General features: G+C 32.9%; 50 protein-coding genes (1 of these 50 running past the window's edge). 5 read left to right on the top strand and 45 right to left on the bottom strand.

Features of this window, described 5'->3' with window-relative positions:
• Positions 1–344 precede the first annotated feature (344 nt).
• Both AC4FRF_RS10160 and AC4FRF_RS10165 read right to left on the bottom strand, forming a co-directional pair.
• A complete protein-coding gene (locus tag AC4FRF_RS10160; protein WP_491159395.1) occupies positions 345–1580 on the bottom strand; it encodes an ABC transporter permease in 1236 nt (411 codons plus the stop codon).
• 100 nt (positions 1581–1680) lie between these two features.
• Positions 1681–2178 carry a YkgJ family cysteine cluster protein gene (locus tag AC4FRF_RS10165; protein ID WP_491159396.1) on the bottom strand — a complete coding sequence of 166 codons (498 nt, stop codon included), beginning with the start codon at positions 2176–2178 and terminating at the stop codon, positions 1681–1683.
• A gap of 75 nt (positions 2179–2253) precedes the next feature.
• Here AC4FRF_RS10165 and AC4FRF_RS10170 point away from each other — a divergent pair, with 75 nt between their 5' ends.
• On the top strand, positions 2254–2958 hold the full coding sequence (locus AC4FRF_RS10170; protein WP_491159398.1) for a class I SAM-dependent methyltransferase: 705 nt from the start codon (positions 2254–2256) through the stop codon (positions 2956–2958).
• Between the two features lie 57 nt (positions 2959–3015).
• Here the strand turns inward: AC4FRF_RS10170 and AC4FRF_RS10175 are convergent, their stop codons facing one another.
• From AC4FRF_RS10175 to AC4FRF_RS10205, 7 genes are all read right to left on the bottom strand, one after another.
• On the bottom strand, positions 3016–3648 hold the full coding sequence (locus AC4FRF_RS10175) for a 7-carboxy-7-deazaguanine synthase QueE (protein ID WP_491159399.1): 633 nt from the start codon (positions 3646–3648) through the stop codon (positions 3016–3018).
• A 121-nt stretch (positions 3649–3769) separates the two neighbouring features.
• On the bottom strand, positions 3770–5440 hold the full coding sequence (locus AC4FRF_RS10180; RefSeq protein WP_491159400.1) for a tetratricopeptide repeat protein: 1671 nt from the start codon (positions 5438–5440) through the stop codon (positions 3770–3772).
• Positions 5441–5491: 51 nt separating this feature from the next.
• Positions 5492–6403: a PstS family phosphate ABC transporter substrate-binding protein gene (locus AC4FRF_RS10185; RefSeq protein WP_491159401.1), complete on the bottom strand. Its 912-nt coding sequence runs from the start codon at positions 6401–6403 to the stop codon at positions 5492–5494.
• A 232-nt stretch (positions 6404–6635) separates the two neighbouring features.
• A complete protein-coding gene (locus tag AC4FRF_RS10190) occupies positions 6636–7448 on the bottom strand; it encodes an energy transducer TonB (RefSeq protein ID WP_491159402.1) in 813 nt (270 codons plus the stop codon).
• Positions 7449–7488: 40 nt separating this feature from the next.
• Entirely contained in the window at positions 7489–8040 is a 552-nt protein-coding gene (locus AC4FRF_RS10195; protein WP_491159403.1) for an ExbD/TolR family protein, read from the bottom strand.
• Between the two features lie 18 nt (positions 8041–8058).
• Complete coding sequence (locus tag AC4FRF_RS10200; protein ID WP_491159404.1) at positions 8059–8697, bottom strand: ExbD/TolR family protein; 639 nt, start codon at positions 8695–8697, stop codon at positions 8059–8061.
• A 42-nt stretch (positions 8698–8739) separates the two neighbouring features.
• On the bottom strand, positions 8740–9558 hold the full coding sequence (locus tag AC4FRF_RS10205; RefSeq protein WP_491159405.1) for a MotA/TolQ/ExbB proton channel family protein: 819 nt from the start codon (positions 9556–9558) through the stop codon (positions 8740–8742).
• Between the two features lie 382 nt (positions 9559–9940).
• On the opposite strand from AC4FRF_RS10205, the gene AC4FRF_RS10210 reads away from it, so the two are divergent.
• Positions 9941–11473, top strand: coding sequence for a helicase HerA-like domain-containing protein (locus AC4FRF_RS10210; protein ID WP_491159406.1), 1533 nt, complete (start codon positions 9941–9943; stop codon positions 11471–11473).
• Between the two features lie 67 nt (positions 11474–11540).
• Here AC4FRF_RS10210 and AC4FRF_RS10215 read toward each other — a convergent pair whose 3' ends face one another.
• Positions 11541–12878: an FAD-dependent oxidoreductase gene (locus tag AC4FRF_RS10215; protein ID WP_491159407.1), complete on the bottom strand. Its 1338-nt coding sequence runs from the start codon at positions 12876–12878 to the stop codon at positions 11541–11543.
• A 279-nt stretch (positions 12879–13157) separates the two neighbouring features.
• On the opposite strand from AC4FRF_RS10215, the gene AC4FRF_RS10220 reads away from it, so the two are divergent.
• Positions 13158–14981, top strand: coding sequence for a hypothetical protein (locus AC4FRF_RS10220; RefSeq protein ID WP_491159408.1), 1824 nt, complete (start codon positions 13158–13160; stop codon positions 14979–14981).
• Between the two features lie 141 nt (positions 14982–15122).
• Here AC4FRF_RS10220 and kynU read toward each other — a convergent pair whose 3' ends face one another.
• The 20 genes from kynU to AC4FRF_RS10320 all read right to left on the bottom strand — a co-directional run bounded on the left by kynU (position 15123) and on the right by AC4FRF_RS10320 (position 37988).
• Complete coding sequence (gene kynU / locus AC4FRF_RS10225) at positions 15123–16400, bottom strand: kynureninase (protein ID WP_491159409.1); 1278 nt, start codon at positions 16398–16400, stop codon at positions 15123–15125.
• A gap of 297 nt (positions 16401–16697) precedes the next feature.
• On the bottom strand, positions 16698–17747 hold the full coding sequence (queA, locus tag AC4FRF_RS10230; RefSeq protein ID WP_491159410.1) for a tRNA preQ1(34) S-adenosylmethionine ribosyltransferase-isomerase QueA: 1050 nt from the start codon (positions 17745–17747) through the stop codon (positions 16698–16700).
• Positions 17748–17920: 173 nt separating this feature from the next.
• Positions 17921–19150: a 3-phosphoshikimate 1-carboxyvinyltransferase gene (aroA, locus tag AC4FRF_RS10235; protein ID WP_491159411.1), complete on the bottom strand. Its 1230-nt coding sequence runs from the start codon at positions 19148–19150 to the stop codon at positions 17921–17923.
• A gap of 114 nt (positions 19151–19264) precedes the next feature.
• Positions 19265–19591, bottom strand: a complete 327-nt coding sequence (locus AC4FRF_RS10240) for a nucleotide pyrophosphohydrolase (RefSeq protein ID WP_035661076.1) — start codon at positions 19589–19591, stop codon at positions 19265–19267.
• A gap of 1 nt (position 19592) precedes the next feature.
• Positions 19593–20612, bottom strand: coding sequence for a DUF3858 domain-containing protein (locus tag AC4FRF_RS10245; RefSeq protein WP_491159412.1), 1020 nt, complete (start codon positions 20610–20612; stop codon positions 19593–19595).
• 126 nt (positions 20613–20738) lie between these two features.
• Entirely contained in the window at positions 20739–21584 is an 846-nt protein-coding gene (locus AC4FRF_RS10250; RefSeq protein WP_491159413.1) for a DUF3857 domain-containing protein, read from the bottom strand.
• Positions 21585–21588: 4 nt separating this feature from the next.
• Positions 21589–23613 carry a DUF3858 domain-containing protein gene (locus AC4FRF_RS10255; protein ID WP_491159414.1) on the bottom strand — a complete coding sequence of 675 codons (2025 nt, stop codon included), beginning with the start codon at positions 23611–23613 and terminating at the stop codon, positions 21589–21591.
• A gap of 5 nt (positions 23614–23618) precedes the next feature.
• Positions 23619–25526 carry a DUF3857 domain-containing protein gene (locus tag AC4FRF_RS10260; protein WP_491159415.1) on the bottom strand — a complete coding sequence of 636 codons (1908 nt, stop codon included), beginning with the start codon at positions 25524–25526 and terminating at the stop codon, positions 23619–23621.
• Positions 25527–25664: 138 nt separating this feature from the next.
• Complete coding sequence (locus tag AC4FRF_RS10265) at positions 25665–27173, bottom strand: hybrid sensor histidine kinase/response regulator (RefSeq protein WP_491159416.1); 1509 nt, start codon at positions 27171–27173, stop codon at positions 25665–25667.
• Positions 27174–27316: 143 nt separating this feature from the next.
• A complete protein-coding gene (locus tag AC4FRF_RS10270; RefSeq protein ID WP_491159417.1) occupies positions 27317–27706 on the bottom strand; it encodes a DUF7793 family protein in 390 nt (129 codons plus the stop codon).
• A 90-nt stretch (positions 27707–27796) separates the two neighbouring features.
• On the bottom strand, positions 27797–28177 hold the full coding sequence (locus AC4FRF_RS10275; RefSeq protein ID WP_491159418.1) for a DUF7793 family protein: 381 nt from the start codon (positions 28175–28177) through the stop codon (positions 27797–27799).
• A 109-nt stretch (positions 28178–28286) separates the two neighbouring features.
• A complete protein-coding gene (locus tag AC4FRF_RS10280) occupies positions 28287–28688 on the bottom strand; it encodes a DUF7793 family protein (RefSeq protein WP_491159419.1) in 402 nt (133 codons plus the stop codon).
• 2 nt (positions 28689–28690) lie between these two features.
• Positions 28691–31096 (bottom strand): aminotransferase class I/II-fold pyridoxal phosphate-dependent enzyme, encoded by a 2406-nt coding sequence (locus AC4FRF_RS10285; protein ID WP_491159420.1) that lies wholly within the window; start codon positions 31094–31096, stop codon positions 28691–28693.
• A gap of 153 nt (positions 31097–31249) precedes the next feature.
• Positions 31250–31702, bottom strand: a complete 453-nt coding sequence (gene dtd, locus AC4FRF_RS10290) for a D-aminoacyl-tRNA deacylase (RefSeq protein ID WP_491159421.1) — start codon at positions 31700–31702, stop codon at positions 31250–31252.
• The gene (gene rsgA / locus AC4FRF_RS10295; protein WP_491159422.1) at positions 31702–32679 is read right to left on the bottom strand and encodes a ribosome small subunit-dependent GTPase A; all 978 of its coding nucleotides are present in this window, start codon (positions 32677–32679) and stop codon (positions 31702–31704) included. Before rsgA ends, dtd begins: the two co-directional genes overlap by 1 nt.
• Positions 32680–32784: 105 nt before the next feature.
• Positions 32785–33864 carry a chorismate mutase gene (locus AC4FRF_RS10300; protein WP_491159423.1) on the bottom strand — a complete coding sequence of 360 codons (1080 nt, stop codon included), beginning with the start codon at positions 33862–33864 and terminating at the stop codon, positions 32785–32787.
• 48 nt (positions 33865–33912) lie between these two features.
• Complete coding sequence (locus AC4FRF_RS10305) at positions 33913–34770, bottom strand: prephenate dehydrogenase (protein ID WP_491159424.1); 858 nt, start codon at positions 34768–34770, stop codon at positions 33913–33915.
• A 4-nt stretch (positions 34771–34774) separates the two neighbouring features.
• Complete coding sequence (locus AC4FRF_RS10310) at positions 34775–35920, bottom strand: pyridoxal phosphate-dependent aminotransferase (protein ID WP_491159425.1); 1146 nt, start codon at positions 35918–35920, stop codon at positions 34775–34777.
• A gap of 66 nt (positions 35921–35986) precedes the next feature.
• Positions 35987–36817 carry a prephenate dehydratase gene (locus tag AC4FRF_RS10315; protein WP_491159427.1) on the bottom strand — a complete coding sequence of 277 codons (831 nt, stop codon included), beginning with the start codon at positions 36815–36817 and terminating at the stop codon, positions 35987–35989.
• Between the two features lie 247 nt (positions 36818–37064).
• A complete protein-coding gene (locus tag AC4FRF_RS10320) occupies positions 37065–37988 on the bottom strand; it encodes a M28 family metallopeptidase (protein WP_491159428.1) in 924 nt (307 codons plus the stop codon).
• A gap of 127 nt (positions 37989–38115) precedes the next feature.
• On the opposite strand from AC4FRF_RS10320, the gene gldA reads away from it, so the two are divergent.
• Entirely contained in the window at positions 38116–39012 is an 897-nt protein-coding gene (gene gldA / locus AC4FRF_RS10325; RefSeq protein WP_491159429.1) for a gliding motility-associated ABC transporter ATP-binding subunit GldA, read from the top strand.
• Between the two features lie 63 nt (positions 39013–39075).
• Here the strand turns inward: gldA and AC4FRF_RS10330 are convergent, their stop codons facing one another.
• The 11 genes from AC4FRF_RS10330 to AC4FRF_RS10380 form a co-directional block, all read right to left on the bottom strand.
• A complete protein-coding gene (locus AC4FRF_RS10330; protein ID WP_491159430.1) occupies positions 39076–40044 on the bottom strand; it encodes a tetratricopeptide repeat protein in 969 nt (322 codons plus the stop codon).
• A 160-nt stretch (positions 40045–40204) separates the two neighbouring features.
• Positions 40205–41158 carry a methylenetetrahydrofolate reductase [NAD(P)H] gene (metF, locus tag AC4FRF_RS10335; RefSeq protein WP_491159431.1) on the bottom strand — a complete coding sequence of 318 codons (954 nt, stop codon included), beginning with the start codon at positions 41156–41158 and terminating at the stop codon, positions 40205–40207.
• 71 nt (positions 41159–41229) lie between these two features.
• Positions 41230–41586: a four helix bundle protein gene (locus AC4FRF_RS10340; protein ID WP_491159432.1), complete on the bottom strand. Its 357-nt coding sequence runs from the start codon at positions 41584–41586 to the stop codon at positions 41230–41232.
• Positions 41587–41679: 93 nt separating this feature from the next.
• Entirely contained in the window at positions 41680–44361 is a 2682-nt protein-coding gene (gene metH, locus AC4FRF_RS10345; protein WP_491159433.1) for a methionine synthase, read from the bottom strand.
• Between the two features lie 467 nt (positions 44362–44828).
• Complete coding sequence (locus AC4FRF_RS10350; RefSeq protein WP_491159434.1) at positions 44829–45830, bottom strand: homocysteine S-methyltransferase family protein; 1002 nt, start codon at positions 45828–45830, stop codon at positions 44829–44831.
• Between the two features lie 435 nt (positions 45831–46265).
• Positions 46266–47318 carry an NAD(P)/FAD-dependent oxidoreductase gene (locus AC4FRF_RS10355; RefSeq protein WP_408081810.1) on the bottom strand — a complete coding sequence of 351 codons (1053 nt, stop codon included), beginning with the start codon at positions 47316–47318 and terminating at the stop codon, positions 46266–46268.
• Between the two features lie 176 nt (positions 47319–47494).
• The gene (locus AC4FRF_RS10360; protein WP_491159435.1) at positions 47495–48121 is read right to left on the bottom strand and encodes a precorrin-2 dehydrogenase/sirohydrochlorin ferrochelatase family protein; all 627 of its coding nucleotides are present in this window, start codon (positions 48119–48121) and stop codon (positions 47495–47497) included.
• 10 nt (positions 48122–48131) lie between these two features.
• A complete protein-coding gene (locus AC4FRF_RS10365; protein ID WP_491159437.1) occupies positions 48132–50222 on the bottom strand; it encodes a ferredoxin-like domain-containing protein in 2091 nt (696 codons plus the stop codon).
• 77 nt (positions 50223–50299) lie between these two features.
• Positions 50300–51544 (bottom strand): sulfate adenylyltransferase subunit 1, encoded by a 1245-nt coding sequence (locus tag AC4FRF_RS10370; protein ID WP_491159439.1) that lies wholly within the window; start codon positions 51542–51544, stop codon positions 50300–50302.
• A 97-nt stretch (positions 51545–51641) separates the two neighbouring features.
• On the bottom strand, positions 51642–52541 hold the full coding sequence (cysD, locus tag AC4FRF_RS10375; protein ID WP_491159440.1) for a sulfate adenylyltransferase subunit CysD: 900 nt from the start codon (positions 52539–52541) through the stop codon (positions 51642–51644).
• A 93-nt stretch (positions 52542–52634) separates the two neighbouring features.
• A complete protein-coding gene (locus AC4FRF_RS10380) occupies positions 52635–53366 on the bottom strand; it encodes a phosphoadenylyl-sulfate reductase (protein ID WP_491159661.1) in 732 nt (243 codons plus the stop codon).
• Between the two features lie 370 nt (positions 53367–53736).
• On the opposite strand from AC4FRF_RS10380, the gene AC4FRF_RS10385 reads away from it, so the two are divergent.
• Entirely contained in the window at positions 53737–54522 is a 786-nt protein-coding gene (locus AC4FRF_RS10385; protein WP_491159441.1) for a sulfite exporter TauE/SafE family protein, read from the top strand.
• 72 nt (positions 54523–54594) lie between these two features.
• Here the strand turns inward: AC4FRF_RS10385 and AC4FRF_RS10390 are convergent, their stop codons facing one another.
• The 4 genes from AC4FRF_RS10390 to thrA form a co-directional block, all read right to left on the bottom strand.
• Positions 54595–55005, bottom strand: a complete 411-nt coding sequence (locus tag AC4FRF_RS10390) for an RrF2 family transcriptional regulator (protein WP_491159442.1) — start codon at positions 55003–55005, stop codon at positions 54595–54597.
• Between the two features lie 171 nt (positions 55006–55176).
• Entirely contained in the window at positions 55177–56349 is a 1173-nt protein-coding gene (locus AC4FRF_RS10395) for a trans-sulfuration enzyme family protein (protein ID WP_491159443.1), read from the bottom strand.
• 96 nt (positions 56350–56445) lie between these two features.
• Complete coding sequence (locus tag AC4FRF_RS10400) at positions 56446–56898, bottom strand: OsmC family protein (protein WP_491159444.1); 453 nt, start codon at positions 56896–56898, stop codon at positions 56446–56448.
• A gap of 32 nt (positions 56899–56930) precedes the next feature.
• Positions 56931–57671: the 3' portion of a bifunctional aspartate kinase/homoserine dehydrogenase I gene (gene thrA, locus AC4FRF_RS10405; protein ID WP_491159445.1), read on the bottom strand. It continues 2646 nt past the right edge of the window; 741 of the gene's 3387 nt are visible here — the last part of the coding sequence; its start codon lies off the right edge, out of view; it ends in the stop codon at positions 56931–56933.

A 57671-nucleotide genomic window follows, 5' to 3' on the forward strand; every position in this document is an offset into this window, starting at 1 on the left:
AAAGTAGTCACTCTATACCGTTATTCAATACTTTTTAACCAACTATTTTTAATCTTTTTTTTAACTCACTGAAAATATACAACTTGGATTTTAACTTTTTTATCATTTGTAAGAAAATAGATAATTGTATTATCGCGTTTCAAGAAGATTCACCATCAATATGCAGAGAGTTTTTGACTCAAACACCATTCTTTACCCTAAATAATAAAGGATATTTTTCTTGCAAAGACTATTCCCTAGCCCTGATAGCAGCGGAAATCCTTACTTACCGGGGTTCGGCGAGTAAGATTGAAGCGGATAGCAGGAAATAGCTCCATAAAAAATACTGTTTGTAACAGTCTGAATTAATCGAAACGAATTGCTTTTACCGGAGTGATTTTAGTAATAATATAAGATGGAATCAGCAAAACTAGAAAACAAACCACAACAGTCAATAGATTCAACAACACTATATACACTATATTGATATAAACTGGAGCCTGGTTTACATAATAATTCTCTGGGTTGAGATGAACAATTCCGAAATATTTTTGAATTAGTAGAATTGCTATCCCAATTAAATTTCCCCAAAACAAACCACGAAATATTAAATAAGAAGCATTATAGAGAAACATTTTTCGAATTGACCAATTACTAGCACCTATAGCTTTCAAAATTCCAATCATCTGGGTTCTTTCTAAAATCAATACCAACAAAGCAACTACCATATTGATCGTTGCCACCAATATCATTACAATAAGAATGACCACAATATTAAAATCGAACAACTGTAACCACTCAAAAATATAACTGTATTTTTCTACAATTGTTTGCGAATCTAAGGTAGAACCTGTATGTTCATACACTTGCTCTCCTACTTTATTAATATTATCGAAGTCATCTACAAAAACCTCAAATGCCCCAACTTGATCAAACTTCCATTTATTAATACGCTGAACATGTCTAATATCACCCAATACAAAGCTAGCGTCAAACTCCTGAAAACCGGAATTAAAAATTCCAACTATTTTAAAAGTCCTAATATTAGGTAATTTGTTTTGACCTTCCTTCATAAAGAATGTATTAAACGAATCACCTACTTTTAGTTTTAACCTATTTGCTAAATATTGAGAAATGACTACTTCCGGATTAAGTTGACCTGACAAAACTGGCAATCGTCCCGAAACCAAATACTCCTTTATATTATCCCACTTATAATCTTTACCAACACCTTTGAAAACAATTCCTTCAAAAGCATCGGCTGTCCTGATAATCCCCGCCTTACTTGCCACTGCTTGTATATGACTAACCTCTGGAACAGCATTAAACTTAGGATAAAATTTTTGTTTAGTAGAAACAGGAACTAAAGTTGCTCCTGATTGATTATTATCATAGTTAGCAATAATAATATGACCGTTGAAAGCCGAAATTTTTTCTCTAATTTTTTGTTGCAATCCTATTCCTGTCGCTACAGACACAATCATCATAATCATTCCGATTGCGATAGCAGAAATTGCAATTTTAACAATAGGTGCAGATATGCTACTTTTATTGTTTTTAGCACTAATAAGTCTTTTAGCTATAAAATATTCTAAATTCAAGTGATATGATTTGAAATTTGGTTTTCAAAAATACATTTTTATTACTGCCAATACTAATAATTCCCTTCAAACACCTAAAGTCCGAGGGTAAAAACTAAAACTATAACGGTAATTTCTTTTTCATTTCTTCAACAATATTGAAAACTGCTGGACAAACGGGAATATTTTTTAATGTAATCTCTGTAATCTGCTGAAACTTCTTTCTATCTGTATGTGGAAACTCACGACAAGCCTTTGGGCGTACCTCATAAATAAAACAAGTATTATCAGTATCTAAAAAAGAGCAGGGTAATTTTTGCAACACATAATCTTCATCTTCATCAATGCGTAAATATTGCTCAATAAATTGTTGTGGTTTTTGACGCAAATGTTTAGAAATTCGCTCAATATCAGCCGATGTAAACAAAGGACCTGTTGTTTTACAACAATTGGCACAATCCAAACAATCGGTTTTTCTAAATTCAGCATCATGCAAATCCTGCATTACATAGTCCAGATTTTTTGGGGTTTTCTTTTTAAGCTTATCAAAATACTTTTTATTTTCGATATGCTTATCTTTGGCTAACTTTTGTAATATGTCAATTTTTGGATTTGTCAACTTAATAATTTGATTAATGAAATACAAAATTACACAAAACGTAATTACAAATAAACGAATAAGCAAACAAACATCATGAAAGACCTATTTGGCAAAGCTATACTTGATTATCAAACCCAAAATTCTCCAGAAGATTTAATTACCGAAACCACCATTTCAGAAGAAGATGAAATGAGTGTTTCCTATTTATTTCGAAATTTCGATGAGATGCCTTCTTTAGAACAGAAAGCATTACAATTAGCTTATGGAAAAACACTAGATGTAGGCTGTGGAGCTGGAAGTCATAGTTTGTATTTACAAAACGAAAGAAATTTAGAAACCACTTCCATTGATATCTCATCAAATGCTATTCAAGCATGCCAACTTCGTGGTCTAAAAAATGCCAGCGTTCAGGATATTTTGACTTTGGAAAAAGAAAAATACGACACTATTCTTCTTTTAATGAACGGAACGGGGATTTTTGGGACTTTAAAAAACACTCCCAAATTTCTTCAAAAATTAAAATCGTTACTAAATCCAGAAGGGCAAATTTTAATTGACAGTTCAGACATCATTTATATGTTTGACGAGGACGAAGATGGAGCCTATGAAGTTCCTGCCAATGGTTATTATGGAGAATTAGAATTTACCATTAGCTACAAAGGAGAAAAAGAAGATTCTTTTCCCTGGCTTTACCTTGATTATAATACTTTGCAAAATGCTGCTTTTGCAAATGGATTACGATGTGAATTAATCGCAGAAGGCGAACATTATGATTATTTAGCAAAACTTTCGATATAAAAAACAAGAGAATGAAAACAAAAATCCCAAACAAGTTTTAGTTGTTTGGGATTTTTATTAGGGAATATTCAAATATTTATGTGTTTGCAAAGAAACCCTCCATTTAGGATTATTCATAACATAATCTACAATAAGCGGAGTCATTTCTTCTTTTTTACTCCATTCCGGTTGAAGGAATAAAATAGCATTATTATTCACCAGTTCTGCCTGTTCTTCAGCAAAGATAAAATCATGTTTATTATGAATAATAACTTTCAATTCGTGAGCCGCAGCGTAAACCGTTTCAGTTGGTAATTTATTTTTCTTTGGCGAAAGACAAATCCAATCCCAGGTTCCAGACAATGGAAACGCTCCAGAAGTCTCAATATGCACTTTTAGGTTTTGGTCTTTCAATTGAGAAGTCAACAATGTCATATCCCAAGTCAAAGGTTCTCCACCAGTTACAACAACCGTATCCGCATATTTACTAGCATTCTCAACGATTTGAGTTATTGCTGTTGGCGGGTGTAACTCAGCATTCCAACTTTCTTTTACATCGCACCAATGACAACCTACATCACAACCACCAATTCGAATAAAATAAGCTGCAGTACCTGTATGAAATCCTTCCCCTTGAATAGTATAAAATTCTTCCATTAAAGGTAACATAGCACCTTTGTTCACTTCTAATTGAATTTCTTTTGATAGCATTTTTTTTATTTAGGCTGCAAAGATAACTAATTTACAAAACAGATTGTTCAATTATAATAAATGCTTAACAAATGGACATAAAAAAAGCCAGTAGATACTGGCTTTTAATTTATAAAATCGATTATTGAAGTGTTTTCAATGCTTGTTTCGAATACTGATTTTCTGGATCTATAGCAAGAGTTTTATTAAAATATTCAATTGCTTTAGGCTTATCAAAGTTTGCATATCCAGCAGCCATAGTACTATAAGCTTCTACAAGTTTAGCTTTAATATTTGGCTTAGCTAATTCTTCAGGACCTTTAGCTGTTACATGATCAATATATTCTTGGTAATACTTAATCATAGCTTGATCATCTTCTAACAAACTATTAGTTCTTGCACGAGAAACATAAGCATCTATAGTTTCTGGAGAAGCCTCTAATACATTACCGTAAGCAATATCAGCTTTTTTCAAAGCAATAGTATCTCTTTCAGCTACTGGTTTTCCAGCATTAGCAAAATAAATTGAATTTCCTAAATAGTAATTATCAATTAAGAACGTTTTACTTTCTTTGTAAGAAGTTGCAATTTCTAAAATTGCTGCTGCTTCCTTAAACATCTTTTTACCATAATAATCTTTACCTAAATCTCCTAATCCGTCAGCTACAGAAGGTTCAAGCTCAACAGCTTTTTGGATTAAATCAATACCTTGTTGAAATAAAAGGGGATCAACTGCAGTTTCATCAGCGTTAGTACCTTTTCTAATTTTAGCTTGACCTAAATACAAATAATCTAGAGAAATTACTTTATTTGATGGATTATTAATAAAAGATTCTAAAGAAGAAATCGCCTCATCATTATGTCCATTTTCAAAAGCAGCATATCCTAAATATCTTAAAATTCTAGGATTTACTTTATCTAATTCTTTCATTTTGTTTGCCTCAACTTCTAAAGATTTGTAATCTTTTGCCAAAATCAAGAAATCAGCATGACGCATACGAGAAGCCAAAGAGTAATCTGTCAATGTCATATATTTTTCATAAAAAGACAAAGCTTCTTTTATATATTGATCATAACGTCCCGGTACATTTAAAGCCCAATAGTAATAAGTTTCAGCTAATTCTCTGTAAACTGGCGCATAATTTGGATTTAAAGCTATCACTTCATTGTAAGCAGCAACTGCTTCTTGATATGCTTTTGCTCCTTTCAACAAAACACCTAATTGTACTTTTGCTCTAATTAAGCTATTATCAGCTTGAAATGCATTACGGTAAGAAATAAATGCTTGGTTTTGATTTTTATCTCCATAATAAGCATCTCCAAAAGTTAAAAGAACTTGAGGTTCATCTCCATTTTTTTCTTTGGCTAATTCTAACGTAGCTAGAGCAGCTTTATAATCAGGATGAGAATTATTCATGTATGCCTTAGCAATATACACATACTCCTCAAAATCTTTTTTACGCATTTCACCTTTAACAAGATCAAATTTTGCTTTAGCAGCAGCTACATTATTGTTTTCTAAATCAATTTGACCTAATCCAATATTATTAAAGTAGGCATCATCTTTAGCTTTCAAACCTTCATTATAAGTAATTTTAGCTGAATCGATAACACTTTGATTCAAATAAATATTCCCTAAAAGAAAATACGCTTTCCCCTCAGAAGGATCAGATTTTATAATTGATTGTAAAGATGTTTTTGCTTTTTGAAATTGCTCTGCATCAATTTGTTTCTTCACTTCATTAATATCTTGTGCATGTAACACAGAAGCAGAAGCAAAAAGTGCAACACTTAAAAATTTAATTTTGTTCATTGTAACTATATTTAATTTATTCATTTTCATTTTATCTCTTCTCAAATATTATTATTTTATTCTGCTTTTAATCAAGATTTTTCTCCCTGGCATAGTGACTGGTAACATTCCCGATTTCAAAACAATTCTTTGTCCAATATCTCCAGCTAAAAAAGAAGCAAATCCCATTCCTAATCCAGAATATCCTTGACAATTAATAATAAACAAATCACGTGCCAAAGGATAAGTTCCCTCAGCTAGATTGTTTTGAGTTGGCGCAAAATAAGAATTTTTATTTAAACCCTCTACACTTAATACGTTAATATTAGTTAAATAATCCTTAATTTCAGTTGTAGGCTGTAGTAACCAATTAACACCAATTACTCCAATCATCCCATCATTTTCAGCAACAAACTTAACCACTTCTTCATTCGTTTTAAAAGAAAAAACTCCATCCTTAGGAACTTCATTTACACCTGAAAGACTTGTCAATAAGCGAACTGAACTTGAATTTGGATTATCAAACACTAACCCCTTAATTGTAGTTTGCTTACTTCCTTTTAAGAAAGCAACAACTTCTTTCATTGCTATTAAGGTATCACTACTTTTTCTATTAGATATTAAAGCAATGGCATCAGTAGCAAACTTAGTTGTTTTAGGTTTAATCTTTAATTGTTCAAAAAACTTCGTTTCATCATTGTTTAATGGCCTTGATAATATTGCAATACGAGAAGTATCTTTAAGAAAAGATTGCAAAACTTCTTTTTCAGATTTTGCATCAAGAGTAATTTGTGCATTGTAAGAACTTTCAAAAACTGCAATTTGATCCTCAATTAACGGTTTTACAGTTTCATCAACCAAAATAGTTGCCTTACCTTTGATAATTGTTTCTTTATCATTTTTAGAATTCGATTGTTTACACGAAACAAACAATCCAATTGCAAAAAAGAAAAACACAAATGATAACAACATTAATTTTTTCATAACTCTTCTTTATTATCGTTAATAATCCTCCAACAGCGGATAAAAGCATACACTATTAAAAGAACTCCAAAAGCAATTCTGTAATTCATTGGCATTCGCAATGGGAAGCTATCCATGAATATAACAATTAGCCCCAAAACGAAATACAACACAAAAAACAATATGCCTATAACGAGAAGAAATCGCTCTTTAAGCGATTTCTTCTGAATATTTGTAATAAATCTCTTTAGCATTAATCTTGACTTACAATAGTAATTGGAAGAGAATATAAAACCCTAACTGGTTTTCCATTTTGAATACCTGGATTCCATTTAGGACATTTTTGCAAAACTCTAATTGCCTCTTTTCCTGTTCCGTAACCGATATCTCTCAATACTTTAATATCTGTTAATGAACCATCTTTTTCAACAACAAAAGTAACATACACTTTACCTTTCAAACCACCTTCATCAGGAGTACGATAGTTTTTTCCAACAAAAGAATAAAACTTCTCCATACCTCCCGGAAATTCAGGTTTTACTTCAATACCTGCAGTATTATAAACTTGATCATCAGATTCTTCAACAACTTGACTTGTTTTAGGGCCAGTACCAGCAGGAGCAACTGTTAATACTGCATCTGGATCTCCCTTAATAGTTTGATTACCAATTTTTTTCTCTTTGATTTCTTCAATCTTTGGTGGTTCTTCAACTACCTCTTCTGCCTTAGCCACTACTGGCTTCACAAACTTAACCTGATCAACAGGTGGTGGTGGTGGTGGTGGTGGTGGTGCAAATAATTTTTTAGGTTCTTCTTTCTTAGGTGGTAAATTAACTTTAGTAAGCTTTACTTCTTTAATTGAGTTATCTTCCTCATCTGCTCTATCAGGAATCAAACTAATGATAAGCGGAGCACTAACAGCTAAACTAAAAAAGAAAGCACCAATAAGAAGCGCCTTAATTGTAGTTTTACGGTTAGATTTTCTCAACTCATAAGCCCCATAAAGTTTGTTACGACCTTCGAAAACTATATCAACCCATCGGTTTTTTAATATATCTAATTTCATTTTTCTTAATTATTAGGTTATTAAGAAAACAAGATTACTCTTATTTTCCTTCTAACAATTTTGTTTCCTCAGGTAAAAAATCATTAACGATTGTATAGGTAGGAATCGAAGAGATTGCCATTTCATCTAATGCATCAACCACGTTTTTATACGTTGATTTTTTACTAGGCTTAATAATTACAATCATACCCTGTTCAGGTTTTCCTTTTGCAGCGGTATAAGCTGCAACTTCTTTCTTCCTTTTCAGTAATTCTTTACGAAATCCATCTTTACCGTAAGCAATTTCTTTTGGTGCCATTGGAGTATTAATAATACCCATATAATAATACATCTTATTATCACCAGCAAGTAAAACAGTCATTGTACGGTTCTCATCAACCTTTAAATCATCTGTTTTTTCCTTTGGATCTTTATCTGGCAACCCCAAACTCATCGCTTGTGGTTTTGACAACGAAGTAGTAAGCATAAAGAAGGTAATTAGCAAGAAAGCCAAATCCACCATGGCAGTTAAATCTACCTTAGAGTTTTGTTTTTTACTTCTTACTTTGCCGCCTTTACCACCACCACTGTCGCCGGTATTTAATTCAGCCATTTTAGTATATTTTTTTTATTAAAAATCTTTTCCTCTTAATCCTGTTACTAAACTAAATGTATTAACATTTTGATCTTGCAAAATATCCATAATTTTCTTAATAATAGGATACTCTTCTTTAGCATCACCTTTTATAGCAATTTGTAATTCTTGCTTGCTACCAATAGAATTATTATATTCATTGTTAGCTTTACGAGCATTATAAATCCATTCTTTCAATTGATTATCTAAAGAATCCATTGGCACACCTGGTTGATCTGCTTTTACACGATCAGAAGATTTCATGTCAATGATTTGTTTTAAACTTCCAATTGGCACACCAAAGTCAGTCATTAAAGCAAATTTATCCTTATCTTCTTCTGAAAAAGTCAATCCGTACTTTTCTGCCATCAACTCAAGTGTTCTCTTACGAACATCTCTGCCTTTTAAGTCAAAGAACACTTTGTTTACACCTTTATCTTTACCAATAATTACTGTTGCTAAATCTGAATCTGGCAACTTTACTTGCGTAGTTGATGCAGGGGTATCCACAGGCAAAGCCTCAGGAATTTTAGCCGTAGCAGTCAAAATAAAGAAGGTAAGCAAAAGGAAAGCAACATCACACATGGCAGTCATGTCAGTCGATGTCGACTTTTTTTTCATTTTTATTTTAGCCATTCTTTTTGTTTTTTATTTTGATACAATTAATATCAAAAATTATTATTGTTTCAAACTTCCTCTGAACTTTCTGTAAGTATTTACGATTGTAGTTCCTGCTTCGTCAATTGAATAAGTTAAATCATCAATTTTAGAAGTAAAGAAGTTGTAAGCAACAATAGCTAAAATAGAAGTAGAGATACCTGTTGCAGTATTGATAAGTGCCTCAGAAATACCTGTTGCAAGAGCTGCTTGATCAGGAGTTCCAGCAGAAGCTAACGCACCAAACGCTTTAATCATCCCTGATACAGTTCCTAATAACCCTCCAAGAGTTCCTAAAGATACTAAAGAAGAAATGATAGTCATATTTTTCTCTAACATTGGCATTTCAAGAGAAGTAACCTCTTCGATTTCTTTATGAATAGTTTCAGAAGCTTCTTCACTATTGAATCCTTCTTTCTTAACATCTTGGTATTTTACTAATGCTGATTTAATTGCATTTGCAACTGAACCTTGTTGTTTATCACAAGCAGCAATAGCTTCTTCAATGTGTCCTCCTTTGATACTTGCTTGTACACTTGCCATAAAAGCATCTAAGTTTCCTTTTCCAGCAGCTTTAGAGATAACAAAAAATCTCTCAATAGAAAAAGTAATAACCATTAATAACATTCCTAATAAAACTGGTACTATAAATCCTCCTTTGTAAACTTGTCCTAATGTATTAATTGGATGTCCTGTTTCAGGGTTTCCTCCTTCAAAGTTAGCAGGTGATCCCATGATGAATTTCCAAATCACAATTCCTACCGCCACACATAATAAAATAATGATTCCTGAAATCATTCCTCCTCCTTTTGAACTGCTTTCTTTTTTAACGTTTGCCATTTTTTTTTAATTTTAATAGTTTTAAATAATTTTTATTTTAGTTATAATTAACTTGTAGTTCCGCAAATTTATATGTTTAGTTCAAATAAAAAAATTTTTTTTCGTTATATTCAACTTAATCAATCGTAATTTAATATTTAAAAAATATAAATATTGTTTTTTTATCAATATCACCACAAAAAAACAAAGATATTGAGAAAATAATTTATTAATTTGTGAATTTATAGCATAATATTTCAACATAAAATTCTCAAAAGCAAAACTGATTTTTTTTAAACATTTAACAAAAAAAAAGGCTTAAAATTACATTAAATACTAAATAAACAACCATAAAAAACAACAAAGACACAAACACAACATTCTAAAAACTTACAATTTCCTTATGAATAAGAACGAAAAATTTATCGAACAAATAAACCAAGGTTATCAATCTAAAGGAGAAAGCATCCTACTTGGCGGAGCAATTTTAGACGGAGAAACACTAAAAAATGCCCATATAAAGATTCCTTTGAAGACTTTAAACAGACATGGACTTATAGCAGGAGCCACTGGAACAGGAAAAACAAAAACCATTCAGGTATTATCCGAACAATTATCATCTTTTGGAATCCCTGTTTTAATGATGGATATAAAAGGTGATTTTAGCGGTATTGCTAAAGAAGGCGAAGAGAAATCTTTCATAACTGAACGGCATAACAAAATTAATATTCCATACCAAACCACCAGCTTTCCAGTTGAATTATTAAGTCTATCTGAACAAAGTGGCGTTCGCTTGAGAGCTACTGTTTCAGAATTTGGCCCTGTTTTATTCTCTAGAATATTAGATTTAAACGATACTCAAGCCGGAGTTGTTTCCATAATATTTAAATATTGTGATGACAACAAAATGCCATTGCTTGACCTTAAAGATTTCAAAAAAGTAATCAACTATATTACCGAAGAAGGTAAAGAAGAAATCACAGCCAGTTATGGCAAAATTTCTACTTCTACAACAGGAATTATCCTTAGAAAAATTATAGAATTAGAACAGCAAGGCGCTGAACTCTTTTTTGGAGAAATGTCATTTGATATTGATGATTTAATGCGAATTGACTCTAATGGAAAAGGATATGTAAACATTCTTCGCTTAACAGATATCCAAGACAAACCAAAATTATTCTCTACTTTCATGTTAAGTTTATTGGCTGAAGTTTACCAACAAATGCCCGAAAGAGGAGATGCAGAGCAACCTGAATTGGTTATTTTTATTGATGAAGCGCATTTGATTTTTAAAGAAGCTAGCAAAACACTTTTAGACCAAATTGAAACTATTGTAAAATTAATTCGCTCTAAGGGAATCGGAATCTATTTCATCACTCAAAATCCAATGGACGTACCAAGTGGAATTTTAGCACAATTAGGACTTAAAATTCAACATGCATTGAGAGCCTTTACCGCTAAAGACAGACAAGCTATCAAACAAACAGCTGACAATTATCCGAGTTCAGAATTTTACAATACAAGCGAAATCTTAACGAGTCTTGGAATTGGAGAAGCTTTAGTAACTGCCTTAAACGAGAAAGGAATCCCAACACCATTAGCAGCTACCATGTTAAGAGCACCAATGAGCAGAATGGATGTTCTTACTGAAAGCGAAATTCAAGAAATCAACAACAAATCTAAACTGGTAAAAAAATACAGTGAAAACATAGACCGCGAAAGTGCCTATGAAATGTTGAACAAAAAAATTGCTGAAGCTGAAGCTGAAAACGCTAAAAAAGAAGCAAAAGAAAACGAAGTAAAACAAACAAGAACTGCTGCTAAACAAGGACCGAGTACAACAGAAGTTGTAGGTAAATCGGTTTTAAAAGTACTAACTAGTGCTACTTTTATAAGAGGAGCTTTTGGAATTCTGTCTAAAATTCTAAAGAAATAAACCAGTCTCAAATATCAAAAATCAATTTCAATAGCTCGATTGAAATTGATTTTTGATATTGCATTTTTTATTGCAACAATTCTAAAATCTTATTCTCAACCGCTGTAGAATTCCAATTAGCTTCAATGTTATCCATTTTTAAAATTTCCTCCATAATTGTATTTTGAAAATCACCAATAGCTAAAGCCTCCACATAAGGTCTATCGCTAAAAGTTACTCGACTATACAAAGGAATCCATTTATCGGGATGTTTTTCTGAAAACCATTTCTCAATTTTCTTTTGCAACAAAAACTTATCATCAGCAGTTTTCGAACTCATTTCCATGAAATTTCTATATGAAAGTTCTGCAATAGCATCTGCATTAGGCTTACGTGATTTTTGGTATTCCGTAAAAACACGTTCCCAATCTTCACCATACTCCAAAATCATTTCATAAAGCACCGTTATATCTTCAAAACCAGCATTCATCCCTTGTCCATAAAACGGAACAATAGCATGACAAGCATCACCTATCAAAGCAATTTTATCTTCATAGGTCCATGGATAACATTTCATAGTTACTAATGTACTGGTTGGATTCTTAAAGAAATCTTCGGCTAAATTCGGAATTACTTCTACTGAATCTGGGAAGTTTTTTTCAAAAAAAGCTTCCACTTCTTTTCTATCTGTTAAAGATGCAAAAGAATTTTCGCCCTCAAAAGGCATAAATAAAGTACAGGTAAAACTACCATCTAAATTAGACAGCGCAATCAACATGTAATCACCGCGTGGCCAAATATGAAATGAGTTCTTATCTAACTTATGGGAACCATCTGCATTAGCAGGGATATTTAATTCTTTATAACCAATATTCAAAAACTCCTGCGAATAATTAAACATACTCTGGCGTTGCATACGGTGACGAATTCTTGAAAAAGCACCATCGGCACCAAAAACCATATCGTAATTTCTTTCTTCCCACTCTCCCCTTTCAGTTTCACCAATATGTAAAGTAGCTGTTGCTAAGGTAACATCCCAAATTTTTTGTTCAAAGAAAAACTCAGCACCTGCCGCTTCTGCAAGATCGATCATCTTTCTGTTTAAAGTTCCTCGCGAAATAGAATAAATACTTTCTCCCTCTTGTCCATAATTTTGAAACTTCAAATCATCCACAAGATGGATTGCCCGTTTATCCATAGGAATGGCAATTTCACGCACAGCATCACCAATACCCACTCCATCTAAAGCTTTCCATCCACGATTTGACATAGCCAAATTAATCGAACGTCCAGAGAATTGAATCTTTCTAATATCAGGACTTCTATCATAAATATGAACCGTGTGACCTGCTTTTTTTAAGTAAATAGCCAATAATGAACCTACTAAACCGGAACCAACTACCGCTATTTTTTTGGGAGTTTGCATTTTTGTGTTATAAAAAGTTAGGCAAAATTACTGATTTATTATCTGAATAACATTTAAAAAACTTAGTTTTTACTTGTAACAAATCAACATTTTGTTGAATAATTACTAATTCTACATAATCATTAGTTTTCAACAATTAAGAATTATTTCGCTCGACACCTCAATTTTTATTTTTTTTCAAAAAACAAAAATAGCCTAGTAACTAAAAGGCTTATATGATATTTATCAGTTTTTAAGCCAATGCTTTTTACAAACTTTGCATAAACTATTAATGAATGTATGAACATGACAAAAAATCAAAAACCACTACATAGCTTTCATATTCCGGTTATGGGACTCGCTTATACTATAGACAGTCCCATACGTGTAGCTCAATATGGAATTTCCTCGGTAATTTCGATTGCAGATGACGAACTAATAGAGAAAATGAATGCCTTTTACCATCAAAAATCCAATCTTCCCTACCAAGAAATTTCACAAAAGGCAGCTGACTATAGAGCTAAACGCATCACTTCTTACTTGAATCTTGTGGATCAAATTGTCAAAGAAAAATTTGAGAATTTCAAAAATGAATTAGCAGAAAGTAAAGAAGCTTTAGAAAACTATATTGCTATGTTGCCTAATAAATCTGAAATCAAAAAGGGACTCCAATCTTTTATTGACGAAGGCATTCATTGGAAAGAAAACATCAAAAATTATCTTGAAAAAAACTTATCAGCAGGCGCTATAGACGTGAACATTATGACTAAATTAGACAAAGATAATTTTAGCAATAACAAACAATTGCCTGTTACTTATAATGACGCACACGCGGCCTTAAGAGGATTTGCTACTAGCAACGTCAATTCATCAATTGTACTTTCAGCGGGAATGAATCCAAGATTATTTAGCTATTTTGAGAATTTTGATGTGTTTTTTCCTGACAAAAACAACCACCTCCAAAAGAAAATTACTTTAAAAGTTAGCGACTTTCGCTCCGCAATCATACAAGGGAATTTCTTGGCAAAAAAAGGACTTTGGGTTTCAGAATACCGTATAGAATCTGGACTAAATTGTGGTGGACATGCATTTGCTACCGATGGCTTTTTATTAGGTCCTATTTTAGAAGAATTCAAACAAAAGAAAGAACAACTCGTTCAGTCAGCACATGAATTAATGGTAAAAGCTTTAGAACAAAAAGGAAAAACAATTCCACAAGAACCATTAGAATTAAAAATCACCGTTCAAGGTGGTGTAGGAACTGCTGAAGAACATGAATTCTTACTGGATTATTATAAGGTAGATTCTGTGGGTTGGGGCACGCCTTTTTTATTAGTTCCTGAAGCAACCTCTGTGGATCAAGACACGAGAAATCTATTAATCAAGGCTAAAGAAGAAGATTTGTATCTGAGTCAAATTTCCCCATTAGGAGTACCATTTAACACCTTAAGAGGCACTACAAACGAACAATTAAAACAAAAACGAATTCAAGAAAGCAAAGCCGGAAGTTCTTGCCCTAAAAAATTCCTAGCATTAAACAAAGATCCTCAAGGTAATGGAATTTGTACAGCTTCTAAAAAATACCAAGATTATAAACTCATAGAATTAGAAGAAAACAGAGATGCTATTTCGATAGAAAATTATAAAAAAACAAAACAAATCATCACCGAAAAATCTTGTCTTTGTGTTGGCTTAGCTAATGCTTCCTATCTTGAAAACGATATTGAAATAAAAGGACAAGATCAAGGTGTTGTTATTTGTCCAGGACCTAACATGGCTTATTTTGACCAAGAAGTATCGCTTTCAAAAATGATTCAGCATATTTATGGAAATACATCGGTATTAAGAAACAGTAACCGCCCTAACTTTTTACTAAAAGAACTTAAAATGTATATTGATTATTTGAAAAATGATATTGATGTAATAAGCAGCGAAATAAACAATGCAAAAACTAAAAAACTAGAAGCTTTTAAGCACAATCTTTTTGAGGGAATTGCTTATTATGAAGCTTTATTTTCCTCAATTCCTTTTTTTGAAAACTTCAAAAATGAAATAAAAAAACAATTAGAATCGTATAAAAACGAATTAAACACAATTGAAATCCCCAAATTAGAAATGGCTTAAGTTTAAAAACTCAGCCACGAATTCACGAATGATAACAAATCATAAAGAATAAAAACAAATTATTTCTACACTTAAATTCGTGTATTTGCTAACAGTATAAAAATTAGTATTCGTTTGTGAATTCGTGGCTAAAAATTTTATTTATTTTTCTAAAATTCCTTTTTTTAATATCTGCCCAAAACGATACATATCTTCGAAGGAACAATACAATGGAACTGGAGCAAGTCGAATAACATTAGGTTCTCTCCAATCGGTTATAACACCATTCTTCATCAGGTAATCAAACAAACTACGTCCTTCCCCATGAAGAAAAACCGATAATTGACTAGCTCTTTCAGCAGGATTTTCGGGTGTAATAATTTCAAAACTACTGCTTACTTCTTTATCAATTTCCCCAAGGATAAATGTTAAATATGCTGTGATTCTATCTCTTTTTTCAATGAGTGCCTCCATTCCTATTTCATCGAACATTTCAACGGAAGCCAAATAAGGCGCTAAGGACAAAACCGGTAAATTACTAATTTGCCAACCATCAGCACCGTGAATAGGATCAAAATTAGGTTCCATTTTAAAACGACGCTCTTTATTATGCCCCCACCAACCGGCAAACCTAGGCAAATCTGGATTATTATGATGTTTTTCATGCACAAAACAACCTGAAGCATTTCCTGGTCCTGAATTCATATATTTATAACTACACCAAGCAGCAAAATCTACATTCCAATCGTGTAATTCTAATTTGACATTACCAGCAGCATGAGCTAAATCCCAACCTACACAAGCACCTACTTTGTGTCCGGCAGCTGTAATGGTCTTCATGTCAAAAACCTGTCCAGTGTAATAATTCACACCGCCAATTAAAACCAAAGCTAATTCGCTTCCAACTTCGTTAATCTTAGCCACTACATCTTCTGTTCGGATATTATGTTCTCCATCACGACGTTTAATTTCAACAATAGCTTCTTCTGGATTAAAACCATGAAAACGTATTTGACTTTGTAACATATATTGGTCAGAAGGAAAGGCTTTTTCTTCGCAAATTATTTTAAATCTTGTTTTTCTAGGCCTATAAAAAGAAACCATCAACAGATGTAAATTAACCGTCAAGGTATTCATTACGGTAACTTCCGAAGGTAAACAACCAACAATTTTACTCAATGGTTTTGCAAAACGTTCCTGATAATCCCACCAAGGTTTTTCGGCATAAAAATGGCCTTCAACGGCAAGATTAGCCCAATCATTCATAATTTCATCAACATAAGCCTTAGTACGTTTGGGTTGCAATCCTAATGAATTTCCTGTAAAATAAATAACTTCTTTGTCGTTTACTTTTGGAAAATAAAATTCGTTTCTGTATTTATTTAAGTTATCCTGTGTATCTAATTGCTGTGCGAAAGCTAAAGTATTTTCGAAAATCATAATGTAGTTTGCATTTGTTTTGTAAAAGTAACTAAAAAAGAAAAAAAGATTTCATATTTAGTTTCATTTAGATGTTAAACATTCATTAATCTTAGAAGGCTGCATGAGAGATAGTAGTGAAATTGAAAATCATCGAATACCGATAAAGAATAAATTTATAACGAGATAAATCCTTGCTATTTTTTTAAAGAAAAACAGCAAGATTATAACAGATAGCCCACCCCTTGGGTCGTGCCATAAACAAAAAAACTCGCCATTGTTGACGAGTTTTTTTATGAATTAACCTTATTATAGTGATTAGATGATTAACATGGCGTCACCGTAAGAATAGAATTTATATTTTTCTTTGATTGCTTCTTCATACGCTTTCTTCATTAAATCATGACCGCAGAAAGCTGAAATCATCATTAATAAAGTTGATTTTGGTGTATGGAAATTAGTAATCATACAAGTTGCTACACTAAAATCATGAGGAGGAAAGATAAATTTATTTGTCCAACCTTCGTAAGGATTTAGGGTGTTTTGCGAAGAAACTGAACTTTCAATAGCGCGCATTGAAGTGGTTCCTACCGCACAAACTCTTTTTCTTTTCGCTTTGGCTTCGTTTACAATATCGCAAGCTTCTTGAGTAATTTTTAATTCCTCAGAATCCATTTTGTGCTTTGATAAATCTTCTACTTCAACTGGGTTAAAAGTTCCTAAACCTACGTGAAGTGTTACCTCAGCAAAGTTTACTCCTTTAATTTCTAATCTTTTTAACAAGTGCTTAGAAAAGTGCAAACCTGCAGTTGGTGCAGCCACAGCTCCTTCTTCTTTAGCATAAATAGTTTGATAACGTTCAGCATCTTCAGGAGTTACCTCTCTGTTGATGTATTTAGGAATTGGAGTTTCTCCTAGTTCTGTTAATTTATTTCTGAATTCTTCGTAAGAACCATCGTAAAGGAAACGCAATGTTCTTCCACGAGAAGTTGTATTATCAATTACCTCAGCAACTAAAGAATCGTCGTCACCAAAATACAATTTGTTTCCAATTCTAATTTTACGAGCAGGATCCACTAACACATCCCAAAGACGTTGTTCAGCATTTAATTCTCTAAGCAAAAACACTTCGATTCTTGCGCCTGTTTTTTCTTTATTACCGTATAAACGAGCAGGAAAAACTTTGGTATTATTCAAAATCATTACGTCACCATCGTCAAAATAATCGATAACGTCTTTGAACATTTTATGCTCTATAGTTTGTTTTTTTCTATCTATTACCATTAAACGAGCTTCATCTCTATTTTCTGCTGGAAATTCAGCTAAAAGTTCTTTAGGTAAGTCAAAATTAAAATGTGATAATTTCATTCTAAAAAGTTATAAGTTATGAGTTATAAGTCCTAAGTTTTGATCCTTAGTATTATAATCGGGTGCAAATATACGATTGTCGAATAGGCGATGTCAAGTATTTTGCTGTTTAATTTAAAATTAAAACAACAAAAACCCAAAGCGTCAATGTTTTAAGGATGTAAAGAAAATTTTTAACCTACCAAATCAGAAACTTTATAGCCTAATTTTTCCATATCAGTCCAAAAATCAGGATAAGATTTAGAAACTACATCGGCATTTTCGATAATAATTGGCACTTTTAAGGCTAATGGAGCAAAAGCCATAGCCATTCTGTGATCATTATAAGTCCCAATACGAATGTTTGAATTAATATCTAATGTAGCTACTAAAGTCAAGCTATCGTTAGTTACTGAAATATTAGCACCTAGTTTACTCAACTCAATACGCAAAGCTTCTAGTCTATCAGTTTCTTTAATTTTTAAGGTATGAAGACCTGTAAGGTGACAACCAATTCCTAAACCAAGACAGGTAACCACAATAGTTTGTGCAATGTCTGGTGTATGATTCAAATCGAAAGTTACATCTTGGTATTTGAATTTTTTAGTCTTTGTTAAAGTAATAGTATCGCCATTAAACTGAGTTTCAACTCCCATTTCTTTATAGATTGTTACTAAAGCCGAATCCCCTTGTAAGCTAGATTCTTTGTAGCTTGTTAATGAAATAGAAGCTTCGTCAGACAGAGCTGCCAAACTAAAAAAGTAAGAGGCCGAACTCCAATCGGATTCCACAGTCATTACTTTTGATTCTACATCTTGTTGAGGCCATACTTTAATTACATTTCCTTCAAAACTAGTTTGAATGTTTAGATCTTTCAATAAAGCCAGCGTCATTTTGATATAAGGAATAGAAGTAATTTCTCCTTCCAATGTTAGCTCGATACCATTTTCTAATTTTGGAGCTACTAATAATAAAGCCGAAATATATTGACTACTTACATTAGCAGCCATAGTTACTTTAGCCTTAGTGATTTTTTGCCCTTTAATTTTAATAGGCGGATATCCCTCTTCTTTTAAGAATGAAATATCAGCACCTAATTGACGTAAGGCTTCCACTAAAATTTTAACTGGACGCTCTTGCATACGGCTTGAACCGGTTAAAACCACTTCGCGACCTTCTTTTACCGCAAAATAAGCCGTAAGAAAACGCATAGCTGTTCCTGCATGATGAATATCTACTACTTCCTCATTTCCGCTCAATGCCATTTGCATTACTTCGCTATCATCAGAATTTGAAGTATTGCTTAATGTAATATTAGGAAACAAAGCCTGCAATAATAATAATCTATTGGTTTCACTTTTAGATCCTGTAACTGCTATTTGAGCATTAAGGTTTGTATTAGTTGCTTGTAGTAGTAAATTCATTTTTAAAATTATTAGTGATAAAATTACTCGTTAAGTGTCTATGCATTTAACATATATAATTTGAGGGCGCAATTTAGCACTCCTCACTCACAATTCATAATTCGCAACTGATATTTATTTCAATTTTTCGTTGTTTTTGTGACGGTCTTTGTCTCTAACCGATTTCAAATCCATTTTTTTATCAAAAGCGGCTTGCAAATCGATTCCCGTTTGATTAGCTAAACACAACACTACAAAAACCACATCGGCTAGTTCTTCGCCTAAATCTTTATTCTTATCTGATTCTTTTTCCGATTGTTCTCCATAACGTCGCGCAATAATTCGGGCTACCTCACCTACCTCTTCGGTTAGCTGAGCCATATTAGTCAATTCGTTAAAATAACGAACTCCGTGTTCTTTTATCCAGGTATCTACGTCTAATTGGGCGTTTTTTAAGTTCATCCTATATTCTTTTAAGTACTATTTTTTCTTTTTCTGTATCAATAATTTTTTGATAGAAATCTTTCAGCATTGTATAATCGACAGCAGAAACTGAGGCCTTTTTAAATTCTGCTTGCAAAACAATTTGAATTCTATTGCCGTCCCTACCAATCATATATTTAAAAGTAAAGCTTCCATCGCCTGATGACAAATTTATTCCTTTTGGAATTGATTCCACCTCATAACCTTCAGGAATTTCGATAAAAATATTATACTTCTTTAAAGTGGGATAACCTAAATAAACAGGCAATTTTCTTTCCTCTTGATTAAAGGGGTTTGTAGTTATTTTATAAAACAACAAAGGATTTATAAAAAATTCTTGACCTATACTTTCGGTGAAATTTCTAGTTTTAAATGTAAATCGCTCATCAACTGGAAGTAAAAAATCTGTTTTATTATTTTCTAAACTATAATTACTAATTTCTATTCCATTCAATGAATTTTCAAGCTTTTCAATATAATTATCCGTTTTCATATCGGCATATCTATCTCTAAAGTTATAAGCCTCATAATTAGTTTTTCGACTTCTATAATCTCCTGAAAGATATCCGGACTCATCTAGTTTAAGTAACAAATTACTTGAATGTATAGATGTGGAACTTGGAACCAATTCAACTTCAATAGAAGTTCCATCAGCTTTAATTAAACGCCCTTTCCAGTTTAAAGTTTCTAATGGTAAAATATTTTCGGTAGTGTATTTATGGGTAGCATCTAATAAAATTGATTTGCCATTTATTTCCACCATAGCCACAACATAATTAAAAACGGTACGGCTTGGAAAAACAGGAACTCCATGTTTTATGGTACTTAACAAAACAGGATCAGCGCTTACTCCAGCTAATCTCAACATATTTATTAATATAAAATTAATTTCGGCTACATTACCAGTTCTTTCTTCGTAAGCTTTCAAAACTCCCTTATCTGTAAAACAGCCATAATCATGATTCCAATTCATCTTGTCTTGAACAAACTTAAATACCATTTTAAGTCTTTCTTCTTTAGACTCTACATTACCCAGCAGCATTCTCAAATCCTTAATCAAATAATCCGTTAGCTCTAATTGCTTACCAAAATCTTTGCTTTCAAAAATAGTTTTAGCAACCCCTTCCTATGTTACTGAATAATCCTTAACGGGTTGATTAGGAAATCTTGTTCTTTCTAACTCATTATGAATTGACGCTTGATAATTCTTGATATTATCAATGTATCCCTCTTCTTTTAAAGACGGAATATCTTTAGCTATATAACTACTGCTGATTTGCTTGTAGGTCATCGATCTGGTTTGACCATACTCATTATTAAAATTCACAGAACCTTGATTCAATTTAGAATCAGACTTAACATCAATATAGCCTTTTAGTATCGTTTTATAAATATAATATTCTGGAATTTCGGTTTTATATTCGGCATAATTGACAGGGATTGAATATTGAAAATCATAAACAGGAAATTTGATTAAGTTTTCTGATTTCAACAAATAGCTAAATTCAATAACAGAACCTACTTTTACATTAGGCAAAGAAATAGTTGCCTTTTTCCAGTTTTCGTCTATTTTAGTTTTAAAACTTCCTTCGCTATTTAATTTAGTTTTTACAACATCTCCATTTTCCAAATTATAAGTAACCGCATCAGAAAAACTCAATATTTCATCATTTAAATTTTCATACCCTATATAATAAGGCACTTCAAAATTAGCCCAACTCAAACCTTCTTTTTTATATATTTTTATCCTATAGGTAAATTGATGATTCATAATAAATCCTTTCTTTACATCATAAGTAAAAAATGTCCTCCCTTTTTTATAGAGTACCGCTGCTACAGCCGAAGTATCCTTTGGGTGATGTTTTTCTTGCAATTCAGCAATGCTAACTTTTCCTAATTTAATTTCTTGTGATTTCACAGAAGTTACTATCAAAAATACTACAAGAATCACTTTAAAGCTAAACAATTTCATATACTTAAATCTTTGTTAGCACTATTTTTTCGTTCTGTTTTTCAATCATTTTTTGATAATATAATTTTAAATCCGCATAACTTTCAGAAGATACTATTGAAGAATTGATTTGATTTGAAATTAAAAACTGAATAACATTACCGTTTAAACTACTTAAATATTTAAATACACCTATGTTTTCATTAAAAGTTAATGTTAAAGATTGAGGCAAACTTTCTATTTTATAACCTTCAGGTATTTTAATATTTATGAGATATTTATCTAAAAATGGAAAACCATAATCCACAGGATACTCTCTATTTTCTTGTTTAAATGGATTTTGTTTACTTGTCAAAAACAACAATGGATCGATGTAAATTTTCCCTCCAATAGATTCCAAAAGATTATTCCCACTAAAAGAATAGGTTTCATTCACTGGTAAATTAATATCATTCTCGTTATGACGTGAATATTCTTTTATCTCAATTTTATTATTACTATTTTCTAATTTCTCCAGATAAACATCTTCTTTTACCCCCATTATTTGCTCTCTAAAAAGATTTGCCCGATGGCCTGTATTCAGAGTACTTAATATGCCTGTAATTTTACCTTCATCATCATTAAACGTATAATTAATAGTTCTTAAAGAAATTGATGGTTTCTTAGGCATTAAATCTACTAAGGAAGAAGTTCCGTCTTTACGAATTAATCTTCCAAACCAATTTAAGGCTCTAAAAGGCAAGACATTCGGTGTAGAAAAGAAATCAGAACCATCAAGCAAAATAATATCATCTCCATTTTCAACCGCCGCAATAACATAATTAAAGGCTGTTCGATTAGGAAAAAACGAAATCCCATTAGATCGTGTACTTACTAAAACTGGATTTGCATTTAAGCCTGCATATCGTAGCATTGAAGTAAGCATTAAATTAATTTCGGCTACATTTCCTGTTTTATCTTTATAGGCTTTTCTTACTCCATCGTTACAAGAATATCCGTAATAATCATTCCATTTCACTGCCGATTTTACAAACTTCAATATAGCATTGATTTTTTCTTCTTCTTTACTTAATCCTGTAAGAACCGTTTTCAAATCTTCTTCAAAATAACCTGTTTTATTTAATTCAGGTCCAAAATCTTCATACTCATAAATTGTTTTAACCACTGCATCCCAATTAGTAGAATACATTTTAGAGATTGAATTAGGGAACTTAGTCATCGATAATTCCTGTTCCAAACTAGTTGTATAATTTCTAATATTATTGACAAAAGCTTCATCTTTTATAGCCGGCATGTTCTCGGCTAAATAAGTTGTTCTAGTTTCTGTATAAGCTATATTTTCACTATTGAAATTAGTAGCAGTTGCCGAAAAACCTCCTCTTGAAACCCTTTCCTTAGAATCTAACCTAATTGACCTATTTACCTTATCAACAGTAATTTTAGGTCTTACAAATCCTTTTACATTAGTATTATAGACAAAATATTCTGGGATACAATTAATATATTCTGAATAATTTATGGGAATATCAGATTGAAAATACCAATCCCTAGGATTCCCAATATTTGGGGAACGTAAAGTATATTCATATTCAATAACCGATCCTTCTTTTACATTAGGCATGGTTATTTTTTTCCGCCCCCAATATTTATTTATTACCTCATCAAATTCTCCATCACTTTTCAATTTGGTTTTTTCTATCTTTCCATCAATTAAATTATACGTTATTGCATCAGAGAATGAAATATTTTCCCTTAAACTATTAACCAAATAATACCGAACCACTTTATTAGCCCAATCATAACCTTCTTTTTTATAAATTTTGATTCTAGTTTTTACAACTAATTCTATTTCAAAACCTTTCTCTTGATTGTATACCAATTTATTTTCTGCTTTTTCAAAAAGCACTGCCGCGACAGCTGACGAATCTTTAGGATGTATTTTCTCTTTTAATTCTTCGATGGAAACTTTTCCTAGGCGAAAATCCTGAGCATTAGAACTAAAAACCGTCAAAAACAGTATAAAAGTTGTTATTAAAAATTTGGTTTTCATTTTGATTAGATTTTGGTTAAAATAATTTTAGCATTATCATTTCTTGAAACTTGATCCATAAAAAGTCGATATTGGTCGTATTCACTATTAGGATAAAATCCTTTATGGACATATAACGTTCTTTTATAAACTAAATGAGTAGCGTCCTTTTTTACAATTTCAGCCTTATACTCTCCAAACTTAGAATTCAATTCAAAATTAGATGGAAGAAATTCAATTGCAAATCCTAAAGGCAACAGGACTTCAACTTCATCAACATCAACATAACCACGCTGAATTTCGAATGGATTTCTACGGTTTCTAATTCGTTTTACCGAACCCGTAGATTGATTAAATGCATTCACAGGAAAAATCATTTTTGCACCCGAAATAGAGGCATAATTAGTGGCATTTATTGCTATATCCTCCACGAACTTTACTTGCTCTTTATCATTAGACAAATTAATTTTAGTTAATTTTAAATTACTAATATTACGCCAATATTCTTTATAATACGTTTCCTTTTCATTGGGTTGATTATTTTCTAACCTAGCTTTATTACTGTATTGAGAACCTTCAGAATCTATAGTTATATGGCCTGATAAATTACCTTGCTCATCTATAGCATAATTCCCAATACTATTTTGCAAATTACCTTTGTCATCATAAACCTTTGTCTGAACTATTTCTCCTCCAGTTGGTTTTATAACTAATACAGTCCTATCATCGGTAAATTTACCTTGATAACCAAAAGGATCGTCTTGACTTGTACATTCTAACCATATATAATCATTCTTATTAGGAATGGCTAAAATCATATGATTTCCTTGTACAGAAACAAAATCTGACACAATATCTCTTTTATAAGTATCACCATATAGAATTGTGTTGTAAGAAGGAACACCAACAACATCCAAAAGAGCCCTGGTGTAGTTTGTTAATGCTTTACAATCACCATAACCCAGTCGATCCACATCACTAGCTAACATGGGTTTCCATCCTCCAATTCCAACTTGTATACTTACGTATCTTGATTTTTCTTGAAGGTATTTATATATAATTTTTGCTTTATTAATAGGATCCGTTTCCGTACCAACAAGTGCTTTTATTTTGGTTTTAGTTTCTTCAGATAAATCAGTAGTTCCATCAAGAATCTTTTCTGAATACCATTTCCCAAATTCTTTCCAATTAGTAGCTGTTCCATCAATTCCTTCTAAACTAAAGTTTTCTAAACTCATTAACACTCTAGGAAAAATAACAGAGAAAGCAGCATAAGGCTCTTGCTTGAGTGCTTGAATAGCAGAAATAGTATAAGATAACTGAGTAGTAGTTTCTGTCGTTTTTTGAAAATTAAAACCTTCAAAATTCTTTTCTTTTTTCTTAAACCCTAAATTATCCGGATAAGCAACATTAAGAATACTTTTTTCTACACTTACATAATATTCTGTAATTGGCCCCCAAACTGGAATAAAGGCAGTATTCGAAGTACTTACTTCACTTTCATAAATTATAGTAAAAGGATAATTAACGGGAGTATAATCCAAAAACATAACTCTATTATCCGAAAATAAGGTTCCTCCTCCTGATGCACTTTGGTCCTTGAAATCTTTTCGTTTTATTTTTTTTATTTCATTACCAAACACATCATAAACTATCGCTTCTATATTTTTTACGGCTCTTTTCTTATCATAATATTCAAATGCATTAATAGCGCCTAAACCTTTTTTATTCAAAACGGTAACGACTCTTTGCACCTTAATATTCATACTTCTTTGTGAACTAATGGCAATATCTGTTTGTTCAAAACGAATTACTGCATCAGCATTCTCTTTGAGTTCATCAGTTATTGCACTTAAAGGATATTGGTTTTTTTGAGCAAAAACGGCACATGAAAAGATAGCCATAAAGGCTATAAATAGTTTGTTTATTTTCATTTAATAATTGGTATCTGGTTTACACCATAGAAGAACACACAAAGAAGTATCCTTTATCCGGTTTATACTTTGCTTTTTGGACTTATTAATTTTTCGTGGTAATCAAAAATAAACCAAATCTTATTAAAAACAAATTTATTATCCTTTTTTAACCAACTCCATTATTGATTGGTGTAATTCTTCGGAGTCAAAAGGTTTTGAAATGTATTTATTAATTCCTACTGCTTTACAGGCTTCGGTTACAGAACCTGTCACCACTGCTGATAAAGCTAAAATTGGAATGTTTTTTTTGCCGTGATTCCTCAAGTTACGTATTGCCGAAGAAGCTTCGTAACCATTCATTACAGGCATCATCAAATCCATTAAAACCAAATCAAAGTCCTCATGAAGAAGAGCATCAACAGCTAGTTCTCCATTGGCTACAGCCACACAATCAATATCAAATTTAGATAATACTTTTTGAACTAAAATTTGATTGATTCGGTTGTCTTCTGCCAACAACACTTTAATTCTTTGGCCAGAACTACCTCTTTTAATCAATCCTTTTTCTTTTTCTAAAAAGGACTTAGAGGCAGAAAGATTATAATCATTTTTAGAAAATGGAAGTGTAATTGTAAATTTGGTTCCGACACCAACTTTACTTTTTACCTGAATCTCTCCGTTCATCAATCCAATAATCTTCTTGACAATTGTTAACCCAAGACCAGTTCCTCCATTTTGTCTTGCAGCATCAGCATTTATCTGAACAAAAGGACTAAAAATATTCTTTAATTGATCATCAGGAATACCTATTCCGGTATCTTTTACTACAATCTTTACAATATAAAATTCATCTTCTTCATCATAAAATTTAATCTTCATTCTAATTTTACCTTTTGCAGCAGTAAATTTGAACGAATTACTTATTAGATTAAACAAGATTTGAGAGATTCTTACCGAATCACCATTGAGAATAGTAGGTAATTCTTTGTCAACATCAATTTTAAAATCAATTTCCTTTTCTTGGGTTTTTATCGAAAAGGTATCATAAATCAATCGTGTTAATTGGTTTAAGTTAAAAGGTTTGTTAATCAATAAAAACTGTCCCGATTCTATTTTAGCTAAATCTAAAATATCGTTGACAATAACCAATAAAACATCACCTGACATTTTAATATATTCTAATTGATTTTTTTCCTCTGAACCTAATGAAGCATTACTCAATAACAAATCTGTAAACCCAATTATACCATTAAGAGGTGTTCGGATTTCATGACTCATACTAGACAAAAAATGGTCTCTTGTTAGAGCCAATTGTTCGGAGCGCTCTTTTTCGTCAGCTAATTTTTCATTTACTGCTTCAACTAATTTTTTAGATACCATTGCCGATTTTAGCTCCTCGATATAGGTATTAAACCCCATACAAAAAACGTCTAACTCGTCATGCGCATCAGAAATTGGTAAGTAATTAAAAAAATCACCTGCAAAACAATTGGATATTTGTTCCACAATAACTGCAGTTCTCTTCTTTTTAGATGCAATTTTTTCAGCCAGAAAAACCAATTCCTCATAAACATCATCTAGACTATCTCCATGAGTAAGTTGTTCCTGAAACTCATCTTCGTTTATGGAACGTACTAAGGCTAATATTTGTTCTAGTTTAGACATTTGAGGCATTTTATGTTCTAACAGAGCTATCTTTCTTTGCTACAAAAATGTAAAATTATTATTACTCTTACAAATTAAACATAAGAAATATCTTTTAAAAAAGATTATTCATAACGGTAATAAATAAAAACATCATTCAAGTCTCATTTCTTTTGTCCTTTGAGCTCTAACAACCATTCTAAGGCCTTTTCTCTATTCGTAAAAACATGAAAAGGCATAATAGGTTTTTTTAATTTAGTATAAGTATTAAAAATAAACTTTGTAATATGTGAATTTACCAATACTGTAACAGCATATAAATAATTTTGCCCATAGCTATCTGCATAATCGCGAGCCTCTTTGGTAATGCTTTTTACATTAGTGATATCATACAACCAATATTGTTTTTCTTCTCCCGAGATATCTTCTCTCATCTTGATTATTGTTTTCATCATTTCAAGATCAACCTCAATTTCATCATGAAATGATGAAAATAAAATTCCGTTTTCAAACCAAAATCTCAGATAATCATTTTCAATATATTTTCCTTTCATAATAGACAATTTATCCAGAAGTTTTTAAATTCAAACACTCCTATTACCATCTTGAAAACCATCTAATACTAAGACAACTTCAATTAAAAACTATTCCTTTTTTTTCAATTCTTTAAACCAATTGATCGCTTCACTTTTCTTAGTAAAACCTTTTAAAGGAATTAAAGGAACTTTCAATTTCATATATATATTGAGAGTAAATTTTGCAATATGAGAATCAAATATAACTGCACAAGCATATAAATCATCCTGCCCATTTACATCTGCATAATCACGTGCTTCTTTATTATATGCTTTAATTCCAGAAAAATCATAACACCAATATTGCTTTTCACCATTTGAAATTTTTGTTCTCAATTCAATCAACGCCTTAATCTTTTCTAAATCGACAATCGTGGGTTTTTTAAATCTAGAATATAGAATACCATCTTCTATCCAAAATTTCATAAAATCATTTTCAACTGTTTTCATTATTACTTAAGATATTTTTTTTAATATATTTAAATCGAAATTAATAATACCAATATTCAAGTATCCTGTATGGTTAACTTTAAAAATATAGATATAACAATTAATTTATTCACGATTTAAGTTGCTCATTCTTCTTCTTTAATCCTTTTAACCAATTTACAGCATCCTCTTTTTTTGAAAAACCTTTCAAAGGGACTGCGGGTTTTTTCAATAGTATAAATGTATTGACTATAAATTTAGTAATATGAGAATTTAAAATAACTGCGCAGGCATGCAAATAATCCTGACCATATCTATCAGCATAGTCCCGAGCATCCTTATCAAAAGTCTTCATTCCGCTAAAATCGTAACACCAGTATTGTTTTTCGCCAGCCGATATCTCATGACGCAAATTAATTATTGCTTTTATATCTTCTAAAGTCCCAATGCTAGTTGTTTTAAATTGAGAATAAAGAATATCATCTTCAATTCTGAACTTAATAAAATTATTTTCAATAACTGCCATTTCCATTTTTACATATTTGAATACGAATTAATAATTTCAGAATTGTAGGTGTCCTGAATTTTAAAATAAGCAAATATAGGAAAAGTAATTGCTCCATATTTTTGTTTTTCATAATCAGATGTTAATCCTAAATATGTTTTTACTTTTCCTAAATCATTCCCTCTTTTTACCATATAATACATCACTTGTTTATATAGATGATGGGACTTAACATAATCATAATTCAATCCTACTATTAAAGGACACGCATGATTTTTTCCAATAAAAAACCAAATACAACCTATCAATTCATCAGAATCTTTGATACGGAATTCAACAAATTCCCATTCCTCATAAAGAGATAAAATTTTTGCAATTTTCTCTGGATAGGCAAAAAAATTAAATGCATAATTGGCTTTCTTTACATTAGAAAACAATTGATAATGTTTTTTAGCCTCTTCATCTGTTAATGCTTTTTTTATTCTAACATCAAATTGATCTTCATATTTAAAAACATAACGCTTTATACTACTTATGCTATTTTTAGATTTTAAAAGCGATAATAATTCTTCTTTTGTATTCCATTTCGGATTAGTAACAATATTAGTATTAGGCATTTTAACTTTCACAAAACCTTCCTCTTCAAAACGCTCATGAAATTGAAAATCAGATTGAAAATCTCTCAAAATAACAACAACCGATTGAGATTCTTTTTTTAATTTTTCAACTTCAACAAAAAAACGATTAAAGGCTTCATTTACTAATGGATGTTCCTCATTAACATATAGATGTTCTCCTTCTGTAAACAAGGAACCCATTGCCAAAGTTTTAGAACATAAATAATAAGGATCTTCTTCACGCTGTTGCTCTATTTTACGAGAAACATTTTCCAAAGCCAGCATATCATCTTTATAAATTGTACTAGTAAAATAAGTCGCAAGGATTACTTTGCCTTCTCTATCTTTTATAATCAAATAATAGAAATCCCAATTTTCTTCTTTCTTTTTATTATTCGAAAAAACCTCTTCTATACAACGCATTCCATTATGAGAATAATTCCCGTTTTCCTCAAAGAGATTATCCCATAATTGTACGTCAACTTCTTCAATACTGCGATAAATAGCAATATAAACTCCTTCAGATTCTTCTTCTTTTTTAACAACATCACCTTTAAATGGAAGACGGAAAGTTTTATATATTTTGCTTAAATCTTCTTTTTCTTCTTCAACTGCTAAATGAAAATTCTTCTCAATAGAACGAACTAGTTTATCAATATGCTCTTTAGTATTATGCCTCGTTAACGTAAAACGTAATCCTGTTTTATCACTTGGCACTACTGGATAAGTTGCTGTGTTTACATACAATCCATCAGCAATAACTTTTTGAATTAAATTATGCGTAACTTTTAAAACTCCGGTACCAATGAAATAAATAGGAGTCTCACTTGAGGAAGTATTAGGCAAATTGAATTCTTCTAATTTAGCATTCAAATACAGCATCAAATCTTTTAATTCATTTTGAAAAACAGTTGCTTTATCTGAAAGCAAAAGCTCTGCCGAACCAATCGCTGCTCCAACATTAGCAGGCGATAAAGGATGCGTATAAGCTAAAATACCTCCGTAAATATTAATCTTTCGCTGCATTTCTGCATCATTAAAAATAGCTATTCCCCCAATACTTCCAAAACCTTTAGCCAAAGTACTAATTAAAACTACTCTTTTGCTATCCTTAAAACTTTCAAATACACTACCACAACCATTTTTTCCTATCCATCCTACGCCATGTGCATCATCAAAATACAAATGAAATTTCGGATATTTTTCTAATAAATAGCGAAGTTCTTTTTTATGAGGAAGATCACCATACATAGAATAAACTCCATCAGCCATGTACCAAATTTTATCATATTGGTTGTAACCGCGTTTGATAAAATCCTCTAACATTTCCATATTATTATGGCGAATCATTTTCACCATAGCACCTTGCAATTTAGCAAACTGAGATGGATACTGCACACTATAATGCACCTGTTGGTCAAGAATTATTAAATCATTCGGACTTACAATGGTACCAATTATGGATTGATGCGCTACCGATGTTGAAGTATAAACAATCACTGGTCTATTGTCAAAAATACGACTCACTAAATTTTCTAGTTCGTCAAGATAAGGCGCTTTTACAAATGCTCTCGAGATAGAAAAATGAGAACCATATCTATCCAATAACTCATGACTCTTAGCTAATACACGAGGGTGCTTTTCTAATCCTAAATAACCACAAGTACCAAAATTAATTAGTTCTTCATCATTTATTTTTAAAAACTCACCATTAAAAACCTCTTCTTGAGAAGAAAGATGCATTATCTTCTTAGCTTTTGCAGATGTAAAAACATGATCTACTACATCATAAGGATTAGTATGTTTAATCTTTGCCAAATTTCGAAATTCATTAAGTTATACAAAAAGACCGAAGGAAATCATAAACCCCTATAGTTTCAAAAGTAGGAAATAAAACAGAATAAAAAAACTGGGTTATTACTTATGTTTTATGAATTTAAATAGAAAAAGACCAAAAAAACATTTAGTAAATTATTCTCTATTTTTACTATCCATCATAATGGTTACAGGACCATCATTAAGCAAACTTACTTTCATATCGGCTCCAAACTGACCAGTTTGCACTTCTTTTCCAATTTCCTGTTCTAATTTTCGAACAAAATTTTCATAAAGCGGAATTGCAATTTCAGGTTTAGACGCCTTAATATAAGAAGGGCGATTCCCTTTTTTAGTAGCTGCATGAAGTGTAAACTGACTTACCACAATAATATCGCCATCAATATCCTGAACCGATAAGTTCATGATATCATTTTCATCACCAAAAATGCGAAGCTTAGCGATTTTAGCCGTTAGCCAATCAATATCTTCTTGAGCATCGGCATCTTCAATACCTACAAGAACCAACAAACCTTTTCGAATGGAAGCTACTATTTGGGAATCTATCGTAACAGAAGCTTCAGCAACTCTTTGAATGACTGCTCTCATTAACCTCTGGATTTATCGCTGTTTTTCCTGTCATCATCATAAATATCTGTTCGATAATGCTCATCATCACCTTCTAATAGTTTTAGGTAACTATTATAACGTGACCAGGAAATCTCTTCGTTTTCTAAGGCTTCTTTGACAGCACATTTGGGTTCTTCTTTGTGCAAGCAATTATTAAATTTGCATTTATCTTTTAGTTTAAAAAACTCGGGGAAATAGTCACTGATTTCTTCTTTCTCCATATCAACCACTCCAAAACCACGAATTCCTGGCGTATCGATAATTTTGGCACCAAAAGAAAGATCAAACATTTCAGCAAAAGTTGTAGTATGTTGTCCTTGCGAATGCGAATCTGAAATTTGTTTGGTTTTTAAATTCAAGCCCGGTTCGATAGCATTTACTAAAGTGGATTTCCCAACACCGGAATGTCCTGAAAACATGCTCACTTTATCTTTCATTAAAGCAGTCAATTTATCTAAGCCTTTGCCTTCCTGAGCAGAAACACGCAAACATTGATAGCCTATTTTTTCGTAAGTATATTGTAAAAACAGTTGTTCGTCTAAAGCCTCTTCATCAAAAGTGTCTATTTTATTAAAAACTAAAATAGCCTCAATTCCATAAGCTTCAGCTGTTACTAAAAACCGATCTATAAAACTGGTTGTAGTGGGTGGATTATTAATCGTGACTAATAAGAAAACAATATCAATATTAGAAGCAATAATATGCGTTTGTTTAGAAAGATTAACCGATTTTCGAACAATATAATTTTTCCTGTCCTGAATAGTATTAATCACTCCTGTAACTTGATCATTAGATTCTTCTAATTCAAAATCTACTCGGTCGCCCACAGCTATAGGATTAGTACTTTTAATACCTTTCATCCTAAACTTTCCTTTTATCCTGCAATCCACAAAATCCCCTTCATCGGATTTTACGGTGTACCAGCTTCCTGTTGATTTATAAACGATTCCTGTCATGCTGCAAAGATAATTTTTTGTTTAAAGATTTGAGCCATTCCATAAAAATAAAAAATCCCTCTAACTTACAAAGTCAAAGGGATTCTTAAATATCTAGAAAATCAATTATCCGTTGATAATTTTTTCCTGGTGCTCAATACTTTCTTGGTGAATTGATTTGAATAATTTAGTAATAAATTCTTCTGACAATCCTTTTTTAGAACCTTCTGCCACCATTTTCTCTTGGATTTCATTCCAACGGTTGTTTTGCAAAACAGCTACATTGTTCTCTTTTTTCACCTGACCAATTTCGTCAGCTACTTTCATTCTTTTTCCTAAAAGCTCTAATAAATTAGCATCTAAAACGTCGATGTTAGCTCTTAATTTTGTCATTTTATTTTCAAAATCGCTATCTCCGCTTACTTTTCTAATTTTTAAGTCTTTCAAGATTTGTTTTAACGCATCTGGAGTAACTTGTTGAGCAGCATCAGACCAAGCATTATCCGGATCAATATGCGTTTCGATAATCATACCATCATAGTTCAAATCCAAAGCTTCTTGAGTTACTTCAAGAATCATGTTACGGTTTCCTGTAATGTGAGATGGATCAATGATTAATGGTAAATCAGGGAATTTATTTTGCAATTCGATAGCAATTTGCCATTCTGGAATATTTCTGTATTTTGTTTTCTCATAAGTAGAGAAACCTCTATGAATAACTCCTAAATTCTTGATACCAGCCATGTGTAAACGCTCTACACCACCTAACCATAAAGCCATATCTGGATTTACTGGATTCTTAACCAATACAATTTTATCAGTTCCAGCTAATGTATCTGCAATTTCCTGAACTGCAAATGGGTTTGCTGTTGTACGAGCTCCAACCCATAATACATCGATATCATATTCTAAAGCTAATTTACAGTGAGCAGCAGTAGCAACCTCAGTTCCCATCAACAATCCTGTTTCTTCTTTAGCTTTTTTCAACCATTTTAATCCTATTTCTCCAATTCCTTCAAATCCTCCTGGACGAGTTCTTGGTTTCCAAATTCCTGCTCTAAAAACACTTACATCAGAATTTTTCAATTCGTGAGCAATTTTCAATACTTGCTCTTCTGTTTCAGCACTACAAGGTCCTGCTATCACAAATGGGTGAGACAAATTGAATGCGTTCAACCAATTTCTCATTTCTTTCTTGTTTTCCATCTTTTAAATAATTTATTTTTTTATGTGTGTTGTTTTATTCTCTTTACTCTATTTTTTAACGCTTATACCGTTTAATATTTCTTTTATTTTATTTACGCTAGCCATTTCATCATATATCGCTTTGTAATCATCCTGAGCTAATAAATCTCTAAACTGTGTCAAATTAGAAATATACTCTTCTAATGATTCTAACACCTGAGCTTTATTCTGCTCAAAAATGGGGGTCCACATCGCTGGTGAACTTTTGGCTAATCGCACCGTACTTTCGAAACCAGAACCCGCCATATCAAAAATATCCTGCTCGTGCTTTTCTTTTTCTATTACCGTTTTTCCTAACATAAAGGAACTAATGTGCGATAAATGCGAAACATAAGCAATATGTTTGTCATGCGATTTTGGATCCATATAGCGAATACGCATTCCCAGATTTTTAAAAACTTCCAATGCTTTTTCCTGTAACTTGAAAGCCGTTTTTTCTACTTCGCAAATGATATTTGTTTTATCTCTGAACAAATTTCTCAATGCTGCCGAAGGCCCTGAAAATTCTGTTCCCGCAATAGGATGGGTAGCAATAAAATTTCTTCGTTTAGGATGATTTGCTATTGCTTTACAAATTGGGTTCTTAGTCGAACCTACTTCTAGAACAATGGCATTATCTCCAACTAAATCCAGCACTTTAGGCAATAAACTAATAGCAACATTTACAGGAACCGAAACAATTACAAAATCAGCCTGAGCCAAATCTTCCATTGTAGCCGCAACATCAATAACACCTAACTCCAATGCTTGTTCCACATGGTTTTCATTAGTGTCTATTCCGTAAATTGTAGCTTCAGGATAAAGTGCTTTGATGTCTAAAACCATCGAACCACCTATTAATCCTATACCTATTACAAATACTTTCATTTTATTAAAATCTGTCTATTGCTTCCTGTACTTTTTCTTCTTTTACACATAATGCAAATCGAATATATCCTTCTCCATTAGAACCAAAAATAGTTCCCGGTGCAATAAAAATATATTTCTCATGCAAAATCTGATCAATGAATTGCTCCGCTGACTCTATTCCTTCTGGCAATTTAGCCCAAACAAATAATCCAACCCCTTCCTTATATACTTTACAACCTAGTTTTTCAGCCAATTGCTCTGTTAAAACACGGCGTTTTTTATACACTTCATTCATGGAATCAAACCATGATTTATCACTCTTTAATGCTTCGATAGCGCCTTTTTGAATTCCATAAAACATTCCGCTATCCATATTACTTTTCACTCTTAAAACAGCATCGATTAAATCCGCATTTCCGGAAACCATTCCTACACGCCATCCTGCCATGTTAAAAGTTTTACTCAAAGAATTCAACTCTAAAGCTACTTCTTTAGCACCATCAACCTGTAACAAACTCATAGGATTGTCGTTCAAAACAAAACTATACGGATTGTCATTTACTAACAATATGTTGTGTTTTTTAGCAAATGCTATCAATTTTTCAAACAAGACTAAACTTCCTCTGGCTCCTGTAGGCATGTGCGGATAACCTATCCACATTAACTTTACCTTAGATAAATCTAATTGTTCTAAAGCTTCAAAATCAGGCTCCCAGTTATTACTTTCTTTTAAATCATAATAAACAGCTTTTGCTCCTACTAAATTAGTTACCGAAGTATAGGTTGGATAACCCGGATTAGGAATCAAAACCTGATCACCTTCATTTAAGAAAGCTAATGAAATATGCATAATTCCTTCTTTCGAACCCATCAAAGGCAAAATCTCTGAATTAGGATTTAGATCGACATCAAAATTATTCTTATAAAAATCAGCCATGCTTTTTCTTAGCTCAGGTAAACCCTGATAGCTTTGATAACCATGTGCATTTTCATCTTGTATTGCTAATGCAACCGCATCAATTACAGCCTTTGAAGGTGCTAAATCTGGACTTCCAATTCCCATATTGATAATTGGTTTTCCTTCTGAAGCCAACTGTCTTACTTCTCTCAATTTTGATGAAAAGTAGTATTCCTCAACTGTATTTAATCTATTTGCTGTTGTAATCATTTTTATTCTTTAGCTTTTGAACTATTATCTAATGGACAAATCGGCTTTCTTTTTTAACTCAAGCTTCTAAATCGGCTTTGTATTAGGATATTCACCCAATATTTTAAAATATTCTGCCATAATGGCTAACAAAGATTTTGCTTTAGCATAGTCTTCGTATTTCTCAAAAGTAACATCCACAAAAAAGGAATACTTCCAAGGCGTTTCAATTTTTGGCAAGGATTGAATTTTAGTCAAATTCATTTTACAATCACTCATCACATTCAAAACTGCCGCTAAACTTCCGCGCTTATGATCCAGTTCAAATTTTAAAGAAGCTCTATTGATTTCATCTTCTGGAACAAATGAATTCTCCTTTTTAATAATAACAAAACGAGTCATGTTATTTTTTATCGTTTGAATCTCTGGAGCCAAAACTTCTAAATCATACATATCTGCCGCAACACTACTTGCAATTGCTGCAATTCCTTTAAGCTGTTTTTCTTGAATTCTACGAGCTGTTTCAGCCGTATCCTTATCTTCTACCAACTTAATATGCGGGTATTTTTTCAAGAAATCCATACATTGCAACAATGCCATTGGGTGCGAATGTACTTCTTTAATATCAGCAATACTTTGTCCTTTTAAAGCCATCAAATTTTGATGGATTCGCAAATAATGTTCCCCAATAATGTGTAAATTATTCTTGTCTATTAAAGCATAATTTGGAATAATCGGACCTGCAATAGAATTCTCAATAGCCATTACTGCCTGAGTTGATTTTCCCGACAAAAGGCTATCCACTAATTCATCAAAAGACAAACACTCATCTACCACCACATCTTTCCCAAAATACTCCTGAGCCACTTGATGATGAAAAGAACCTATTATCCCTTGTATTGCAATTTTTGCTTCCATTTAATCAAAAAAAAATCCTGATTTTCATCAGGATTGTATATTAGTTTTATTTGTTTTCTAAATTTTCAAATTACCATAGCACAATCCTTATCTCTCGCTAAAGAAATAAAAAGTATTGCTAAAATAGAAACGGTTATTTGACATCTTATTAAATATTATTCTCTTCGAATTATTATTTTTAACGCTGGCAAATATATAACATATTTCCAATTACACAAAAAATATTTTGATTTTTTGTGTAAAAAAATCATCTAACGACCCTCGAAGGCGTATCAATTCCGTTAATAATTGTTTTCGAGCTGATTGCAATCGCTTTTATTATTTCGGTCATATTGTCTAAATCCAATGTATTAATCTCATCAGACAGCTGATGGTAATTAGGCTCCACATCCATCTTTGAAGTGGAAATGGTATGAGCAGGAAGCCCCATAGCTGCTAATCGAGCATTATCTGAACGATAAAATAAATTTTGACTTGGATAAGGGTCAGGATAAAATTTAAAATCAGAATTTTTTAAGTTATGCTGCAAAATGGTCCCAAAATTAGATTTCTCAAAACCTGTTATATAAGCCGAATTCCTCCCCCATTTACTTTCTGTACCTATCATTTCGATATTAAACATAGCCACAACCTTCTTGGGATCAATACTTTTTGAAAATTCTTTGGAACCAAAACCACCCACTTCTTCTCCGGTAAAGGCGACAAAAACGATAGTCCTGTCATTAATTTTATTCTCTTTAAAATATTTTGCCAAAGCAATTACTGCAGTAGTTCCGGAAGCATCATCATTAGCTCCATTATACACTTTATCCTCTCCGTCTGCATTGAGTCCCAAATGATCATAGTGTGCTGAAAAAACAACATATTCTTCCGGTTTGGTTCGACCTAAAAGCACTCCAATGACATTATTTGCTTTTTTACCTTTTACATTAAACTCTTGTCGATAATTCTGCAAATCTCCATAAAAAGAAAGTCCTATATTTTTAAACTCATCTTTAATAAAGACAGATGCTTTTTCTATACCAGGAGTAAAAATTGCTCTCCCTTCCATTTCATCTGCTGCTAATTTTGTTTCAATTCTAACAACATCATTTTTATCAATCGTTGGCTGAATTTGCGCTTGAGAAACACACCCTAAAAAGAGCCCTAATAAAATACTAGTTTTTTTCATATGTAAATTTAAGAAGTGATTATTGACAACATTCAAATATAGGAATCCAAACAATACATTTTTAAAATTCTTAAAATAATAATTCAAACAAATTTCTGTTTACTTTTGCAAACAAACAAAAAAGAGTATGTCAATAGAAGTAAAAAACATTTCCAAAAGTTATGGCAATCAAAAGGCATTGGACAACATTTCATTTGCTATAAAAAAAGGAGAAATTGTAGGTTTCCTAGGCCCTAATGGAGCTGGAAAATCAACCTTGATGAAAATATTGACGACCTATCTTGCTGCCGATGAAGGAACGGCTTTAATTAATAATGAAGATGTAAGTACCAACTCAAAAGCAGTTCAACTTTCCATTGGTTATTTGCCTGAGCACAATCCGCTATATTTGGATTTATACGTAAAAGAATATTTAGCTTTCAATGCAGATGTTTACAAAGTTTCCAAAAACAGAATTGATGAAGTTATTACCTTAACAGGATTAAATCAGGAAGCACACAAAAAAATTGGCCAACTTTCTAAAGGCTATCGCCAACGTGTAGGATTAGCCAATGCTTTATTGCATAATCCTGATGTATTAATTCTGGACGAACCTACAACTGGATTAGACCCAAATCAGTTATTAGAAATTCGTAGCGTAATTAAGAATGCAGGAAAAGACAAAACAGTTTTCCTTTCTACTCATATTATGCAAGAAGTAGAAGCCATTTGCGACCGCGTAATTATCATTAACAAAGGAAAAATTGTTACTGACAAAAAACTAGACCATTTAATTTCGGCTGATAAAGAACAAATAATTGAAGTTGAATTTGACTACCAAATCGAAGAACAGGCCATTGCCAGAATTCCACATTTAAAATCATACAAAAACACACACGACTTTTTATGGGAACTTACTTTTGTATCTGACAAAGACATGCGTCCCGCTGTTTTTGACTTTGCACATGACAACGGCTTAAAAACATTACAATTGAATCAAAAGAACAAAAATCTAGAAGCCTTATTTAGAGAAATTACCAAATAAGTAATCAGTGTTACAAATAAAAAAGCATCGCCTTTTATAAAAACGATGCTTTTTTTTGTTTTACTAATTCTGATTAATATTGTTTGCTTTCAAAATCTCATTGAACCTATCTGTTTTGTTTTGCTTTTTCATCTCCGAAAAAATATAACTAATCACTTTTTCAGCATCGGTTCGATACGGTGACTTTTGTTCCGAATAAATAACATAAGCTTTACACATATTATCCAAGCCTTTTTCAAAATCCTGCAGATTCATTGCATATATTGTACCTATCCCATAAAAAACTTCTGGATTACCGTTATCTACTTCAGATAATCTTTCATAGGCTTTTAATCCTTTTTCATATTCTTTTTTATAAATGTATACGATAGCTAAATTTTGCAGAGGCATTTTCCCGTTTGGATCTAAGGCTAATGATCTTTCATAGGATTCAATTGCTTTATCAAAATTGTTAAGTTTTCTATAGGATAAACCTAAATTATCCCAAGCAAAAGCAAACTCAGCATCTTCACTTAGTGCCTTTTTATAAAGCTCCACCGCATCAGTATCATTGCCTTTTGTAGCTTCGTCTATTCCTTTATAATAATAATCGAGTGCTTTTTTATTTTTTGAAAATGATTTTGATAATTGCTTATCGTTACTCGCCATTTTTTCTTTAAGAGAAGAACAATTCTCAGCCATATAACGTTCTAATTGATAATAAGCTTCTTTATATTCTTTAGAATTTTCATCCATAGTAAGAGAAACATCAATCTTTTTTGAAGCTTCTTTTTTCTTTCCAGACAAATCGCCATCAAGTTGTAATAATTGAATTCCTATTTGATAAGCTCCAGCCTGATTATTAATACAAGAGCTAACATCTTTAGCAACTTCTTCATTTGATCTATCATAAGTACTAACTGAGTCTACACATTTACATGCGTTTTCAGCCAATTCTTTTAATAAACCTTCTGCCTTTTTCTGATTTTTATCTTGCGAAACACCTTGAAAACTGATTCCTAAAACAATTAACAACAATATTTTTCCTCTCATTACACCTTTTTTTAAACAATTACAACTTAAAACAACTCTTACAATAAATTACTAAAGTATAAATTTTTTCTGAACAAAAAGACATACTTAAAAATAAAAAAACCCGATAGCTTTTTTTTTAAAAGTATCGGGTTTATATTAAGAACGCAAAAAAACAAGTCTAAAAAACTTTGCTTGCAATTTGATGAATATTATCTGATTTCCCCATTGAATAATAATGCACACAAGGAACCCCAAATTCAATTAATTCTTTTGATTGCTGAATAGCAAACTCAACACCTATTTGACGAACAGCAGCATTGTCTTTAGCATTTTCAATTTCGCTAATTAAACTTTCAGGCATATCCAGCCAAAAAACCTGTGGCAACAATTGCAAATGACGTTTTACCGCAACTGGTTTAATTCCCGGAATGATAGGCACTGTAATCCCTATGGCACGAGCCGCTTCAACAAACCTGAAATAACGCTGGTTGTCAAAAAACATCTGCGTTACTATATAATCAGCACCAGCATCTACTTTTTCTTTAAGCTTTTTCAAATCGGCTTCTAAACTTGGAGCCTCTATATGCTTTTCAGGATAACCTGCTACACCTACACAAAAATCAGGTGCATTAGCAATAGGCAATTCACCATGCAAAAATTTACCCGCATTCATTGCTTTAATTTGTTTTACTAAATCTACCGCAAAATGATTTCCTCCCACAGTTGGTTCAAAATACTTCTCCCCTTTCATTGGGTCACCTCTCAACGCCACTAAATTATCAATACCTAAATAATGACAATCTACCAATAAATATTCAGTCTCTTCCCTTGTAAATCCACCACATAAAACGTGAGGAATGGCATCAACACCATATTTATGTTGGATAGAAGCACAAATTCCTACTGTTCCCGGACGCATACGTGTAATACGACGGTCAAAAAGTCCATCTTTTTCAATGTATACATATTCTTCTCTCGAAGTCGTTACATCAATAAAAGGCGGTTTAAACTCCATTAACGGATCTATATTAGCATATAAATCTTTAATATTACTTCCTTTTTGAGGCGGTACAATTTCAAAGGAAAACAAAGGTTTACCTTTTGCTGCTTCTAAATGTTGTGTTACTTTCATTATTTTATAGTTGATGGTTGATGGTTGATAGTTAATGGGATTAAACCTGTATCTAACTATATTCCTCTACCCTAAATCTTACTTTTATAATAATTTATAAATCCGTTTAATAATTTTTTACAACTCTGAATCTGTTCAAAAGCAATATTAAAATTATTTTCGTCAATATATTTCTGATCCAATGCTAAATAATATTGAGTTTCTAATTCATATAATGATCCTCTTGAAATATGCAAAAAGTGTAATGTATCCTTAGATGTTTGACGTCCACAACCTTCAGCAATATTTGAAGGTATTGAAATTGCAGCTCTTCTCATTTGATTTGTCAAACCAAATAACTCTTCTTTTGGAAATAATTTAGATGAATCATACAACAAATTAACTAGTTTTCTAGCTTCCATCCAAACCTCTAATTTATTGTACTCCATTTTTTATTTAGTTGATGGTGATTGGTTGTTGGTTGATTGGAAAAACTTGATGTCGATTGGAAAATCCGACAACTATCAACCATCAACCAGAATCTAATCCGCTATATTAGGACTCAACCATCTCGTGGCTTTGTCTGTTGAAATACTTCTGCGTTTTGCGTAATCAATCACCTGATCTTCTTTGATTTTCCCCAATCCGAAATACCTGCTTTCAGGATTAGCAAAATAATACCCAGAGACCGAAGCTGCCGGCCACATAGCCATACTTTCGGTCAAAGTTACACCAATTTCTTCTTCTACTTTTAACAATTTCCAAATGGTTGGTTTCTCTAAGTGATCCGGACAAGCCGGATATCCCGGTGCCGGACGAATTCCTGCATACACTTCTTCAATCATGGCTTCCGTTGTTAAAGACTCTTCCGGTGCATAACCCCAAATTTCTTTACGGATTTGCTCGTGTAAATATTCCGCAAATGCCTCCGCCAGACGATCTCCTAAAGCTTTGACCATAATCGAATTGTAATCATCCAGATTATCACGGTATTCATCAGCCCATTCGTCAACTCCAAAACCTGTTGTTACACAAAAAGCGCCCATATAATCGGTTACTCCATTGTCTTTTGGCGCAATAAAATCGGCCAAAGCGATATTTGGCGCTCCTTTAGTTTTTTGTGCTTGCTGACGCAAAGTCAGGAATTTTTCTAACTCTTTTCCGTTTTCATCATACAATTGAATATCATCATCATTTACTTGGTTTGCCGGATATATCCCGTAAATACCTTTGGCAACGAATTTTTTCTCTTTCAAAATCACTTCTAACATGGCTTTTGCATCAGCAAAAACTGAAGAAGCTTGTTCCCCCACTACTTCATCCGTTAAGATTGCCGGATATTTCCCGAACAATTCCCAAGTTCTAAAAAACGGTGTCCAGTCAATATAAGGTACTAACACATCCAAATCTACCTCGAAACTTTTAGTTCCAATGAAATTTGGTTTTTTTGGCGTATAGTTTGCCCAATCCAACTGTAATTTATTTTTACGGGCGTCTTCTATACTCAGGAAATTTTTATCTCTCGAACGATTCAAAAACTGCTCTCTAAACGCATCGTATTCTTCACGAATTCCAGCCGTATAAGTTTCTTTATTATGATCTAATAAATTTCCTGCAACGGTTACCGCTCTCGACGCATCGTTTACGTGAATAACGGTTGCTTTGTATTGTGGTGCAATTTTCACAGCAGTATGCGCACGCGAAGTGGTTGCTCCACCAATCATTACCGGTATTTTCATGTCTCTTCTATCCAATTCTTTGGCAAGAAATACCATTTCGTCCAGCGAAGGCGTAATCAAACCACTCAAACCGATAATATCTACTTCATGTTCTAATGCAGCAGCAATAATTTTTTCCGGAGCTACCATGACACCAAGGTCAATAATTTCGTAATTATTACAAGCCAATACCACCGAAACAATGTTTTTCCCAATATCATGTACGTCCCCTTTTACGGTTGCCATTAATATTTTTCCATTCCCTTCTTTGTCTCCCACTTGTTTGGCCGCTTCAATAAATGGCAGTAAATAGGCCACCGCTTTTTTCATGACACGTGCCGATTTTACCACCTGCGGCAAAAACATTTTTCCGGAACCAAACAAATCTCCAACCACATTCATACCTGCCATCAAATTGATTTCGATAACCTCAATTGGTTTGGCTGCCGCTAGTCGTGCTTCTTCTACATCTTCTTCAATAAAAGTATCAATACCTTTTACTAAAGAGTGGGTGATTCTTTCCTGAACAGTTCCAAAACGCCATTCCTGCACTTCCTTTTCATTGGTTTTGGGACCTCCTTTTACATTCTCAGCAAAATCCAACAAACGTTCCGTAGCATCATCGCGTCTGTCTAAAATTACATCTTCAACATGTTCTAATAAGTCTTTTGGAATATCATCATAAATGGTCAACATTTCCGGATTAACAATTCCCATTGTCATTCCGTTTTGAATGGCATGGTACAGGAAAACCGAGTGCATGGCTTCACGAACTACATCGTTTCCTCTAAAAGAAAAAGACACATTACTCACACCTCCACTAATGTGCGCGTGCGGTAAATTCTCGCGAACCCACTTCGTTCCTCTAAAGAAATCCAAGGCATTCAAACGGTGTTCTTCCATTCCTGTTGCCACCGGAAATATATTCAAATCGAAAATAATATCTTCAGGCGGAAAACCAACTTTGTTTACCAAAATATCATAAGAACGTTGGCAAATCTCTACTCTACGGTCGTAATTATCCGCCTGACCTACTTCGTCAAAAGCCATGATAATCGCAGCAGCTCCGTAACGTTTAATCAATTTAGCATGATGAATAAATTGTTCTTCGCCTTCTTTCAGCGAAATGGAATTTACCACACATTTTCCTTGTGCTACTTTCAACCCCGCTTCAATAATATGCCATTTAGAGCTGTCAATCATAATAGGCACACGGGCAATATCCGGTTCGGCAGCAATTAAATTCAGGAATTTCACCATCGCATATTCACCATCAAGCATTCCCTCATCCATATTGATATCGATGATTTGCGCTCCACCTTCTACCTGCTGTCTGGCGATATCTAAGGCTTCATCGTATTTCTCTTCTTTTATCAAACGAAGAAATTTACGAGAACCTGTTACATTAGTACGCTCCCCCACGTTTACAAAAACACTGTCCGGCGTAATAATCAACGGCTCTAATCCCGATAAAACTAAATTTTTTCTTGCTTCTGCTTCTGCCATTTTTTTATTTTATTTTTATTCGTCCAAGCATTGCGAGGAACGAAGCAATCTCATTATCTGTATTCTCATTTTGTTATTTCTCAGAATAACAAAACTAAATCTTTATTTTATTCTCTGTGCGGGCACGGATTGCAAATCCGCGCTATCGGGGTTGCAAATCCATATTTTATTAGACTAAACCAATTCAAAAAACACCGAAGAAATAACTAACAAATGCACAAATCCCAATTAAAATCAACAATAACCCTGACATAAACATTTTTAATGTAGCTGGAAAAAGCATATCATCTGTATCATACTTATAAAACTTATTTTTTTTACAAATCCAAACTCCTAACAGAATAGAAAAAAATCCAATTACGAATTTTAAAATTGGATACATTGAAAAAATATCTTTTTCCATTTAAAAAATTTCATTGATTACATCAATAATTATCAGTCATTACTCATTTTTTTTAAAATAACCACTACAAACTCGCAGTCGAAACCCTCGGCTTATACTCACTTGCAGCTTCTGCAATCAAACGGATATGATCCGGTGTGGTACCACAACAACCACCAATGATATTTACCAAATTATCTTCTAAATATTCTTTAATAAAAGCCTGCATCTGCTCTGGTGTTTCGTCATATTCTCCAAAGGCATTTGGCAATCCGGCATTAGGATGTGCTGAAACATTAAAAGAAGTATGCGAAGACAGGGTTTGCAAATAAGGTTTTAACAAATCGGCACCCAAAGCGCAATTGAAACCAACACTCAACAACGGAATATGTGAAACCGAAATCAAGAATGCCTCTACTGTTTGTCCTGAAAGTGTTCTCCCCGAAGCATCGGTAATGGTTCCTGAAACCATGATTGGAATATCAATTCCTCTTTCTTCTTTTACTTCTTCAATAGCAAAAAGAGCAGCTTTTGCATTTAGTGTATCAAAAATGGTTTCAACCAATAATAAATCACTTCCTCCATCCATCAGCGCCTCTACCTGCTGTTTGTAAGCAATACGCAAATCATCAAAAGTTACCGCTCTGTATCCAGGATCATTCACATCTGGAGACATACTTGCCGTACGGTTTGTTGGTCCGATTGAACCCGCTACAAAACGAGGTTTGTCTGGATTTTTGGCGGTAAATTCATCCGCTACTTGTCGGGCAATTTTTGCCGACTCGTAGTTCAACTCATACACCAAGTCTTCCATGTGATAATCGGCCATACCGATTGTTGTGCCTGAGAACGTATTGGTTTCCACAATATCGGCTCCTGCTTCAAAATAAGCAGCATGCACCTCAGCAATAGCTTTAGGTTGTGTAAGCGATAATAAATCGTTGTTTCCTTTTAGGGAATGCGGAAAATCTTTGAAGCGTTCGCCTCTAAAATCTTCTTCCGAAAAATTATAACGCTGCAACATGGTTCCCATGGCTCCGTCTAAAACGAGTATTCTTTTTTTGATTTCTTCCTGAATGCTTGGCATAACTTATCTTTTATTTTCCTGCAAGATCTTTCTTTGACCTTGTAGGTAAGTGTTTTTTTTTATTTATACCTACAAAGTTTTTTAAACCTTGCAGGAGAAATGCTTCCTGACAAAAACAATTGTAGCTCTCTAGCCCTGATGGAAGCGATTATCCTTTTTATTTTGTACTTCGACAGGCTCAGTATGACAAAATAAAAAGATAGTAGCGGACAGCAGGAATTCATTTTTACTGATAAATCCTAATATTTCGCTCCTAAACTATTTTAAAAATTTCGAACTGCAAAGTAAAGCAATAGCCTTACCACTTGCAAGTGTTTTTTTTCAGTTCACTTAGTTGCTTAGACTCTAAGATTCTAAGTCATTTAGAAACTAAAAAGGTTCTGAATTACTAAAAAACTTAGCAACTCAGAACCTCAGTATCTTAGTAACTTTATTTTAGTTAATCGCTTTTACGACTGCTTTAGGTGCTTCTTTACGAGTTCCGTCAAATCCATCAACTCCTGATACAGTTGTGTATTTCAACACATAACGTTTTCCTGGGTTAATGATTTGGTAGGCCGCCTGACACATTAAAGTAGCTTCGTGGAAACCACAAAGGATTAACTTTAATTTCCCTGGGTACGTATTGATATCTCCGATAGCGAAGATTCCAGGAATATTAGTTTGGTAATCCAAAGCATTGTTTACTTTAATCGCGTTTTTCTCGATTTCTAATCCCCAATTTCCAATAGGGCCTAATTTAGGTGTTAATCCGAAAAGTGGAATAAAATAATCGCAATCAATTTTACGGTGTGCTCCGTTTTCATCTAAATCGATAGATTCTACGTGTTCCGCTCCGTTGATTCCCACTACCTCAGCAGGAGTGATCATACGGATTTTTCCAGCATCTTTTAATTCCTGTACTTTTTCAACAGAATCTAAAGCACCACGGAATTCATTACGACGGTGAACCAAAGTCACCTCTGAAGCTACATCAGCTAAGAAAATACTCCAGTCTAAAGCAGAATCTCCTCCTCCGGCGATAACTACACGTTTGTTTCTAAATTCTTCTGGGTTTTTAATAAAGTATTTTACTCCTTTATCTTCGTAAAAATTGATTCCATCAATCAATGGTTTTCTTGGTTCAAAACTTCCTAAACCTCCTGCAATGGCAATTACTTTGGCGTGAAATTCTGTTCCTTCATTAGAAGTCACGATAAAAGTACCGTCTTCTTGCTTTTCGATTGTTTCAGCGCGTTCTCCCAAAGTAAAACCTGGTTCAAACTGCTTGATTTGTTCCATCAAATTATCCACTAAATCTCCAGCTAATACTTCTGGAAAACCCGGGATATCATAGATTGGTTTTTTAGGATACAATTCAGCCAATTGCCCACCTGGTTGTGGCAATGCATCTAAGATGTGGCATTTTAATTTTAACAATCCTGCTTCAAAAACGGCAAATAAACCAGTTGGACCGGCTCCTATTATAAGGATATCTGTTTCAATCATTTTTCTACTTATTATTCTCCACCGCCCCTTTTAAAAGAGACTGAATGAAGTTGCTTGTGTTATACTTACTCTTACTAATTCTTTATTCAAAAAAACGAAAGCTTTACAATCTTTTTAATGACAAATGTCATTTATAAACTCTTTGTTCTTTTTTCTTTATTTTATTCTCAAAAAACTTATTCTTTATTCTTTAATGAAGCAGTGATTTCGTTCATTTTTTGAACCTTATCTTCAAAATCTCCTTTTAAAGTTTTGCGATACTCATTTAAGTTTTGCACCATTTTATTAATATCCTCCGGAATCACTTCCTCAAAAAACTCTCTCAAGCGTTTTGCTGTTGTAGGTGACTTTCCATTGGTAGAAATAGCAATTTTCACATTGCCTTTGGTTACAATTCCGCCTAAATAATAATCACATAAATCTGGTGTATCAGCGATATTGCAAATCAAATATCTTTTTCGCGATAAGTTGTACACTCGTTTATTAACCTTTAAATCATCCGTACAAGCAATAACCATGTTTCGCTTTTTCAACATTTTTTTCTTGAATCTTTTTTTGGTCAACTTCACTGTAGGATGTGCTTCAGCAAGACTTACTAATTCAGGTAAAAAACGGGGAGCAACCACTTCGACATTTGCATTAGGACTAGACTTAAGCAAGAAAGATAGTTTTTCTAAACCTACATTCCCTCCACCAACAATAAGTACGCTAAGGTTGTGTAATTTTAAAAAAACTGGATACAATTCATTACGCTCTTGTGCTGCTGATTGTAAACCACTCTCTGTTGCATCTTTCTTGCTCATGATATTTTGATTATGCTTTTGCTAAATCTGCTGCTCTGTATGCTTCTAATTTTTCAAAAAACGTAATCGCTTCCTGAATGTATTGTTTTGCGAAAGCCTCTGTCGGTTCATTTTTATTGATTTGGTACACTAAATCTTTGAAAGAAGATCCCAATTCAATTTTATTTGCATCAACAAAAACAGTGTCAAATGAATCAACGATTCCAGCGTGTGTATTTGTTTTTTGTTTTTCAGCTAACAATAATGCTTTAGCTCCATTTACAAATCCGGCATAAGCTAAGTAAATAGCATCTGACCATTTATTTTCACTCAAGGCTGCATTAGCAGAATCGATTTTTTCTTTAGCTTCAAATAATAAAGTAGCTACTAAGTCGATCACTACACCGGCACATTCTCCAACACCAACTGCTTTTACGTAGTTATCTGCATTACCCCAATCCACAAAATCTTCTTCGGTAAGATTAGTAACATCTGCTAATGGTTTTAAGAATTCGTAGAAATACTTTTCACCTTTAGCATCATAATAATCCAGGAACTTCGCTCCATTAGCATTTGCTTCAAAATCATTTAAGATTAAACGCAAAGCTTCCGGTCCACGACGGCTAGGAATTTTGATTACCTTATCGGCAAAACGACCGTTTCCGTTTGTTAAATTTCCACCACCTAATAATACTTGTAAAGCTGGTGCTACTAGTTTCCCTGCATTGATAGACATTCCCTGGAAACCAATTTCAGCCATGTTGTGTTGTCCACAAGCATTCATACAACCACTAATTTTAATAGCAATTTCGGTGTTATTAAGATATTGTGAGTATTCTGTTTTCAACACTCTTTCTAATTCATCAGCAATACCAGTACTACTTGCAATCCCTAAATTACAAGTATCAGTTCCAGGACAAGCTGTGATATCACCAATTGTGTTGTATCCTAAATTAACCATATCTAATTTGGCTAATTCCTGATAGAAGAACGGTAAGTTTTCCTCTTTAATATTACGGATTACAATGTTTTGACGTAATGAGAAACGCAATTCATTAGCTCCGTAGTTTTTGATCAAATCAGCTAATAATCTTGCTTTGTCAATATAAAAATCTCCTAAAAGCACTTTTACGCCAATAGCAACATATCCGGCTTGTTTTTGAGCAATAACATTTGATTTTTTCCAAGCTTCAAAAGCAGCTACATCTTCAATAGTAACTGTTGGCACTTCTAATACAGGTTCCGTAATAGGTCCTTCAAAAGCTGCAGTATCTATTTCATAAGAATGAAATGGTAACGCTTTTTTCTCTTCTTCAACCAAACGCAAGAATTCATCACGACCTAGGTCTTTAATTAAGAATTTCAAACGTGCTTTTAAACGTTTTGCTCTTTCTCCATAACGGTCAAAAATACGAATTACACCTTCCGCAGTTGGAATAATTTGGTTTACAGGCACAAATTCAGAAAGCAATTCGGCGTGAGAAGGCTGTGAACCTAAACCACCACCTAACATGATTTTGAATCCTTTTTGTCCATCTACAATTCTAGGAATAAATCCTAAATCGTGTAAATAACTCAAAGCCGTATCCTTCTCAGAAGATGAGAACGAAATTTTAAATTTACGTCCCATTTCCTGACAGATAGGGTTACGCAATAAATATTGAAACAACCCGTGAGCATAAGGTGTTACATCAAATGGTTCATCCACATCCACACCTGCTAATTCACTTCCTGTAATATTACGAACGGTGTTTCCGCAAGCTTCTCTTAATGTAATATCGTCTTTAGCCAAATCTGCCCAAAGTTCAGGAGTTCTGTCCAAACTTACATAGTGAATTTGAATATCTTGACGCGTAGTTATGTGTAAACGACCTGTAGAATATTTTTCTGAAACATCCGTAATTCTTCTTAATTGCTCGCTAGTCACTTTTCCGTAAGGCAATTTAATACGAATCATTTGCACCCCTTCCTGACGTTGCCCGTAAATACCACGAGCTAAACGAAGACTACGAAAACGCTCGTCATCAATTTTTCCGCCACGGAATGCGTGAATTTTTTTCTCTAAATCGATAATCTCTTGTTGGACAATCGGATTTTCTATTTCTGTTCTAAAACTTTCCATTTCTTATTTTTAGTTTATGGTTGGTGGTTGGTGGTTGTTGCTAGTATTACTATCAACTAAAAACCCGCAACTATCAACTATTTTATAAATCCTACTCCTGCTGTTGTATTTGTTGATGGATCAATTAAGATAAATGCTCCATTAGATTTGTTCTCGTCGTAAGCATCAAAATACAAAGCTTTGCTTAATTTGATAGTTACCTCACCAATTTCGTTAATAGCTAATTGAGAAGCTGGAGTTGTTCCTGAATAATCAGTTGCAATTACATTCTTAATGCTATCTACTTTTGCTAAAACTCTGTTCGTATTATGTTGTACCAAATATTTAGTTCCTGGAACTAATTTTTTGCTATCCATCCAACAAACCGTTGTTGTAATGTCTTTTTCAATTTTTGGCAACTCATCTGATTTTACAATCATATCCCCTCTAGTTACATTGATATCATTTTCTAACTCAATAGTAATTGAAGACCCTGCAACTGCTTCGTCAAATTGTTGATCAAAGAAACGAATGTTAGATACTTTAGATTGAGTTAAAGAAGGTAATACTGTTACAGCATCTCCCACTTTGATATTGTTTCCGTATAATTTTCCGGCATAACCTCTAAAATCATGGTACTCTTCCGTTTTAGGACGAATAACTGTTTGAACCGGGAAACGTGTTTTACCCGTATCATAAATATCTTTTGACTCTAAAGCCTCTAGATGTTGTAAGATTGTTTGTCCCGTATACCAAGGCATTTTCCCTAATGAATCCACAACATTATCACCTGTTAAAGCACTTAAAGGAATATAGCTTACATTTTGCTCTTTATAGTCGCTTTTTTCGTTTAATGCCTGGAAATCAGCTTTGATTTTATTGAATACTTCTTCTGAATAATCCACTAAATCCATTTTGTTTACCGCAACAATCACGTCTTTTACTCTCAATAAATTATTGATAAAAAAGTGACGGTACGTTTGCTCAATTACTCCTTTACGAGCATCAATCAAAATGATAGAAACTTGCGAAGTAGATGCTCCTGTAACCATGTTACGAGTATACTCTACGTGTCCAGGAGTATCGGCGATAATATAACTTTTCTTAGCTGTGGAAAAATAAATATGAGCCACATCAATCGTGATTCCTTGCTCTCTTTCAGCAACTAATCCATCAGTAGCCAATGAAAAGTCTAAATAATCATATCCTTTTTGTTTACTGCTTTTTTCAATTGCTTCTAATTTATCTGTAGTTAACGATTGTGTATCGTATAATAATCTCCCGATTAATGTACTCTTTCCATCATCTACACTACCTGCCGTTGCTATTTTTAAAACTTCCATTTTATATTTTTTATTTCAGGTTTAAAGTTTAAAGTTCTAAAAACTTCTTTCCTTAAATCTTTTAATTTTTAAATCCTTAAATCTTTCAATTACTATTTTAAAAGTATCCTTGTTGTTTTCTTTTCTCCATTGCAGCTTCTGAACGTTTATCGTCAATACGCGCTCCACGCTCTGAAATAGTAGATTGTCTAATTTCTCCAACAACTTCTGAAATAGTACCTGCATAAGACTCAACAGCAGCAGTACAACTCATGTCTCCAACAGTTCTAAAACGAACAATTCTTTCTTCTACTTGTTCGTCTTCGTCTTGGTAAACAAATGGAGAGTGAGACCAAATCATACCGTCACGAACAAATACTTTACGTTTGTGAGAGAAATAAATAGATGGAATTTCAATTTGTTCTTGTTCAATATAACTCCAAACATCTAATTCAGTCCAGTTTGAAATTGGGAACACACGTACGTTTTGTCCCATTTCGATTTTACCGTTCAACAAATCAAATAACTCAGGACGTTGGTTTTTTTCATCCCATTGACCAAAATCATCACGAACAGAGAAAATACGTTCTTTAGCTCTTGCTTTCTCTTCATCACGACGTGCTCCACCAATACAAGCATCAAATTTAAATTCTTCAATCGCATCTAAAAGTGTTGTCGTTTGCAAGCTATTTCTACTAGCGTAACGACCTGTTTCTTCAACTACTTTTCCTTCATCAATAGCATCTTGTACATTACGAACAATTAACTCTAAACCCAACTCCTCAACTAATTTGTCTCTAAAAGCAATTGTTTCTGGAAAGTTATGTCCTGTATCAACGTGTAACAACGGAAAAGGAATTTTAGCCGGAAAGAAAGCTTTTTGTGCTAATCTTACTAAAGTGATTGAATCTTTTCCTCCTGAAAAAAGCAACACAGGCTTATCAAATTGAGAAATAACTTCTCTAAATATGTAAATCGCTTCGCTTTCTAAAGCATTTGTTTTTAAAACTGAACTCATTTTTTTAATTTAAAAATTGAAAGATTTAATGATTATAAAATTCTCCGAATTATAAAACCCTTTCCTCTTTATTCTATTATCTTTTTCTCTTTATTATTTTTGATGCAAACCACATTCTTTATGGCTTTGTTCCCAATACCATCTTCCGGCTCTAATATCTTCACCTTCTACGATTGCTCTAGTACAAGGTGCACAACCTATACTTACAAATCCTTTTTTGTGTAAGCTATTTTGTGGAACATTATTAGCATCTATATATTGTTGTACTTCTTCTAGAGTCCACTTCAACAAAGGATTGAATTTTACGATGTCAAAATTAGCATCATATTCAAACAAATGCAAATCGCTTCTGTTTTCTGATTGCTCTGCTCTTAAACCTGTAATCCAAACTTTATTACCAGCCAATGCTTTCTTAAGTGGCACAACTTTTCGAATAAAACAACACTCTTTTCTATTCTCTACTGATTCAAAGAAACTATTTGGTCCCTTTTTCTCCAATAATTCTTCTACCGCTTTAGCTTCTGGGAAATATACTTTAATAGGAGTTGTGTATTTTTTTTGAGTTCTATGAAAAACATCATAAGTCTCTTGAAATAAACGCCCTGTATCTAAAGTAAATATTTTAACTGCCGCCTTACTTTTTTCAATTAAATCAGTAATCACCTGATCTTCTTGCCCAAAAGATGTTGAAAAAACCACCTTATCTTTATACTCATTAGCTAAAAACAAAAAAGTTTCTTCAATCGAAAAATCTTTAGTTTTCTCTAACAATGATTGAACTACCGCTGCACTCATCTCTTTATCTTTCTTTTTATTAAAACATATTACCCTATCGGTTTAATAGATTATTACGCAAAAATAATACTTATTTCTAAATTACAAAATAAAATTTATTTTTTTTAACATCAGCTAAAAACAAAACCTAGAGTTTAAACCTCTAAAAATCAACACCAAATAAACTCAACAAAAACTCTAATTCCCCCTAACATTACCAGATGATAAAACCGTCTAAAAATGTTCTTTTTTTTTGAAGCTGCAAATTTAGCCTTTTAAAACAGATTGCACTACAAGCGAAGCGCTTTTTTTCTAATTTAAATCAACCTTAGAAAATAACAGTTCTTATATTTTTCATAAATTCTACTAAACCCATAGGATTATTATAAAATATTTGTATTTTTGCCAAAAAAACTAGGTTATGAATATCGAAATAGGCTTTGTTGTTGCCGGATTAGTAGTAGGTTTTGTAGTGGGAATGACAGGCGTAGGTGGAGGATCCTTAATGACTCCTATTTTATTATGGTTTGGAATCCCTCCAACAACAGCAGTTGGAACCGACTTACTATATGCAGCATTTACTAAAATTGGAGGCGTTTTTGTACACCACAAAAAAAACAACATCAACTGGAACATTACAGGATGGCTTTCACTAGGAAGCGTTCCGGCAGCCTTACTAACCTTATGGATATTAGAAAGCATCAAAACCGACATATCACATATTAACACTATTATAAAATACAGTTTGGGTTGGGCATTACTTTTTACCTCAGTTGCTGTTTTATTTAAAAAAAAGCTACTTGTTCTTTCACAAAAACATGCCGGTGATAAATTTCACACTGAAAGCAAAACTCAAAATATACTCACCATTGCTATAGGTGTAATGCTTGGTGCAACGGTAACATTAACATCTATTGGAGCTGGTGCATTAGGTACGGTAACTTTATTTTTCTTGTACCCTCTTTTACCAACACCAAAATTAGTTGGTACCGAAATTGCACACGCAGTACCTTTAACTCTCGTTGCTGGATTAGGACATGCTTCAATGGGCAATTTAGACCTAACTTTACTAAGTCAATTACTAATGGGGTCTCTTCCTGGAATTTTTATCGGAAGTATGCTAAGCGGCAAAGTACCCGATTTAATACTTAGAAATGCTATTGCTATAATGCTCTTTTTTGTGGGATACAAATTGGTATTTATATAACAAATAACACCCATTTCAAACTAAAATGAAATGGGTGTATTTTATTTTATGTTAATTGAATAATGAAATAAATTAAAAAGCAATATCAGCCAAACTATTATTTTCCAAAATCTTCAAGGTATTATCTCGTACCTCGGTCATTAACTTTCTAACCGCACAAGTTGCTTCATCCGTACAATCGTCGCAAGGTTCATAGAAGTTATGACTGGCACAAGGCAATAAGGCAATAGGCCCTTCAAGAATACGATATACTTTAGCCATATTAATTTCTTTAGGCTCTTTAATTAGATAATAGCCACCTCCTTTTCCTTTTTTGGCACCTAAAAAACCAGAATGACGCAAAAGCAACAAAATACTTTCCAAAAACTTTATCGAAATATTTTCAGACTTTGCAATATCTGCAATAGCAACAGGCGTTTGATCTTCCTGGCGCGCCAAAAAGGTCAAAGCTTTAATTCCGTATTTTGTTTTCTTTGAAAGCACTTTTAATGATTTTAAGTTTTATAGATAAGAATTGAGATTTAAAGTATACAAACAATCTATATTCTTCATTTATAACAAAAATATGTTTTTTGAATCAATAAACATAAAAAAACGATTTTTGATTTACAGAAAATCTGAAATCAAAAATCGTTACTATTAAATCTTGAATTACTAAGAAAGCGCTTGCTCTAAATCAGCAATAACATCTTTTACGGTTTCTAAACCAACAGAAACACGTACTAAACCTTCGGTAATTCCAACAGCTAATTTTTCTTCCGTTGACAATTTACTATGCGTTGTTGAAGCGGGATGCGTCACAATAGTTTTAGCATCTCCAATATTTGCAGAAAGCGAACATAATTTGATTTTATCTAAAAATGCTCTACCAGCATCAATTCCTCCTTTGATTTCAAAAGCAATAATATTTCCTCCTAAAAGCATTTGCTTCTTAGCGATTTCATACTTAGGGTGCGATTTCAAAAAAGGATATTTCACACTATTTACATTAGGATGCGCTTCTAAAAACTCAGCCACTTTCATTGCATTTTCACAATGTCTTTCTACACGAAGTGACAAAGTCTCAATACTTTTAGACAAAACCCAGGCATTAAACGGCGACATTGCGGGACCTGTATTTCTGGAGAAAAGATAAATCTGACGAATCAAATCGGCGTTACCAACAGCTACTCCACCTAAAACACGCCCTTGACCATCCATTAATTTGGTAGCCGAATGAATCACAATATGTGCTCCGTACTTAATTGGTTGCTGAATGTATGGTGTTGCAAAACAGTTGTCAATTATTAAAATCAGATTGTGCTTTTTAGCAATTTGTCCTAACAATTCTAAATCAACCACATCCACACCAGGATTTGTTGGTGTTTCAGCATATAAAATCTTAGTGTTTGGCTTAATAAAACTTTCGATTGTTTCCGGCTGATTGATATCAAAATAAGAAGTGGTAATATTCCATTTTGGGAAATACGTCATGAACAATGCATGCGTAGAACCAAAAACACTTCCCGCCGAAACAATATGATCACCTGAACTCAATAAAGCCGCAAAAGTTGAATAAATAGCTGCCATTCCCGTTGCAAAAGCATAACCAGCCTCGGCGCCTTCCATAGCACAAACTTTATCCACAAACTCAGTCGTGTTTGGGTTAGAAAAACGGCTGTAAATATTACGCTCTTTTTCTTCTGTAAAAGAAGCTCTCATATCCTCAGCATCTTCAAATACAAAACTTGAAGATAAAAACAAAGGCGTTGAGTGTTCCTGATACTGTGTTCTATCAATATGTGTTCTTATGGCTTGAGTTTCAAAACCAAATTCTTGTTCGTCCATCTTTTTTTATTTTCCTCTCCCCGACCCTCTCCAAAGGAGAGGGAGCCGAAACTGGAGAATTGTTATTAATATTTAATTAAGCAAAAATATTTCTATTTATTTATTGCTAGTTCCCCCTTCGGGAGTTAGGGGGATTCCATTCAAAATCACTTTGTAATGGATTGTTGCAGTAGGTTCTACCGTTTTAGAAACCGAACAATATTTTTCGAATGACAATTGCGCTGCTTTAGCCGCTTTGTCTTCTTTGATATTTCCTTCCAAAGAAAAAACTACATGAATATCTTTGAATGGTTTTGCTTCTCCTACTTGTACACGCTCTCCCTCAACCTCAGCTTTGAAAGAAGTAATTTCCTGGCGTTGCTTTTTCAGAATCGAAATCATATCAATTCCGCTACATCCTGCCACTCCCATCAATACCAATTCCATAGGACTTGGTCCCATATCATTTCCTCCAAAATCCGGACGTGCATCTACATTTACTATATGTCCACGTTCATTTTTCAATTGAAAGTGGAAGTTTTCGTTTACTCTGTCTAATGTTATTTTCATGTTTTATTTTTTTAATCTGTAATCTAAAATCACTATCCTTTATCCGATAACCTCAAAATATCTCCAAAAACACCTCTTGCCGTTACTGCCGAACCTGCTCCTGCACCTTGAACAACAATTGGTCTATCTCCGTAAGATTCTGTATAAATTTCAAAGAAAGAATCTGAACCCTTTAATCCGCCCAAAGCAGTATCTGAAGGAACAGAAACTAATTTTACTTCTAAAATTCCTTTGTCATTTTGTAAATCACCAGACAATTCCCCAATGTAACGCAACACGTGATTTGGCTCTTGTTCTGCTTTTATTTTATTGTAAACAGGATCAAATTCTTTTAATTTTGTCAAGAAATCAGCCACGTTACCCTCACGTAAATCTTCTGGAATTAAATTCTGAATAACAACTTCTTCAAATTCATTTTGCAGATCTAATTCTCTGGCCAAAATCAATAATTTTCTACCTACATCATTTCCACATAAATCCTCTCTTGGATCCGGTTCCGTAAATCCACTATCAATGGCTTCTTTCAAAATATCACTAAAAGGAACATCTTTAGCAGAAAAATTATTAAATAAATAACTCAATGTCCCAGAGAAAACCCCTTTTATTTTAGTGATATTTTCACCAGAAAGATGTAATAGCTTAATGGTATCTATTAATGGTAATCCAGCACCAACATTGGTTTCATATAAATAATTCTTTTGATTATCAGCCAATACTTTTCGCAATTCCTTATAAAAACCATAGCTTAAAGTATTCGCTACTTTATTAGACGA

This window comes from Flavobacterium sp. ST-158 (genome assembly GCF_058309975.1).

Coding starts and splice junctions, on each gene's coding strand:
- AC4FRF_RS10200 (WP_491159404.1), bottom strand. CDS start 8,697: ATGGCTAAAATAAAAATGAAAAAAAAGTCGACATCGACTGACATGACT.
- AC4FRF_RS10195 (WP_491159403.1), bottom strand. CDS start 8,040: ATGGCTGAATTAAATACCGGCGACAGTGGTGGTGGTAAAGGCGGCAAA.
- AC4FRF_RS10280 (WP_491159419.1), bottom strand. CDS start 28,688: ATGGAAATGGCAGTTATTGAAAATAATTTTATTAAGTTCAGAATTGAA.
- AC4FRF_RS10205 (WP_491159405.1), bottom strand. CDS start 9,558: ATGGCAAACGTTAAAAAAGAAAGCAGTTCAAAAGGAGGAGGAATGATT.
- AC4FRF_RS10400 (WP_491159444.1), bottom strand. CDS start 56,898: ATGAAAATAACATTAGACAGAGTAAACGAAAACTTCCACTTTCAATTG.
- AC4FRF_RS10320 (WP_491159428.1), bottom strand. CDS start 37,988: ATGAAAAAAACTAGTATTTTATTAGGGCTCTTTTTAGGGTGTGTTTCT.
- AC4FRF_RS10180 (WP_491159400.1), bottom strand. CDS start 5,440: ATGAACAAAATTAAATTTTTAAGTGTTGCACTTTTTGCTTCTGCTTCT.
- AC4FRF_RS10240 (WP_035661076.1), bottom strand. CDS start 19,591: ATGAACTTAAAAAACGCCCAATTAGACGTAGATACCTGGATAAAAGAA.
- AC4FRF_RS10275 (WP_491159418.1), bottom strand. CDS start 28,177: ATGAAAACAGTTGAAAATGATTTTATGAAATTTTGGATAGAAGATGGT.
- AC4FRF_RS10220 (WP_491159408.1), top strand. CDS start 13,158: ATGAACATGACAAAAAATCAAAAACCACTACATAGCTTTCATATTCCG.
- AC4FRF_RS10215 (WP_491159407.1), bottom strand. CDS start 12,878: ATGCAAACTCCCAAAAAAATAGCGGTAGTTGGTTCCGGTTTAGTAGGT.
- queA (WP_491159410.1), bottom strand. CDS start 17,747: ATGAAATTATCACATTTTAATTTTGACTTACCTAAAGAACTTTTAGCT.
- AC4FRF_RS10260 (WP_491159415.1), bottom strand. CDS start 25,526: ATGAAAATAAACAAACTATTTATAGCCTTTATGGCTATCTTTTCATGT.
- AC4FRF_RS10250 (WP_491159413.1), bottom strand. CDS start 21,584: ATGAAATTGTTTAGCTTTAAAGTGATTCTTGTAGTATTTTTGATAGTA.
- AC4FRF_RS10310 (WP_491159425.1), bottom strand. CDS start 35,920: ATGATTACAACAGCAAATAGATTAAATACAGTTGAGGAATACTACTTT.
- AC4FRF_RS10330 (WP_491159430.1), bottom strand. CDS start 40,044: ATGAGAGGAAAAATATTGTTGTTAATTGTTTTAGGAATCAGTTTTCAA.
- AC4FRF_RS10255 (WP_491159414.1), bottom strand. CDS start 23,613: ATGAAAACCAAATTTTTAATAACAACTTTTATACTGTTTTTGACGGTT.
- AC4FRF_RS10300 (WP_491159423.1), bottom strand. CDS start 33,864: ATGGAAAACAAGAAAGAAATGAGAAATTGGTTGAACGCATTCAATTTG.
- cysD (WP_491159440.1), bottom strand. CDS start 52,541: ATGAGTTCAGTTTTAAAAACAAATGCTTTAGAAAGCGAAGCGATTTAC.
- rsgA (WP_491159422.1), bottom strand. CDS start 32,679: ATGACAGGAATCGTTTATAAATCAACAGGAAGCTGGTACACCGTAAAA.
- AC4FRF_RS10265 (WP_491159416.1), bottom strand. CDS start 27,173: ATGTCTAAACTAGAACAAATATTAGCCTTAGTACGTTCCATAAACGAA.
- AC4FRF_RS10385 (WP_491159441.1), top strand. CDS start 53,737: ATGAATATCGAAATAGGCTTTGTTGTTGCCGGATTAGTAGTAGGTTTT.
- AC4FRF_RS10305 (WP_491159424.1), bottom strand. CDS start 34,770: ATGAAAGTATTTGTAATAGGTATAGGATTAATAGGTGGTTCGATGGTT.
- dtd (WP_491159421.1), bottom strand. CDS start 31,702: ATGAGAGCAGTCATTCAAAGAGTTGCTGAAGCTTCTGTTACGATAGAT.
- AC4FRF_RS10395 (WP_491159443.1), bottom strand. CDS start 56,349: ATGGACGAACAAGAATTTGGTTTTGAAACTCAAGCCATAAGAACACAT.
- AC4FRF_RS10270 (WP_491159417.1), bottom strand. CDS start 27,706: ATGAAAGGAAAATATATTGAAAATGATTATCTGAGATTTTGGTTTGAA.
- AC4FRF_RS10175 (WP_491159399.1), bottom strand. CDS start 3,648: ATGCTATCAAAAGAAATTCAATTAGAAGTGAACAAAGGTGCTATGTTA.
- AC4FRF_RS10210 (WP_491159406.1), top strand. CDS start 9,941: ATGAATAAGAACGAAAAATTTATCGAACAAATAAACCAAGGTTATCAA.
- AC4FRF_RS10350 (WP_491159434.1), bottom strand. CDS start 45,830: ATGCCAAGCATTCAGGAAGAAATCAAAAAAAGAATACTCGTTTTAGAC.
- AC4FRF_RS10355 (WP_408081810.1), bottom strand. CDS start 47,318: ATGATTGAAACAGATATCCTTATAATAGGAGCCGGTCCAACTGGTTTA.
- kynU (WP_491159409.1), bottom strand. CDS start 16,400: ATGATTTTCGAAAATACTTTAGCTTTCGCACAGCAATTAGATACACAG.
- AC4FRF_RS10370 (WP_491159439.1), bottom strand. CDS start 51,544: ATGGAAGTTTTAAAAATAGCAACGGCAGGTAGTGTAGATGATGGAAAG.
- metH (WP_491159433.1), bottom strand. CDS start 44,361: ATGGCAGAAGCAGAAGCAAGAAAAAATTTAGTTTTATCGGGATTAGAG.
- gldA (WP_491159429.1), top strand. CDS start 38,116: ATGTCAATAGAAGTAAAAAACATTTCCAAAAGTTATGGCAATCAAAAG.
- metF (WP_491159431.1), bottom strand. CDS start 41,158: ATGAAAGTAACACAACATTTAGAAGCAGCAAAAGGTAAACCTTTGTTT.
- AC4FRF_RS10170 (WP_491159398.1), top strand. CDS start 2,254: ATGAAAGACCTATTTGGCAAAGCTATACTTGATTATCAAACCCAAAAT.
- AC4FRF_RS10185 (WP_491159401.1), bottom strand. CDS start 6,403: ATGAAAAAATTAATGTTGTTATCATTTGTGTTTTTCTTTTTTGCAATT.
- AC4FRF_RS10360 (WP_491159435.1), bottom strand. CDS start 48,121: ATGAGCAAGAAAGATGCAACAGAGAGTGGTTTACAATCAGCAGCACAA.
- AC4FRF_RS10190 (WP_491159402.1), bottom strand. CDS start 7,448: ATGAAATTAGATATATTAAAAAACCGATGGGTTGATATAGTTTTCGAA.
- AC4FRF_RS10245 (WP_491159412.1), bottom strand. CDS start 20,612: ATGGTATTTAAGTTTGTTCAAGACAAGATGAATTGGAATCATGATTAT.
- aroA (WP_491159411.1), bottom strand. CDS start 19,150: ATGAATTTACTACTACAAGCAACTAATACAAACCTTAATGCTCAAATA.
- AC4FRF_RS10340 (WP_491159432.1), bottom strand. CDS start 41,586: ATGGAGTACAATAAATTAGAGGTTTGGATGGAAGCTAGAAAACTAGTT.
- AC4FRF_RS10365 (WP_491159437.1), bottom strand. CDS start 50,222: ATGGAAAGTTTTAGAACAGAAATAGAAAATCCGATTGTCCAACAAGAG.
- AC4FRF_RS10315 (WP_491159427.1), bottom strand. CDS start 36,817: ATGGAAGCAAAAATTGCAATACAAGGGATAATAGGTTCTTTTCATCAT.